At 44.7% G+C, this 57,671-nt stretch carries 51 protein-coding genes and 1 tRNA gene (1 of these 52 only partly in view); 25 read left to right on the top strand and 27 right to left on the bottom strand.

Annotated features, from left to right (window positions below; all coding sequences use genetic code 11):
* Positions 1–1,050, top strand: partial view of a leucine-rich repeat domain-containing protein gene (locus QUA83_RS08720; RefSeq protein WP_333292578.1) — the 3' portion only. 762 nt of this gene lie to the left of the window's left edge; 1,050 of the gene's 1,812 nt are visible here — the last part of the coding sequence; its start codon lies beyond the left edge, outside the window; it ends in the stop codon at positions 1,048–1,050.
* A gap of 152 nt (positions 1,051–1,202) precedes the next feature.
* On the opposite strand, the gene QUA83_RS08715 is transcribed toward QUA83_RS08720, so the two are convergent.
* Positions 1,203–1,823, bottom strand: a complete 621-nt coding sequence (locus QUA83_RS08715; protein ID WP_333292577.1) for a pre-peptidase C-terminal domain-containing protein — start codon at positions 1,821–1,823, stop codon at positions 1,203–1,205.
* Between QUA83_RS08715 and QUA83_RS08710 the strand changes: the two genes are divergently transcribed.
* The gene (locus tag QUA83_RS08710; RefSeq protein WP_333292576.1) at positions 1,822–1,962 is read left to right on the top strand and encodes a hypothetical protein; all 141 of its coding nucleotides are present in this window, start codon (positions 1,822–1,824) and stop codon (positions 1,960–1,962) included. The two genes, QUA83_RS08715 and QUA83_RS08710, sit on opposite strands and share 2 nt — an antisense overlap.
* A gap of 145 nt (positions 1,963–2,107) precedes the next feature.
* Here QUA83_RS08710 and QUA83_RS08705 read toward each other — a convergent pair whose 3' ends face one another.
* From QUA83_RS08705 to psbX, 4 genes are all read right to left on the bottom strand, one after another.
* Complete coding sequence (locus QUA83_RS08705) at positions 2,108–3,559, bottom strand: trypsin-like peptidase domain-containing protein (RefSeq protein ID WP_333292575.1); 1,452 nt, start codon at positions 3,557–3,559, stop codon at positions 2,108–2,110.
* 110 nt (positions 3,560–3,669) lie between these two features.
* Complete coding sequence (locus QUA83_RS08700) at positions 3,670–4,794, bottom strand: redoxin domain-containing protein (protein ID WP_333292574.1); 1,125 nt, start codon at positions 4,792–4,794, stop codon at positions 3,670–3,672.
* A 272-nt stretch (positions 4,795–5,066) separates the two neighbouring features.
* Complete coding sequence (locus tag QUA83_RS08695; RefSeq protein ID WP_333292573.1) at positions 5,067–5,876, bottom strand: Ycf66 family protein; 810 nt, start codon at positions 5,874–5,876, stop codon at positions 5,067–5,069.
* Between the two features lie 281 nt (positions 5,877–6,157).
* Entirely contained in the window at positions 6,158–6,277 is a 120-nt protein-coding gene (gene psbX, locus QUA83_RS08690; RefSeq protein WP_333051895.1) for a photosystem II reaction center X protein, read from the bottom strand.
* 124 nt (positions 6,278–6,401) lie between these two features.
* Between psbX and QUA83_RS08685 the strand changes: the two genes are divergently transcribed.
* Positions 6,402–6,686 carry a YggT family protein gene (locus QUA83_RS08685; RefSeq protein ID WP_333292572.1) on the top strand — a complete coding sequence of 95 codons (285 nt, stop codon included), beginning with the start codon at positions 6,402–6,404 and terminating at the stop codon, positions 6,684–6,686.
* Between the two features lie 88 nt (positions 6,687–6,774).
* Here the strand turns inward: QUA83_RS08685 and accC are convergent, their stop codons facing one another.
* Complete coding sequence (gene accC, locus QUA83_RS08680) at positions 6,775–8,130, bottom strand: acetyl-CoA carboxylase biotin carboxylase subunit (RefSeq protein ID WP_333292571.1); 1,356 nt, start codon at positions 8,128–8,130, stop codon at positions 6,775–6,777.
* Between the two features lie 228 nt (positions 8,131–8,358).
* On the opposite strand from accC, the gene QUA83_RS08675 reads away from it, so the two are divergent.
* The 5 genes from QUA83_RS08675 to QUA83_RS08655 all read left to right on the top strand — a co-directional run bounded on the left by QUA83_RS08675 (position 8,359) and on the right by QUA83_RS08655 (position 9,732).
* Positions 8,359–8,442: transfer RNA gene (locus QUA83_RS08675), tRNA-Leu, on the top strand.
* A gap of 84 nt (positions 8,443–8,526) precedes the next feature.
* A complete protein-coding gene (locus QUA83_RS08670; protein ID WP_333292570.1) occupies positions 8,527–8,703 on the top strand; it encodes a hypothetical protein in 177 nt (58 codons plus the stop codon).
* A gap of 31 nt (positions 8,704–8,734) precedes the next feature.
* A complete protein-coding gene (locus QUA83_RS08665) occupies positions 8,735–8,947 on the top strand; it encodes a helix-turn-helix domain-containing protein (protein ID WP_006634859.1) in 213 nt (70 codons plus the stop codon).
* Positions 8,948–8,984: 37 nt separating this feature from the next.
* Entirely contained in the window at positions 8,985–9,383 is a 399-nt protein-coding gene (locus tag QUA83_RS08660; protein WP_333292569.1) for a DUF433 domain-containing protein, read from the top strand.
* Positions 9,376–9,732 (top strand): DUF5615 family PIN-like protein, encoded by a 357-nt coding sequence (locus QUA83_RS08655; RefSeq protein WP_333292568.1) that lies wholly within the window; start codon positions 9,376–9,378, stop codon positions 9,730–9,732. Before QUA83_RS08660 ends, QUA83_RS08655 begins: the two co-directional genes overlap by 8 nt.
* Before the next feature lie 7 nt (positions 9,733–9,739).
* Here QUA83_RS08655 and QUA83_RS08650 read toward each other — a convergent pair whose 3' ends face one another.
* The 7 genes from QUA83_RS08650 to QUA83_RS08620 form a co-directional block, all read right to left on the bottom strand.
* Positions 9,740–11,293 carry a hypothetical protein gene (locus QUA83_RS08650; protein WP_333292567.1) on the bottom strand — a complete coding sequence of 518 codons (1,554 nt, stop codon included), beginning with the start codon at positions 11,291–11,293 and terminating at the stop codon, positions 9,740–9,742.
* Positions 11,294–11,310: 17 nt separating this feature from the next.
* A complete protein-coding gene (locus tag QUA83_RS08645; RefSeq protein ID WP_333292566.1) occupies positions 11,311–11,643 on the bottom strand; it encodes a hypothetical protein in 333 nt (110 codons plus the stop codon).
* A 10-nt stretch (positions 11,644–11,653) separates the two neighbouring features.
* On the bottom strand, positions 11,654–15,118 hold the full coding sequence (locus QUA83_RS08640; protein ID WP_333292565.1) for a CHAT domain-containing protein: 3,465 nt from the start codon (positions 15,116–15,118) through the stop codon (positions 11,654–11,656).
* Positions 15,119–15,723: 605 nt separating this feature from the next.
* Complete coding sequence (locus QUA83_RS08635; RefSeq protein WP_333292564.1) at positions 15,724–16,401, bottom strand: DNA-binding response regulator; 678 nt, start codon at positions 16,399–16,401, stop codon at positions 15,724–15,726.
* 341 nt (positions 16,402–16,742) lie between these two features.
* Positions 16,743–18,014, bottom strand: a complete 1,272-nt coding sequence (locus QUA83_RS08630) for an FAD-dependent hydroxylase (protein ID WP_333292563.1) — start codon at positions 18,012–18,014, stop codon at positions 16,743–16,745.
* 261 nt (positions 18,015–18,275) lie between these two features.
* Positions 18,276–21,785, bottom strand: coding sequence for a PAS domain S-box protein (locus QUA83_RS08625; protein WP_333292562.1), 3,510 nt, complete (start codon positions 21,783–21,785; stop codon positions 18,276–18,278).
* A gap of 657 nt (positions 21,786–22,442) precedes the next feature.
* Positions 22,443–23,573, bottom strand: a complete 1,131-nt coding sequence (locus QUA83_RS08620) for a serine/threonine-protein kinase (RefSeq protein ID WP_333292561.1) — start codon at positions 23,571–23,573, stop codon at positions 22,443–22,445.
* A gap of 608 nt (positions 23,574–24,181) precedes the next feature.
* On the opposite strand from QUA83_RS08620, the gene QUA83_RS08615 reads away from it, so the two are divergent.
* Positions 24,182–25,876: a S8 family serine peptidase gene (locus QUA83_RS08615; protein WP_333292560.1), complete on the top strand. Its 1,695-nt coding sequence runs from the start codon at positions 24,182–24,184 to the stop codon at positions 25,874–25,876.
* Positions 25,877–26,075: 199 nt separating this feature from the next.
* Positions 26,076–26,612, top strand: coding sequence for a GUN4 domain-containing protein (locus QUA83_RS08610; RefSeq protein WP_333292559.1), 537 nt, complete (start codon positions 26,076–26,078; stop codon positions 26,610–26,612).
* A gap of 185 nt (positions 26,613–26,797) precedes the next feature.
* Here the strand turns inward: QUA83_RS08610 and QUA83_RS08605 are convergent, their stop codons facing one another.
* Complete coding sequence (locus QUA83_RS08605; protein ID WP_333292558.1) at positions 26,798–27,463, bottom strand: glycosyl hydrolase 108 family protein; 666 nt, start codon at positions 27,461–27,463, stop codon at positions 26,798–26,800.
* 99 nt (positions 27,464–27,562) lie between these two features.
* Here QUA83_RS08605 and QUA83_RS08600 point away from each other — a divergent pair, with 99 nt between their 5' ends.
* The 4 genes from QUA83_RS08600 to QUA83_RS08585 all read left to right on the top strand — a co-directional run bounded on the left by QUA83_RS08600 (position 27,563) and on the right by QUA83_RS08585 (position 32,435).
* On the top strand, positions 27,563–29,743 hold the full coding sequence (locus QUA83_RS08600; protein WP_333292557.1) for a tetratricopeptide repeat protein: 2,181 nt from the start codon (positions 27,563–27,565) through the stop codon (positions 29,741–29,743).
* 38 nt (positions 29,744–29,781) lie between these two features.
* A complete protein-coding gene (locus QUA83_RS08595; protein WP_333042132.1) occupies positions 29,782–30,378 on the top strand; it encodes a tRNA isopentenyl-2-thiomethyl-A-37 hydroxylase MiaE in 597 nt (198 codons plus the stop codon).
* A 92-nt stretch (positions 30,379–30,470) separates the two neighbouring features.
* Entirely contained in the window at positions 30,471–30,965 is a 495-nt protein-coding gene (locus tag QUA83_RS08590; RefSeq protein WP_333292556.1) for a GNAT family N-acetyltransferase, read from the top strand.
* Between the two features lie 84 nt (positions 30,966–31,049).
* Positions 31,050–32,435 carry a cytochrome P450 gene (locus QUA83_RS08585; RefSeq protein WP_333292555.1) on the top strand — a complete coding sequence of 462 codons (1,386 nt, stop codon included), beginning with the start codon at positions 31,050–31,052 and terminating at the stop codon, positions 32,433–32,435.
* Between the two features lie 197 nt (positions 32,436–32,632).
* Here the strand turns inward: QUA83_RS08585 and QUA83_RS08580 are convergent, their stop codons facing one another.
* The 4 genes from QUA83_RS08580 to QUA83_RS08565 form a co-directional block, all read right to left on the bottom strand.
* Positions 32,633–36,475, bottom strand: a complete 3,843-nt coding sequence (locus tag QUA83_RS08580) for a PAS domain S-box protein (RefSeq protein ID WP_333292554.1) — start codon at positions 36,473–36,475, stop codon at positions 32,633–32,635.
* Positions 36,476–36,838: 363 nt separating this feature from the next.
* On the bottom strand, positions 36,839–37,006 hold the full coding sequence (locus QUA83_RS08575) for a hypothetical protein (protein WP_333292553.1): 168 nt from the start codon (positions 37,004–37,006) through the stop codon (positions 36,839–36,841).
* Entirely contained in the window at positions 36,993–38,384 is a 1,392-nt protein-coding gene (locus QUA83_RS08570) for a malic enzyme-like NAD(P)-binding protein (protein WP_333292552.1), read from the bottom strand. The genes QUA83_RS08575 and QUA83_RS08570 overlap by 14 nt, the downstream gene beginning before the upstream one ends.
* 853 nt (positions 38,385–39,237) lie before the next feature.
* Positions 39,238–39,633, bottom strand: a complete 396-nt coding sequence (locus tag QUA83_RS08565; RefSeq protein WP_333292551.1) for a hypothetical protein — start codon at positions 39,631–39,633, stop codon at positions 39,238–39,240.
* A 349-nt stretch (positions 39,634–39,982) separates the two neighbouring features.
* On the opposite strand from QUA83_RS08565, the gene argS reads away from it, so the two are divergent.
* The 4 genes from argS (at position 39,983) to QUA83_RS08545 (ending at position 45,042) form a co-directional block, all read left to right on the top strand.
* The gene (argS, locus tag QUA83_RS08560; protein WP_333292550.1) at positions 39,983–41,740 is read left to right on the top strand and encodes an arginine--tRNA ligase; all 1,758 of its coding nucleotides are present in this window, start codon (positions 39,983–39,985) and stop codon (positions 41,738–41,740) included.
* A gap of 136 nt (positions 41,741–41,876) precedes the next feature.
* Positions 41,877–42,020, top strand: coding sequence for a hypothetical protein (locus QUA83_RS08555; RefSeq protein ID WP_333292549.1), 144 nt, complete (start codon positions 41,877–41,879; stop codon positions 42,018–42,020).
* A gap of 5 nt (positions 42,021–42,025) precedes the next feature.
* Complete coding sequence (locus QUA83_RS08550; RefSeq protein WP_333292548.1) at positions 42,026–43,153, top strand: restriction endonuclease; 1,128 nt, start codon at positions 42,026–42,028, stop codon at positions 43,151–43,153.
* 41 nt (positions 43,154–43,194) lie between these two features.
* Positions 43,195–45,042 (top strand): hypothetical protein, encoded by a 1,848-nt coding sequence (locus QUA83_RS08545; RefSeq protein WP_333292547.1) that lies wholly within the window; start codon positions 43,195–43,197, stop codon positions 45,040–45,042.
* 70 nt (positions 45,043–45,112) lie between these two features.
* Here the strand turns inward: QUA83_RS08545 and QUA83_RS08540 are convergent, their stop codons facing one another.
* The 3 genes from QUA83_RS08540 to QUA83_RS08530 form a co-directional block, all read right to left on the bottom strand.
* Positions 45,113–45,955, bottom strand: a complete 843-nt coding sequence (locus QUA83_RS08540; RefSeq protein ID WP_333292546.1) for a YheC/YheD family protein — start codon at positions 45,953–45,955, stop codon at positions 45,113–45,115.
* 108 nt (positions 45,956–46,063) lie between these two features.
* Entirely contained in the window at positions 46,064–46,753 is a 690-nt protein-coding gene (locus QUA83_RS08535) for an ImmA/IrrE family metallo-endopeptidase (RefSeq protein WP_333160792.1), read from the bottom strand.
* Between the two features lie 15 nt (positions 46,754–46,768).
* The gene (locus QUA83_RS08530) at positions 46,769–47,092 is read right to left on the bottom strand and encodes a helix-turn-helix transcriptional regulator (protein WP_333159648.1); all 324 of its coding nucleotides are present in this window, start codon (positions 47,090–47,092) and stop codon (positions 46,769–46,771) included.
* A 254-nt stretch (positions 47,093–47,346) separates the two neighbouring features.
* On the opposite strand from QUA83_RS08530, the gene QUA83_RS08525 reads away from it, so the two are divergent.
* The 6 genes from QUA83_RS08525 to QUA83_RS08500 all read left to right on the top strand — a co-directional run bounded on the left by QUA83_RS08525 (position 47,347) and on the right by QUA83_RS08500 (position 51,659).
* Positions 47,347–47,613 (top strand): hypothetical protein, encoded by a 267-nt coding sequence (locus QUA83_RS08525; protein ID WP_006634886.1) that lies wholly within the window; start codon positions 47,347–47,349, stop codon positions 47,611–47,613.
* A 121-nt stretch (positions 47,614–47,734) separates the two neighbouring features.
* Positions 47,735–48,439 (top strand): hypothetical protein, encoded by a 705-nt coding sequence (locus QUA83_RS08520; protein WP_333292545.1) that lies wholly within the window; start codon positions 47,735–47,737, stop codon positions 48,437–48,439.
* A 59-nt stretch (positions 48,440–48,498) separates the two neighbouring features.
* On the top strand, positions 48,499–48,867 hold the full coding sequence (locus QUA83_RS08515) for a hypothetical protein (RefSeq protein WP_333292544.1): 369 nt from the start codon (positions 48,499–48,501) through the stop codon (positions 48,865–48,867).
* A 56-nt stretch (positions 48,868–48,923) separates the two neighbouring features.
* Entirely contained in the window at positions 48,924–49,901 is a 978-nt protein-coding gene (locus QUA83_RS08510; protein ID WP_333292543.1) for a hypothetical protein, read from the top strand.
* A 76-nt stretch (positions 49,902–49,977) separates the two neighbouring features.
* Positions 49,978–51,057 (top strand): hypothetical protein, encoded by a 1,080-nt coding sequence (locus QUA83_RS08505; protein ID WP_333292542.1) that lies wholly within the window; start codon positions 49,978–49,980, stop codon positions 51,055–51,057.
* Positions 51,058–51,377: 320 nt separating this feature from the next.
* On the top strand, positions 51,378–51,659 hold the full coding sequence (locus QUA83_RS08500) for a YiaA/YiaB family inner membrane protein (RefSeq protein WP_190739554.1): 282 nt from the start codon (positions 51,378–51,380) through the stop codon (positions 51,657–51,659).
* Between the two features lie 95 nt (positions 51,660–51,754).
* Here the strand turns inward: QUA83_RS08500 and QUA83_RS08495 are convergent, their stop codons facing one another.
* The 6 genes from QUA83_RS08495 to QUA83_RS08470 form a co-directional block, all read right to left on the bottom strand.
* The gene (locus QUA83_RS08495) at positions 51,755–52,225 is read right to left on the bottom strand and encodes a ferredoxin (RefSeq protein WP_333292541.1); all 471 of its coding nucleotides are present in this window, start codon (positions 52,223–52,225) and stop codon (positions 51,755–51,757) included.
* Between the two features lie 80 nt (positions 52,226–52,305).
* Positions 52,306–52,692, bottom strand: a complete 387-nt coding sequence (locus tag QUA83_RS08490) for a DUF1257 domain-containing protein (RefSeq protein WP_333051955.1) — start codon at positions 52,690–52,692, stop codon at positions 52,306–52,308.
* Positions 52,693–52,732: 40 nt separating this feature from the next.
* Positions 52,733–52,942, bottom strand: a complete 210-nt coding sequence (locus QUA83_RS08485) for a DUF2997 domain-containing protein (RefSeq protein WP_015176940.1) — start codon at positions 52,940–52,942, stop codon at positions 52,733–52,735.
* Positions 52,943–53,322: 380 nt separating this feature from the next.
* A complete protein-coding gene (locus tag QUA83_RS08480) occupies positions 53,323–54,195 on the bottom strand; it encodes an ABC transporter permease (protein ID WP_333153715.1) in 873 nt (290 codons plus the stop codon).
* Between the two features lie 421 nt (positions 54,196–54,616).
* Positions 54,617–54,910 carry a hypothetical protein gene (locus QUA83_RS08475; protein ID WP_333292540.1) on the bottom strand — a complete coding sequence of 98 codons (294 nt, stop codon included), beginning with the start codon at positions 54,908–54,910 and terminating at the stop codon, positions 54,617–54,619.
* 117 nt (positions 54,911–55,027) lie between these two features.
* Complete coding sequence (locus QUA83_RS08470; RefSeq protein WP_333292539.1) at positions 55,028–55,630, bottom strand: Uma2 family endonuclease; 603 nt, start codon at positions 55,628–55,630, stop codon at positions 55,028–55,030.
* 301 nt (positions 55,631–55,931) lie between these two features.
* Between QUA83_RS08470 and QUA83_RS08465 the strand changes: the two genes are divergently transcribed.
* Positions 55,932–57,260 carry a pitrilysin family protein gene (locus tag QUA83_RS08465; protein ID WP_333292538.1) on the top strand — a complete coding sequence of 443 codons (1,329 nt, stop codon included), beginning with the start codon at positions 55,932–55,934 and terminating at the stop codon, positions 57,258–57,260.
* Positions 57,261–57,671: the final 411 nt, after the last annotated feature.

Here is a 57,671-nt window from a genome sequence, read left to right as displayed (position 1 = left end):
ACATCTTTGATGTCGCTAATGGAACTCGATCTGAGCGACAATAAAATCGGCGACATCAAACCGCTAGAATCCTTGACTAAACTAACAAAGCTCGTCCTCAACGGAAATAAAATCAGCGATATCAAACCGCTAGAATCCTTGGCTAACCTGAAGGAACTCAACCTCAGCTTGAATAAAATTACCGATATCAAACCGTTAGCATCTTTGACTAACCTGAAGGAACTCGAACTAAACAACAATAAAATAAAGGACATCAAACCGCTAGAATCTTTGACTAATCTGACTTTTCTGGAATTCCATCAACCAATTCCAAAGAGGAAACCGCCCTTGGGCGGACGAACATTTGCTGATTGGTGCGAAAAGGCTGATTTGAGTCCTGAAGCTAAACATACTGTTAAGGTGTTGTTGCAGAAAGCTGAAACTACTGAGTGCGATGAGGCCGATTTAGAACTTTTCAGTCTCACAAAATTAGACATCAGGTTTCGTGAAATCAGGGACATCAAACCGCTAGAATCATTGACTAACCTGACTGTTCTCTATCTGGGAAACAATTCTATCAGGGACATCAAACCGCTAGAATCCTTGACCAACCTGACTATTCTCGAACTCGAAGGAAATCAAATTAGCGACATCAAACCGCTAGAATCCTTGACTAACCTGACTTCAGTCTCCCTTAGCGGAAATAAAATCAGGGACATCAAACCGTTAACATCTTTGACTAACCTGAAGGAGCTAAAACTGTACATAAATGAAATCAGCGACATCAAACCGTTAACATCTTTGACCAACCTGACACAGCTCCACCTCGGCGACAATCAGATCCGTGACATCAAACCGTTAACATCTTTGACTAACCTGAAGGAGTTAAAACTCTACAACAATCAGATCCGTGACATCATACTGCTAAAATCTTTGACTAAATTGACCGTTCTCGATCTGAGCCTAAATCCGATCGCTGCCAGAATTTGCCCTCTCAAGCCCGAGTCTATCTGTGTGTGGAAATCAGCAAAATCAGATAACGAATATGACTCAGAGCACAAATATGACTAAGCTCGACAAATTAGAGATACAAGAGCCTCAAACTTATAATGGCAGATAACACATGAATTTACCTAAGTTAATAGTAGTTGCTTGTAGTGCGATCGTCCTTGAATTATAGGGACACGGCATTGCCGTGCCCTGACTCCCAAGTTTCGTTCAAACTAATTTCCAGTTGTTTCACGGACGGTCAAACTGTACTTGCCTCTACCTTTTGGAGGCGGATCGTAAGCATTGACAATGACGCGATAGCGACCGTTCGCAGACAAGGTAACAGAAATCTCTGAATTGGAATTTTGCTGCGTTGCATCATCATTTTCTCCAAGTAGCTCGCCCTGGGAGTTGAAAATAGCGAGATAAGTATCAAACTCGGTACTTTCTACGGTAATAATCACTTTTTGACCCTGAGTGCCTTCAAAGGTATACTCGTCGTACAAACTGCTGTCTGAGGGCAGTACAGAAGACTTAGCAGGGCTGAGTTCTCCGTTTTGCTCTAAAATTATTTTAGATGAACCCGCATCAGGACTCGGCGGAGGTTCTACAGTTGGGCTCTGAGTTGGCGAACTTTGTGGTGATGGCGACGGGCTGGGACTTGCTTGAGCTAAAACACCCTTGTCAGCAGGCTTCGCATCAGTTAAATTTTGAGGAAATTCTGCTGAAATGAGGGTGGAACTGGTGTTAGCAACTCCACTTGAATTTGAAACTGGCAGCGAGAGATTCGGCTTGCCAGAAAAAGTAGCTACCAGAGCAATTGGCGCGATCGCCCAAAATCTAACTTGACGCATGAATTACCTCGGTTTGCAACGAAGAAGGAAGTTCGGCAACGGATTATGTAACGGATTTAACGGATGGAAGAAGGAAGTTCGGCAACGGATGAGTGTAAAGGATTTAACGGATGGAAGAAGGAAGTTCGGCAACGGATGAGTGTAAAGGATTTAACGGATGGAAGAAGGAAGTTTGGTAGCGAGCACTGTACAAGATTTAATGGATGCACGGAAGCAGGAAGCAGGAAGCAGAATAATTCGACCAATTACCAATTCCCGATTACCCATTACCTTTTCCCCCATTTTCACCGGACAGTTAGAGTGTAACGACCCCTGCCCGAAGCATCGTAAGCATTGACAATTACGCGATAGCGACCCGTAGCGGGCAAAGTAACGGTCAGAAACGAATTTTTAGTCGAATCGCTCCCATCGTCATTTTCTGCCACTAATCGGCCGTTAGGACCAAAGATAGCCACATAGGGATCGAAATCTGTACTTTCGAGGGAAATGGCTACAGACTGACCCGATCGACCTTCAAAAGTATACTCTCGATACAGACTGTTGTCAGACGGCAATACTGGGCCGCCTGCGACTAAAGCACCTTCTTCTTGCAAAATCGCCCGAGAAGGCGCGGTAGGAGCACTCGCTTTCAGTTCTAACGTATAAGCCCCTGACTGCTTAGCTTGGTAGGAATTTGCAACTAACGTGTAAGTCCCGTCTGCTGGCAGCCTGACTGTAATTCTGGCGTTTTTATTCCCGGCCCCGTCATCGTCTTGCGCGATTTCGCGCTGGTTGGGGCCGAGCAAAATTAAATAAGGGTCAATTTCTTGACTTTTCATTTCTATTGTTATTTGCTGCCCCGCTTTTCCCTCAAATGAGTAGAGATCAAAAAAGCTGTTGTCGGTGGGCAGAACGCTAGACTTGTCGGTGAGGAGGCCGCTGAGGGCGGGCCCGTTTAACGCAACTTTTTGAGGTGATTTGTTGCCACCAAAGGGCGATCGGGCTTGAGCCACGCGGGGAGCTCGCCCTTCTCGCACCGCTGTCAGGAAAGCAGGTAATTTGTCTGCGGAAATTGCAAAACCGATACCGATACTGCCACCGCCCCGACCGCGAGTAAAAATAGAAGTATTGACGCCGATTAATTCTCCTGAACTGTTGAGCAGAGGGCCTCCTGAATTGCCGGGATTGATGGCGGCGTCGGTTTGAATTAAGCCCCGCTGCTGGTCGATGCGGCTGACGATTCCGACTGTCAAAGTACCTTGAAATTGACCGAAGGGATTGCCGATCGCAAATGCTTGTTGCCCGACTTTCACCGAACCTGGACGGGCTAAAGGAATGGTGGGCAAATTGTTTTGACCGCGAATTTTCACTACGGCTAAGTCTAGACCTTCTTCGCCGAATCCGATGACATCAGCGACAAGTTTTCTGCCGTCTGACAAAATGATATTGACGGTACCGCCTGCCGAAACAACGTGGGCGTTAGTTAACACCATGCCGTCGGGGCTGATAATTGTGCCGCTGCCGTTAGATTTATCTGTATCGACTGTAACAACCGCCGGACTAGCCTTTTCGTAGACTCGAATATTGGTTTGTTCTTCGACACTTTGGGCGATCGCACCCTGGGAATGTACCGAATTAAATTCCGTTAAATCTGTTGATTGCCGCACAGGGGATGTCGTAACAACCGTAGCAGCGCTGGCTGCAACCCCAACCGTTAAAATTCCCGATACTGCTAAACTTAGAAGTTTGAAATTCATGGCGATCGATTTAGTATTTAGCGATCGGTAGCTAGGAATTAGGTTTTGTGGCTAACCGCTAACTACCTTCTCTAATTATTTTAGGACTTGCACCACGGTAGTGACATTCCTCACGCCGGTTCTCCAATTCGGGAATCTGAATCAGCAGCTAAATACTTCAAATTAGCTTGTCGTACCTCGGCATCCTCATTGCCGTAGAAAAAAGACAGCAAAGCAAAACGCTGGCCGCTAATCACCGGCGTCGCTTCATGCAGCAAAGAACACGAAAAAATAATCGCCGTGCCACAATCCCCTTTATAACCGTGCGGCGCGTACTCTGGAAACCGTAAAAATCCCCCCGTGTACTCTCCCACATTCAAGTTTAGTGTCATTGCAAACCTGCGGTGCAGCGTAGCTTTGCTAGTGTTGTCGCGGTGCGGGCGAAAATAACCGCCGCTGTCAGCATCGTAACAGCCCACCAAATACCGCTCAAACCTAGTGATTGTAAACTGAAAAGCTTTTTCTACTTCCGGCCGCACCCGACGCAGAATAATCGTATTCAATCGCTTTTGCAACTTTGGGTCTTCAATAAAGAAATCTCGGCGCTTCTTGAAATTCTCGTCGTGAATGCCAACAGTTTTCCCCTCCACTTGCCTCATAAAGCCGGAAGGACTGCCACCATTAGCTTTGTACATATCGATTAAACTGCCGCAAAAGGCTTTGTCCAAAACGTTAGGAATTACCAACACCGGGGCGTGGCGAGTTGCTGCTCGGGCTTCCTCAATTGGGGGCAAAGTTTTGAGAAAATCTAATACTTGCTGGGCGTGTTGGTGCGGTTCGCCCATCGGCAAAATATTAATTACCTGAAGGTTTTCGTTGAGAACAAAAGTTTGTGGTGCATAGTGAACTCCGGCAACTCCATTTTCTTCGACATCTCGGAAAACACCGTACTGCTGACTGACTTTTTTATCCAAGTCCCAGAAAAAAAGGAATGACGGAGCAATTGTTGTCGGTCTGTTTTGTTCTTTGTCTGCTGGGTCAACGCTGACTCCGAACCTCGGTACTTGCAAGCTTCGGAATTCTTCTGAAAGCTCTTGAAAGCTTTTGAGGATAACTTGGATTTGTTCAAAAGCTGTGCTGGCAAAGAAAAACAGCACGACTCGCCTGCCACCAACAGTCGGGAAATGAAATAAGGGGTTATTTGTAGAAGGAACCGAAAACCAGGGAGCCGGATCTCCTATTTCGAGTAATGGCATCTTGCTGATTTAATATTTGGGATTTTATATTTAGATTATGATGCTGTCGATTAGTTCCACAGATTCGGTATGTTAAGATTGTTTATTTATACAAAAATTAGCTTATATCTGTGTATATCTGCGTCTTTCTGCGGTTTCAAATTCGCAATTTAGAGTCTTTTTAAGAAGTTTAATATCTGAAGAATAAGTAGATGGGCATCAATAAACGCAACTTATTTTTTTGCCTGCGGGCACGAGAAAAGTTTAGTTTCACCCATCTACTTAGTGTTTGCCTATTTGTCGAAACTGGGGGAATTATCCGGTTGGTCTTCCGGGTATTCTACAGGTCGATACTCCACGTAATCTGACGGGGGTGCTTCCACGTCGCGGTTGCTGGGGCGAGACCTGGATGATTCCGTAGGACGGGGTTTTTTGGTTCTCGGCGGCGTATCGGAACTGCGGTTTTCCGAAGCAGGGGGGCGATTGCTGCGGCTGCGGGTCGGTCTTTCTTCGGGGTTGTCTGAAACGTCCCAGTTGTCAGACTCTTGGGCAGGCGGGGCTTCTGGGCGAGAGGGACGTTTGCGCGAGGCTCGATCGGGCGAGTCGGGCCGTCCGGTATTAACGCTGCCGTTGCGATTCGAGGGGCGGCGGCGGGGTTCGTCGTCGTAGGCTTCCCGAGAGGAACGGTAGTCTTGGCTGCCTCTAATCCGGGGACGCGGCGGATAGTCTTCCTCTGGTTCTAGCTGTTCCATTTCAGAATCATAGCCGTCGTAACCGTAAGCGTTGCTGACCGGTCGCTCTTCATCTACGTATTGGGCGCGAGTTTTGGCTTGGGCTGTGGTCGCTCCTCGCAGTTTAATGCTTTCTGCTGCAAAAAATATGGCGGAACCAGTCAGCAGAAATTGACCGAAGGCCAGAATTGGGTCAAGCCGCCATCCTTGAAATAACAAAATACCGCCGCACAGCAAGCCGACTGCTGCAAAAAAAATATCGTGGTCTCGGGCTAGTTTGGGACGCCACGATCGCAGAAAATACAGTCCTGCCCCTGCTACTGCTAGGATAATCCCTAACAGGCTGCTCCAGTTCAATCCTAAATTGACCATTAGCCTATCTCCTATGTCTTTCCTATGTTAGCGAGTTAGATTTTACATCTATCATTAAGTCTGTCAGCCCGACTGTGCTTTCTGGGGCAGCGTCCGGTCAGGGTTTCAGCTTGGGAAGTGAGTATAATAATGAGTTTAACGGGAAAAAACCTCAGCTTGGCAGTCAACTGAAGGTTTTGCCTTGACAGTTGCTGGCAGCCGAGGTTTCTCGGATCGGGGAAATGCCCGACTTGTAGCCCACAATTGACTTGCAGCGCCGGACTTAGAAACCCGCTGACTTTTTAGGTGCGCTTGATTTTGTCTTTTTGGCTGATGAAGATCAGGGCGATCGTTGCTGGAAGCACTACTACCACCACGCCCACCAGCAGGCTGTACAAAAAGTTCGCGAGAGAAGGAGTCATAGATTCCAAGCCTTTGTTACAACAATTTGATTTTTATTAATTTTATACTTTCGATCGCACCTGTGAAACGGTTAAAATTCTGAATAGCAGACTTAACAAAACTTAAAATTTCGAGATAAGACCCATGACTGGTATTACCGTTGCAAGTTGGATTCTGGGCTCTGTCCTAGTCGTGATGACCTTGCTGTTTATTTTTCGGATCGTCCTGACTTGGTATCCCGAGGTGAACCTGAGCAAGTTGCCGTTGAGTCTGGTTGCTTGGCCGACGGAACCTTTTTTAGCTGTAACTAGAAAGATTGTACCGCCGATCGGCGGGGTGGACATTACGCCGATTATTTGGGTGGGTATCTGTAGCTTGCTGCGAGAAATGATTCTCGGTCAGCAAGGGCTGCTGACAATGATGATGTAGAAGTTGGCGGTTGATGGTTGACTGTTGACTGTTGACTGTTGACTGTTGGCGGTTCACTGCCAACTGCCAACTGCCAACTGCCAACTGACTAATGACTGTTTTGGTTCAAGAACTGTTCGACGAAATTCGTGTAAACTTCGCCGCTGAGAAACTCGGGGGAATCGAGGATTTTTTGGTGGAAGCTGAGGGTGGTAGGAACGCCAGTGATAGCACATTCCCGCAATGCCCGTTTCATCCTGCGGATGGCTGTCGGTCGATCGCGCCCCCATACAATTACTTTACCGATTAAAGAATCGTAGTAAGCGGGTATTTCGTAATCGGTGTAGACGTGAGAGTCCATCCGCACGCCGGGGCCACCGGGAGGCAAATAACCGCTGATTATGCCGGGGTGCGGGCGGAAGTTGCGATCGGGATCTTCGGCGTTGATACGGCACTCGATGGCGTGGCCGTTGAGAATTACTTGGTTTTGCTTGATTTGCAGTTTTTCTCCCTGGGCGATGCGGATTTGTTCGGCTATCAAGTCGAGGCCTGTAATCATCTCGGTGACGGGATGTTCTACTTGGATGCGAGTGTTCATTTCCATGAAGTAGAATTTGCCTGATTTGTCAAGCAGAAATTCGACAGTGCCCGCACCCGTGTAGTTGATGGATTTGGCAGCGGCAATGGCGGCGTGACCCATTTGATCTCGCAGTTTCTGGCTGAGGGCTGGGCTGGGGGCTTCTTCGAGGAGTTTCTGGTGTCGGCGCTGAATCGAACAATCTCTTTCGCCGAGGTGGATGACGTTACCGTAGTTGTCGGCGAGGATTTGGATTTCGATGTGCCGGGGTTTTTCGATGAATTTTTCGAGGTAAAGTCCGGGGTTGCCGAAGGCTGCGTCGGCTTCGCCTTGGGCTGCTGAGAATAGTTTGGGGAGTTCAGAGGCTTCTCTAACTAGCCTCATGCCGCGGCCTCCACCGCCGGCGGTGGCTTTGATCATCACAGGATAGCCGATGTCGCGGGCGATCGACAAAGCTTCGCGATCGTCCGCCAGCAATCCGTCGCTACCGGGTACTGTGGGGACTTTCACCCGCTGCATAGTTTCTTTGGCGGTGGATTTATCGCCCATCGCCCGCATCGCTGCCGGAGACGGGCCGATGAAGGTAATTTGATGGTCGGCGCAGATTTCGGCAAATCGGGCGTTTTCGGCGAGGAAGCCGTAACCGGGGTGAATGGCTGCTGCGTTGCGCGTCAGGGCAGCCGCGATGATGTTGGGGATGTTTAAATAGCTTTTGCTGCTGGTGGGGGGGCCGATGCAAACGGCTTCGTCTGCCAACTGGACGTGCAGGGCGTGTTTATCTACGGTGGAGTGTACGGCGACCGTGGCAATCCCCATTTCCTCGCAGGTCCGCAATATGCGGAGAGCTATTTCTCCCCGATTAGCGATTAAAATTTTCGAGAACCCCATCTTCGCTGCTTAATTCACTCAATATTCTGTACAATAATGCCTTTCGGTATGTTCTGGATAATCGTTTTCCAGAAATTGTTCACAAAAATTTATTTTACATTTTGCTGGTAGTGGTGCTATGATTGTAAATCGGCGGTCTCAAAGGGCAAGTCACAAGTTAAATGTCAGGAACCTCAACCTGTGAATCTTTAACTGGTAACGCAAAAATCCCAGAGAGTGCTAGAAAGAGCGGATGTGGCGGAATTGGTATACGCGCACGCTTGAGGTGCGTGTGGCAATATGTCCTTGCGAGTTCGAGTCTCGCCATCCGCATTGAATATATAAAACAACTGTTGACGGTTTTGGCTGTCGGCAGTTGTTTTATATTTGATGGGTGGGTGGGCAGAAACCGGGTTTTTGCGAGATACTTTGTTACGGTGCGAAGATTTGGGAAAAAACCCGGTTTCTTTGATTGTGCGCGAGTACCATCGGGTGCGGATTCATCAGATATCTTTAAGTGCGATCGAACTTCTGACAGATCCGCACCATACAAAATACTGTGTAACTGTCGATCGACTATTGTGTTTGAATTAGAAACATAGATACTTATCGTTTGTCAAGTAGAATGGGGTTAGTTAGGTTCCGAATCCGAGAGTTGGCTGACGAAAAAGGATGGACGCTAAAGGATGTTGCCGATCGATCCGAGGTTCCGTACAGCACAGTCAGGCACTATGCGCGATCGGAAGGACTAGCAACGGTTGATATCACATCCATTCAAAAGATAGCTCGCACCCTCGATGTTTTGATTGAGGAGTTGATGGAAGTTGTTAAAGAATGAACCGATGAAATTATATTAGCAAACGGAAGTTAGATCGATGACATCCTACGCCTTAAACTTACCCGTTCAGTTACAGCAAGAAGCTGAAAAATTGGCAACACTCCAAGGGATTTCCTTCGATCAGTTTATCCTCTGGGCTGTAGCCGAAAAAGTCGCTACCCTCAACCAGCGGTATGACGATCCGGCTTTTCCTGAAATCACCTATGTGCGCGGCGCTAGCGGCGAACGAGTTCCCGTTTTGCGCGGCACTCGGTTGCGGGTGCAAACAGTAGTCATCGCAGCGCAGAAATGGGGTTTTTCTCCAAACCAAATTGCCACTGAGTATGACTTAAGAGAAGATCGAGTGAACGATGTTCTCGCTTTTTATGCGGCTCACCATCAAGAAATAGACGCATCTATTGCCGCTGAGCAAATTATCGAAGCTGCTAATGTCTAAACCGCTATTGCATCTAGATGCCGATACCTCTATTAAAGCTTTGCAAGCCGCCCTTTTATCTCGCAGTCACGATGTCACTCGGACATCGACTGAGTGGATGGCTTTAGATGCTAGCGATGAGGCTCAATTGCTAGAAGCAACAGCGCGAGGGCGGTGTATTTTTACGTTTAATATCCGGGATTTTCAGGTTTTAGCTCAGCGTTATCCCGAACATGGTGGCATCATTTTGGCTGCTCAAAACAGTTGGACATTATCTAGTCTAATTGCTTCGCTCGATCGCCTGCTTTCAGAAACACAAGCTGCTGACTGGAAAGGGCAAGTTCGCTGGCTTAATCAGTGGCGAACCTAATTCTATCTTATCGAACTTCTGTATCTCTGGTCGATCGCACTTCTTCCGCTTCCTGCAAAACAGGATTAACTGGTTGACTTTGGGAACCAGATACACTTTGCCTATCGGATGATGATTTTAGCACTTTACGAGCAGTCAGCAAAGCAAGCCCTCCCAAGACTCCACCGCACAAGCAACTAATTATAACGGCACTAAAGAAAGGATGAAGCGGCAGAGGATGCTGGAAAGAGGGTGATGCCCAAGGTTTGTCTACAGCCAAGGTGTAGCTGCTGGAAACAACCCCCGCAACGCCTATACCCACACCGATAACGGCTATGGTAATTTGTAAATTGCGATCGCTATCTCTTTCATTTTGCTCATACTCTACCTGTAGTTTTTGAGCATCAACTTCCACAATGCCTCGGATTGTTTCAATCATCTGTTGAAATAATTCCTTTCCTGCGGTAAGATAACTCATATTCAGTTTAATCTGTTGCCGAAAAGTCTTGCAACTCCCGTCAATAAATTCTTGTAAAAAATCTAAGTTATCGATTTCTTCTACGCTGCAATCGCTAAGTTTTTTGAGCCAATGACTATAGTTTTTAGCATTCGTTTCAATTGCAATCTGGTGAAGTTCTATATCTCGCAAATACCGCGCATAATTCAATCCGATTTTAGGGAGTTCTGTCAGCCAGCCTTCTAGTTGTTCCAGACGTTGCTCTCTATCTGATTTCAAACGGCTAAATTCTTCTACTTTTTCCTCTAATTGACTGTACAGTTTTCTTGCTTCCTCGTTGCACCGATGCGCTTGGTAATAGACATAAAGGATTTTACTGCGGCAGCATAACAAATTGATCAGCGGACGGTAATAATTGCCGGATGCTTCTATCTCTGAAGTTTTTTCATCAGTATCTAACCAGACTAGGATATGACACTTTAATCTCGGATATTCTTGACTGTTGTCAAATTCAAAAATGGGACTACCTAGAAGTTTGCCTTCACCGATGAAATATGGTTTTGGTTGTTTAAGTTCTGAATTTTGAAACAAAGCGTCTACACAAGCTACTGCTAAATCTTGATGATTGCCAGCAAAATCAACAGGTTTGGCAAATAATACTAGGGTTTGTCCCAGTGATGCTTGGATTTCGCAAGGTAGCAGACAACCTTGAAAATTTAGGTTGCTCAGTTGGTTGATTTCTACTGTTAAATTCGGGGAAAATAGGCTGAAGTCAAGTGCGTAAGTGTCATGAAGTTGCAGCGGGTAAATTAGACCTGTTAGGGGCAGTTTGTCCGGTTGGCTAACAGTTGTAAATGACACAAATCTATCGCCATCTGACTGGTAAAGTTCAAGATGGTCGCTCTGTTGGGTATTTTGGGTGTTTCTATTGCTCAGCTTTTCTGGTAAAGAATCGAGCTGCGGATTTGTTTGCAGCAGGTGTCCCAAAGCAGCGCATTTCTGCCATAAATGATCTGCTTTGTCTACAGGTTGTTTATCGCCTTTTGCAAGGTTGTTGCACAAATGAAAGGCAAACAGCGTGAGTTTTGGGTTGGCAAGTTTGCCTGTCAATTCAGGATTGTTCATCACCTATACCCTGAGTGCTATTTTGACTGGTTGGGGAAACTTTCTTGGATGGCATTTAATAGCGTTTCTCTGGAAAGTTTTGGAGGTGGTGGGGGTGGTGGAGCTATCGGTTTGGTTGTTCCTGGAAAGCGATTATTATCAACCTCATCATGCAACTTTATTAAAGCCTCAAGTATTTGAGGGCGACTTTCACAAGCACACCAATTTGAGACATCATCAGATATTTTCTCGATATCATCGGACAGAGTAGCACCTAGCTGGTGTAATTCAGCCTCGTGTTTAGAAAATAATTGAGGCTCGGTAGTAATTAACTGTTGAAATGCTCTAATGTTGTCTTCTGCAAATGACATTTATAGACTCCTATTGACCTACGGCACAGAAAGCTGCCCAATAGTCAGGCGATTGAAAAGGCTTAGTGTTAGCTTCCATCTTATTAAATAACGCGGGTAACTGTATAAGTTTTTGGGTGGGATTCAAGGGAAGTTGCTTTGTCCATGTTTGCAAATCTTCTTTAGTGGCATCTCGCAGCCAAATTTGGGCAGTATTGAGGGCTATTGCCATATCAGCGGTTGCCAGATTTTCATAGAATTTAATCATCAAAAACGCCGTCGCCAAGTCATTGACTGACCATAAACTGGACAGTACCCCCTGACTACCAGCATACAAAAAGCCTGTAGCCAAGCCAATACAGTCATCACTCTGCTTGGTTGTGTCTGTCAACCCTGTTTCGCAAGCGGAGAGGGTGACGAGGCGACATTTAGGTAAGTTCAGTGTAGCAAAAATGTCTTGCAGAGTTAGGCATTTGGCGGGGTTGGCTTGTCCCCCGGAACGCAATCGGAGGGATTTTTGCCCGGTGGGGGTGGGTGAGTCTGTTGATTCTATCGCTCCTGCTAGGATTAGGGATGAAATTAGGGGTGTCTGGAAATCAAAGGAACCGTGACAGGAGAAGTGGACGTAGTGCGCTTTGGCGAGGGTTTCCAGGTTGTCGATGAGGGCGGTTTTGGTGGCTTGTTGTTTGCTTAAAATGTCGGCGGGTGTAAAGGCCTGTTTGATGACTTCTACTTCTATATCAGTGTAGGCAAGGTCTTCGGTAGGGTTTTGGATGGCAAAAAGGGTGCGGGTAGCGGCGGGTGGGCGTTCTCGTTGCTGTACCCGTTGCAGGAGTTGACAACTGGGGGCGTAGCGCACGCCTTTTTTGAAGCAATCTAGCAGACAAGGGTTGGCGGGGGGTTGGAGATGCGGAGTTTCTGGGTTAAATCGCTTCCAAGTTTGTTGGCTAACAGATAACGCATGAAGGGGGAATAGATGCAAATAGCGGTGGGGAACTAAAATCAGGGAGTCACAATTGGCTAGGGCGGGACGATTGAGAATTTCATCGAGGCGCAATATCTGGGAAAGACTACTCAGCGACTCGGAAAGATTTTTTCGCCAGGTTTTGGTGTCGTTAAATAAAGCTTCGAGATACTGCTGATTCCACGCTTCCAGCTTTTCTAATTCGGCTTTGTCAAACTGCACAACTTCCAAATTTGACTGAGTGACGATGAATATTTGGAAACTGTCAGTGCCAATATACCACTCTAATATAGCGGTGTGGGAGTCAATCAAATCGCGGATTTCGGCAACGGTAATAGGTTTGACTTGTTGAGTGAGGGTGAAGGCGGGATCTCGTTCCTGACACTTGGCGAGAATTTCATCGAGTTGGCGCTGATATTCTTGCAGGAGTTCGCGCTGTTGGGCGATATACTCGCGGTTGTAGCTGGATGTTTCGCTGCTACGAAATCCCTGGAAACTATCGCGATTAAAAGTGGTGTTATTATCTGCCTGGGCTAGTAATTGCCGTATTGATGAGATGGTTCCTCTTAGCCTGCGTAATTCCTGTTTGAGTGAATCGCTAGCGCCTTTGGGTTCAAGTTCGGAATTTGCTAGTAGTTCGACTAAGTTACGGGATTTACTGCGTTCGACGGTTTCGAGGGCTTTTTCGATTTGTCCGTCATTGATGCAGGCTTGCACCATTTTGATATAGACATCAAGGGCGTTTAGTTGGATTTCTTGACGGGCTGCTTCGTTGGTTGTCCATTCGCGACTTTGTTCGACTGCGGTTATTGCAGTGGAGTAACTTTGCCAAGCTGCTCTCCATTGTTGATTATCAAAAGTAAATCTACCCATCAATTCCCATAAGTTAAAGCATTCTCTTGGAAAGGATGTGGGGGTATAGATTTCTAGGGCTAAATTAAAACATTCAATCATTGGATCAATTTGTTGTAATTGCCCATAAACCCTCCCTAAGTTTAATTTAATTCCTGCCCAATAATAGGGAAATTCTTTAGTAGTTAATACTCTTGTAGCTAAATTAAACTTTTCGACTGCTCTCTCTAAATTATTGGTTTTGTTATCCCTGATTTTATGACTATATGCTACTCCTAAATTGCTCATAGCGAATGCCCATGCTTTGGGATTATTCTCATAACTATGAACTTGTAAAGCAGTATTGCAGCATTTAATTGCTTGTTCAATATTTTCTTCTTTACTTTGTTGAATTCTGTTTAAATAAGCAATTGCCAAACCATTGTGACAGTCTGCCCATTTTTCAGGGTTAGCCTCAATAGTCCAGACTTTTAAAGCTTCGTTGTAATAGCTGATTGCCTTCTCTATATTTTCTTCTTTATTTTCTTGAATTCTGTCTGAGTATGCAAGTCCTAAATTTTCTTTGGTTTTTGCCCATTGTTCGGGATCGGTCTTGAAAGTATAAAACTCTAACGCAGCTTCGTAACATTTGATCGCCCGTTCAATATTTTCTGCTTTATACTCACGGAGTCTGAAATGGTAAGTACGACCTAGACTAAGCTGAGTCATTGCCCATACCCGCTTGTATTTTTCACGGGTACGAATTTTTAACGCAGCTAGATAGTATTTAATAGCTTTTTCCATATTATCTGCCTTCTCTCCCCGCAGTCTATCCGTGTAAATCTCCCCCAAATTATGCTGAATTCTTGCCCATTCATAGTCATCTCGCTCGCGGGTATAGAATTCTGAGGCGGCTTCGTAACTTTTGATTGCTTTTTCAATGTTTTCTGTTGTTGACTCTTTAATTCTGTATAGGTAAGCAATTCCTAAATTCATTTGAATTGCCGCCCAGAGTTCAGGATAAACTTTTAGACCGCAGACTTCTAAGGCAGCTTGACAATATTTTATTGCCATTTCAATGTTTTCTGCTTTTGCTCCCCGAATTCGCTCTGTGTAAACAACTGCCAGATTATTAAGAGTTCTTACCCAATCTTTAGGAAAGTCTTTGCGGGTGTAGATTGTAAGTGCTATCTCATTACCTGTAAGAGCAATTTCTTGATTTATTGCTCGATCACCTCTCGGAAATTTCTGGATTAATCTGCTAAAAGCAAAAATAATGCTTGCAAGACCTTGCTGTATTTCTAATTCTTGTTTTTTTAAATATTTGTCTGCATAGACTTTCAATGTGTATAGAAAATCTATATTTAATTTATCTTCCTTTCCTTCTAAGAAAGAATACAATTCTTCTTGATTACCCTTGCTTTTTTCAACTAACGATAATATTTCTAATAAAAAATCAAAACAAAAGGTAACAGTGACAGCACCAATCTGAGTAGCTAGTGGATTTACTATATCTTTTAAAAACTCGGCGGCACTTTCATCTCCTTGGGTAGTAAGCTGTTCTACTACTTGCCTCATCGTATGTACCAATCCACCATCTATCAGTTCTTGATGGGCGTTCAAAATTTCATTTACCTGGGTGGGATAAGCCAACAGCATACGAATCAGAGTTAAGTAAGCTTGAGTGCGACTATCATCCATTGGAAATCACCTTCAAATTTATAATGCTTGATTATAGCCCCAACACAGGCAACTTCCCCTGAATTTTCAAATGATTTAATCTGACTCACCGACGGGGTTGTGAGTTACCCCCTTGATCGATCGGCGGTTGAAACCGCACCTACACAAGTAAAAGTGGCCAGAAACCGGGTTTTTGCGACAGACTTCGTTACATTGCAAAGATTTGGAAAAAACCCGGTTTCTTTGATAGTGCGCGGGTGGCCGGAATTTGACAATTGACTATCCAGTTATTACATTACCAACTTTTTCCTTAACTTGCTCTACTTCTGAATGGCTATCTCGCTGCAAAAACTCATCTAGCAACTCATAAAAACGATAAAACTCTCGTTCTTCATTGTTAGTATAAAACTCAATTATTCTTGCCCATGAACCTGATGTTGATATTTCATATCGCTTTTGTAACCAAGATATTTAAAATTAATTCGGAATCAAGGTAATCAATCGAGGAACATCTGTATACTTATCTATCTGCCAAACAGTCCTGACAAGAAGTTCTCTGCCAACAGGTGTAGCAATATAAGCGCTGATTTCATACCTCTTAGGGATTAACTGAACCGTATCAATTTCTACCCCATCCCGAACAAGTAATCGAAATTACCCTCTCCCACAGAGTTTTTAAGCGTATTGATAATTTTCCTTGTATTATCGTGAGGCCCTTCAATATAACAAGGTTTTCCATTGCGACCGAATTTCAAGCCAATTTCGCTGGTTGATTCTCCTAAATGAGCCTTCGACTGCTCGAAATCGCGATGCGGTTCAAAGCCTAATGTTTTGGCATAGGCGATCGCACCCCATACCAGGGCTTGTGCTTGCTCTAAACTAATCTCCTCGTATTCTTTCCCAAACTGCGAGTAAGAAAGGTGAACGAAATTTTTATATTGGCTATCGTTGCAGTTACGTGGCGGGATGACATCCTTGACTCCCAAACACCAGTAGTCGATCAAATAAGAGGCTGCAACAAAACGATTGTATCCCTTGGAACGAGTAACCATCACTAAACCCAAACCGCTCGTTTCAGAGGTTTCATTCCCCAACAATACCTTCGCAAAATTTACATCCACGAGACATTGAGCAACGGGCAATAACTCTCCTTTTTCGGCGCTAGCGAGGGCTGTTTGTTCTGCATGAGATTGAAGAAAGGTACTGACTTCGGATGCTTTCAATCCTAACTTTCGGGCAATTTGTTTGGGAGTTAATTGGCGATCGCGCAGGTTGAGAATTTCTTGTTCTTGTTCGGGCTGCATAGTTTTTCTATTGCCGTCAGGGCTGGGTTCGAGCTGAGTAGATCATTGTACCGCGTTTTTGCGACCAACTTCGTAACATTGCAAAGATTGAGGAAAAAACCCGGTTTCTTTGGTGGTATTGTACGATATTTTGTAGGGGCGGGTTCACCAACAATACATAACAATTACCAACCATCTATATAAACCCGCCCCCACACCACTGATCGCCTACATCAACCTGAAATTTGCATCACATCACCAAAACCGGATGATTGTTGGTTGGGTTGGGCGGGTTTTTTGAGATAGTTTGTTTGGGGCGATTATGGTTGGTGAACCCGCCCCTACAGGATGTATGAAAGAACCTAATTTTGCGCTAATTCCGGCGGCCGCCCCATTAAACCAGTCATCAGCCGCAAGGCTAAAAACCTCACGGGAGGAATTGTCCGCAAACACCACAATCCGAAGCGGCGAAATGCTACAATTGGCAGCCAAGTATTAGAAAATAATCTGTCTAGAAAATCGGTAAATCCTAACACGATTAAATTCTCTTTTTTGCGCCAGTTGTGATACCGTTTCAATACTCGCAAGTCGCCGATGTCTTCGCCTTTTTGGTGCGCTTGCTGCAAGATTTGGGCGATCGCCCCAGCGTCTCGAATACCCATATTCAATCCCTGGCCGCCCACGGGATGGCAGCAGTGGGCGGCGTCGCCAATTAGTGCTAATCTGGGCAAAACGTAGCGATCGCTCTGCATTAACTGCACCGGAAACAAAAAGCGATCGCTCTCCAATTCCAAACGCCCCAAAAGCCCGCCCGTGCGCTGTTCCAACAAAGTCAAAAACTCTTTTTCATCCATTTGTTGCAAAGCTTTTGCTTCCGCGTGGGGTGCTGTCCAAACTACTTGACAGCGGTTCCCAGGTAATGGTAATACTCCCATCGGGCCGCTCGGCCAAAAGCGCTCAAAAGCGATATCGTTGTGCGGTTTTTCTGCTTTAATGGTGATAGCAACGCAGGATTGCCAGTATTTCCAGCCGCGAGTGCTGATGTTGGCTTCCGTGCGGATGCGCGATCGCGAACCGTCGGCAGCGACTAATAATTTGGTGCGAATTGTCCGAGTTTCGCCGTTTTGTTTGACTTCTATTTCCGCGCAATCGGTTAAATATTTTACCTCGACTACTTCCGCCGGACAAACCCAACTAAAATTCGGGTTTTTTGCCAAAGATTCTTGCAAAGCTGACAGCATGACTCGGTGCTCGCCAACGTAACCTAAAGCTGCTTTTGGTACGGGCAATTTGCCAGTATTTCCCAAGTCGGGGCGGTGGAATTCGACGACGCCCGGATAGTCGCCGTCGCAGAGGCTAATTTGCTCGAAGGTGGTGATTTGCGGCAAGATTTGCTGCCACACGCCGATACCTTCTAAGATCATTCCTGATAGCAGCGTGATTGCATAGGCTTGTTTTTTGGCGGCGGCGGCGGGGGGGAGTTGGGTTTCAATGATAGCGATTTTCAATCCAGAATCTTTTAAGGCGCTGGCTAAGGTGGCCCCGACTATGCCGCCTCCGACGATGGCTATGTCAAAGTCGAGTGTCAGTGTTTGCGTCGAGGCTGTTGTTGCAGAAAGTTGGTTTACAGGCATTTTTTAAGGGAGGTTGTTTAAGTACATTGGATTGTTACTTTTTTATTGTAAAGAATTATTTCGATTTAGGGCGATCGACAAAGGGAGAGTACCGGCATTCGTGAAAATCAAGGTTTTCAGACTGCGAGATCCAAATGCAAGTCCTGGATGCACTCGCTACCTCAGAAACCCGGTTTCTTGCTATATTTCTCGTCACTAAACGCAAAACTCGTAGAAACCGGGTTTCTAGCCCCCCCGATGGGTCAGCCCTGAAACTAATGACTAATGACTCATGACCATTTCCTTCGTGTTTTCGGCAGGCAGCGCTGATACTTCCTGGCAAATGGGAATCTCGATGACAAACTCTGCACCTTCCCCAGGCGTGGAAATACACTGCAATTTGCCTCGGTGTTTTTCAACTATAATCTGATAGCTGATTGACAGTCCCAAGCCTGTGCCTTTGCCAACGGGTTTAGTAGTAAAAAATGGGTCGAACAACTTGCCAATAACTTCTTGATTGATTCCCATCCCGTTGTCGGCAATCCGAATGGTTACTGTGTCTGAATTCGCACTGGTGCTAATCCGAATTCGGTTGTGGCGAGAATATATTTCTTTGGAAGAATGGGTGCTGTTGTACTCTTCGAGGGCGTCGAGTGCATTTCCTAAAATATTCATAAATACTTGATTTAGCTGACCTACATAGCACTCGATTTCTGAAAAATTGCCGTATTCTTTGATAATCTCAATAGCGGGACGAAGTACATTAGCTTTGATGCGGTGCTGCAAAATTAGCAAAGTGCTTTCGATTCCTTCGTGAATATCTACTCGCTTCATCTGCGATTCGTCGAGTCTGGAAAAGTTGCGTAAGGATACAACTAAGTCGCGGATGCGATCGGCTCCTACTTTCATTGATTCCAAAATCTTCGTAAAGTCTTCCATTAAGTAATCAACTTCAATATCTTCGGCTGCTTCTACAATTTCTGGGACGGGATTTGGGTATTTCTCCTGGTAAAGATGGAGCAAACTGAGTAAGTCTGTGGCGTATTGGCTGGCGTGGGTGATGTTGCCGTAAATGAAGTTAATCGGATTGTTAATTTCGTGGGCGACGCCGGCGACTAGCTGCCCAAGAGAAGAGATTTTTTCGGTTTGGATTAGTTGAGTTTGAGCTTGGTGCAACTCGTGGACAGCTTTTTCGAGCTCGGCTGCTTGCACTCGATACTGTCCCTCCGACTGCTTGAGTGCTTCCAAAACTTGGACTCGATCGCTAATATCGGTGTGAGTTCCCACCCACTCGCGAACGCTGCCGTCGGCTGCCAAAAGGGGGACGCCCCGCACCCAGAAGTGTCTGTAGCTGCCGTCTGCCGCCCGCAAGCGATGCTCGACTTCGTAGAGATTTTGTGTCTCTAGGGCCCGCATCCAAGCTTGTATTGTGCGATCGCGGTCTTCTGGGTGCACTGCTTCTATCCAGTTGTCCTTCTCTTTCCAACTCATGCCCGTATAAGCTATCCAATCAGGCTGAGGCTTGTCGAAGATTCCGCTAGCGTTGGTCGTCCAAACCATCTGTGCGGTGGCCATTGCCAGGGATCGATATCTTTCCTCGCTCAGACGCACAGATTCTTCGGCTTGGCGGCTGGCTGTCACATCGCGCAAAATAGCTGTGAATATGATTTCCCCTGCCACTTCGAGTTTGGAAATAGAAGCTTCGGCGGGAAATTCCGTACCATCTCGGCGGCGGGCGAAAATTTCTTTGCGGTGGCCCATTGTTCGGGCTTGTTTAACGCCGCCGCCGAAATTGCTGACGAGGTGACTATGATTCGTGGCAAAAGCTTCGGGCAACAGCAGGCTCAGGGATTGCCCGATCGCCTCCGCAGCCGTCCAGCCAAAAATCCGTTCTGCACCTTGGTTGAACAGGATAATTTTTTGCTCAGCATCCACGGAAATAATCGCATCGTCGGCAATTTCTACAATGCCGGCAAAACGAGCTTGAGACAGTTGCAGCGCTTGTTCAGCTTGTTTGCGATCGCTGATGTCGCGGGCGATCGTCGAAATGTATGCGAGTTTGCCACCCGGTGCGGAGTGGGAGATGATGACTTGGCTGACGGGAATTTCGAGTCCCGATGCTGCTGACACGAAGGCTGTTTCTCCACTCCAAAAGCCCTCGGAAACAGCGGTGGCGATCGCTTGTTTCAAAGTGCTGCGGGCTGAGGCTGCCGTGAATTCTGCAACTTTTCGCTTGGATATATCTTCATTTTCGCCTATACCCACCATTTTTCTGCCTGCTTTGTTGATGTAAATGGCGCGTCCTTCGAGGTTGTAGATACCTACAAAATCTGGGGTTGCTTCCAGAATTGCTGCTAAACTTCTGTTGGCGATTTCGGCTTGTTTGCTCTCAGTAATATCCCGCGCGATGCTAACTATACCGCTGATCTTTCCTAAGCCGTCCCGGTAAGCACTTTTTGTAGAAAGAAATATCCTTAAACTTCCTTTAACTGGCAGCTCTTCTTCGATCGCTTCCGTTGTTCCCGCTGCCATAATTGGGCGATCGGTTTTCCTAATATTGCCCGCAATTTCCGGCGGAAATAACTCGCTGTCATCTCTGCCGATAATGTCGTCTACAGACTTGCCAATTATACTGGCTCCCGCAGCATTAAGCATTAGGTAACAGCCCTGAATATCTTTTACAAATAGGGCTTCGGGCGTACTGTTAATGACTGCCATCAACAGGTTGTAGTTTTTTTGAAGCGCCTGCTTTGTTGTTTGAGATTCAAAAATTTGCTCCTGCAATTGCTCGTTGGTGATTTGCAGTTGGATAGTCCGTTTCTCAACTTGAGTTTCTAAGTCTGATTTAGCTTTTCTCAGTCCCAGTTCCGCTCGATAGCGCTTCCGGTCTGCGGTGCAGAGAGTTTTGGCATTCTGCCAAATCAGAACTGTAAAAATAATCACGTTCAATACGCTTAACAGCGATATCCCTACCTCCGGCGTGTAGGCTTGTAACCGCTCTCCCGATAGGATCAAATAACCGACTACAGGCGGGATAATGATTGCCCGTGGCAACAAGCGCCTCGCCATGATGCCGCCCGCGCGATCGCTCGTCATTACTGCTATCAATCCTCGTTCTGGACTGGCAAATAAAATCCCGAAGCTCAGCAACATAAATGCTGCGGAGGTGTGCAAAGCCATGCCTGTATTTTTGCCAATTTGGTAAAATAAAGCTTTGTCGTAGAAATAGCCTATCAAACCCGTAAATGCAATTAAAAATGCTGAACAGCTTAAGATTTGAATCCGCAGGTATTTAGGCCGACGTTCTGACAGCAACAGCAGCGCTGTTCCCAGCAATAAAAAAGCACCAGCAGTATTCGGTGCCATGCGTCCTGGTGTTCCGGTGATTGTCAAGGTGTAACTTTCTTTAAATAGCAGTTGGTCGATGCCTAAGTCTAAATTAAAGATATATTGAACTAGGGTTAATAGGCTAATTAATATAATTAAAAATGAACATCCCAAAATTAAATATTTATGATTTTTGTGAGGCTGTCTTGCTGTTAATTTGGGGCGCCGGATCTGTTGGATGAATAGAGAAAACCCGCCCAAAATAAAGCAGACCGCAGTATTGGCTTTCATCGTCACCAGTCCGGGCAGAATGCTTTTTAACATTTGCAGATCGAATATCCAACCCAAAAGGACTGTACAGCCGATCGCCATTACTGCAATACTCGCTTTTTTGGCAAAAGACTGGACAGCAGCCATTCGGGTTGAGGGCGTTTGCAGTTGTTGTGCTCGTTCAAAAACTTCCAATTTCTCGATCCCTCTAATTATTTGGTTTCTACGTATCTAAGGTAACAATAAACACTCTAGTGATATTGTTGCCCACTATACAAAGCTGCTTAAGATTTTCTCAAAGCAGCCAAGCATAAAATATGAATTATTTTATCTAACTTTAGATATATCGTCAAACGAAAGTTGAAGGCTCTTATGTAGAAGGCATTCGGCAGAATAAATGACTTTTTTTTGTGTAAAGTTTAATATAAAATTCCTTGTTCCTTGTTCGTTGTTCCTTCGATTTCGGAAATTGGCGCCCGATTCATCGGCAAGACCGAGTGTTTTTACTCAGTACATTGAGGGATAATGGTAGCGGATGAATCACTCTGCAACAAGATCGATCGGATTGTAAACCGGCTGCTGTGGCTGTGGGAAATGCGATCGACACAACAGATAAGACTCGGCGGTTGAAACCGCTACCACACAGACTTTCGTCCCAGCAGAGAGGGACTAAAGAGGGGATATTAAAGTCGAATTTGGTAACAGTCAACTGACAACTGACAACAGTCAACTGACAACAGTCAACTGACAACTGACAACAGTCAACTGACAACTGACAACTGACAACAGTCAACTGACAACTGACAACTGACAACAGTCAACTGACAACTGACAACAGTCAACTGACAACAGTCAACTAACTCCCAACTTTTGAAGTGCTTCCAAAGCTTCGGTTGCTGACGGGTAACGCTGGGGGAAAGCGTACAACACCATCTGGTCTAAAACGCGAGCCAACTCCGGGGTGACAATTGCATTTTTCTGCCAGATTAGATTGCCTAAATTATCAACTCTGAGTTGTTTCGGGCGCATTCCTGTCAAGGCTTGAATCCCGATGATCCCGACAGCATATATGTCGCTGCACAATTTCGGGGAACCGATGGCTTGTTCGGGGGGAATATAATCTTGCTGAGTACCGCCGCACGATTTCGTTTGACCGATGCTGTTTTGTGAAGTGTTGATTTCTTTAACTGCCCCAAAGTCAATTAATACAATTTTGCCATCAGATGTCCGCCTGATTAAGTTTTGAGGGTGAACATCGCGGTGAATTACATCTTGTTTGTGAACAAAAACCAGCACTTCCAAGATATCTTTCAACAAAGCGATAACCTGATATTCTTCCCACGGTTGATCTTCGATTAGTTCTTGATACAAGGGTTGCCCTTCGATGAATTGATAGACTAAATAAAAATATCCATCTTCTTCAAAGCGAGCTAACAATTCTGGTATCCGATCGTGTTTGCCCAATCGATATAAAACCCGTGTTTCTCGATCGAATAACTGGCTGGTCTTCTCAGACTGGCTTTTCAGGCGCTTGACGAGGCAGAAAGGGCGATCGGGCAAATTTTCATCTTCAGCCAGATAGGTATCGCTGTACTCCGTGTTCACCAAATGTTCTCTAATTCGGTAACGCATCCGCAGCAGCTTTTGCAACATGGGATCTACAGAATTAGCTGGTTGTGTGCCTTTTTGTACAGATCTCATGATGCAGTCCCAAAGATTTGCTCCGACGACTCTTTCTTCTTGTCCAATAATTTCTGCTTCCTTCAGTACCTTGGTGAGGTCTTTCCACAAGTTGTAGCCGACATACCGCCCCAGGTAGCCCACTGTATACCCGCGGGCGATCGGATCGTTTTGCTGAATTTCTTTGTACGTCAAACCCCCTACAACGCCTCGAATTATCGACTGTTGCAACCGACTCAGGTGTTCTCCTGTTTGTTGGTATACGAAATTCTCTAAGAAATTAATGGCTTCTTCTACTGTCATAGCTTCATGTGTTAAGTTACTTGTACACGCTCTGCACATCTTTTTTTCTAAAATAGCAACTTGCCAGGGATGAGGTACAGCTTTCCACTCACCAATTACCCAGTACCCATTGCGTTGCGAGCGGACAACGAAAAACCCCTATGTTTGTAAGTTATACATGATTTAACTTAACTTTAATATCTTGTCTCGTTCTCGAAATATATTTTTACAAATATGACTTTTATGACTTTAAATTATGACTTTTATGAATTGACTTTATCAGAAGTTTTGGTTATTATAAAAAATCTAACTTTCAATCAGGGAGTATATCTACGATGCTTATAAAAATATAGCCGTTATAACCGCCCCGCTTTCTTGGGAAAAATACATCTGAAAGCGTTACTTGGTCGATCGCCAATGCAAGGCCAGGACTTCCAACACTATCTTATGGTTGGTGGAAGATATAACGCTGGCTCAACTTCCAATCCGCAGCATATCCGTTCAGGAATTTTCCTGATTTTTCATAGGTTTGTAGTGAGGGCGCAGAGTCTTCTTTAATGGAGATTAAGGACTAAATCCCTTACTACAAACAACGTCATATTTCTGGGAATTTTAAAATTTTTTAACTTATGTTAGGCATCAACACGAAGGCTACCGATCGCCTTTTTTTCAGTCAACAGCCAAACGAGCTCACCACATCACCCTTTCCGGTTAACAACGACTTGCCCAAGGGAGCGATCGATCCATTCAAGGTTTCTAGTTATAGTGCTAAATCTAGCTTTCCTAATCTCCCAGCATTCAGCACCAACCAACAGACACAAAATGCGGATTTTATTGTAGCTGATCCCAGGGCTGCCTTCAGTCACTCTGTGAGCGATGCTCAAATCAAACTGCAGTCACAGTCAGCGATCGCAAACACAGATCCCCTAACGGGAACGAGATATCCCTCTCAGTTGAATTTCTCCGATTCAGATAACTCTCTTTTTACAGCTCGTAATGTTGTTGGCGTTCAGAACGGTAGCATCAGCTTAACGGAGTTCGTGGGGACAGGCGATCCCGATGATTTCTACCGATTCGATATCAACACTAATAGCAATTTTAGCCTGCGTCTCGACGGTTTGACGGCCGATGCTGACGTAGACCTAATTCAAGATAGAAACCGCAACGGTGTTTTTGATTTTGGTGAAAGTATTGACTACTCTTATAAGGTTGGCACTACTCCGGATGTGATTAATTTATCTAATTTGGCTCCAGGGACATACTATGTCCAAGTCTCTAGCTACTTAGGCTCTACCAATTACAACCTGACTCTTTCTGCAGCACCTGTGCCTGTATTGCCCGATATTCCTACACCTAACGGTGCTTTTAATCGCAATTACGGCTATGGTTTAGTCAATGCAAATGCAGCAGTTACCCGCACCCTGAACCGCTCAACTCTCTTCCCTGATGTTCCTAATTTGAGCGATAATAATTGGGGGCTAGACGCTATAAATGCGCCCGAAGTTTGGGAGCAGAACATTACAGGAAATGGGATTGTTGTAGCTGTTATCGATACTGGGGTTGACTACACCCATCCCGACTTGGATAATAATATTTGGCAGAACGCTGATGAAATTGCGGACAATGGCATCGATGACGATCGCAACGGATTTATTGATGATATTCGGGGTTGGGATTTTGTGTATAACGACAACTACCCAATGGATTTGGATGTCTACGGTCACGGCACTCACATAGCAGGTTTGATAGCGGCGGAACGAAATGATTTTGGTATCACAGGAGTTGCGCCCAATGCTAAGATTATGCCTATCAGAGTGATAGACAGCTTTCGTGACGCCTATAGTAATGATATTGCTGCTGGAATCCGCTATGCTGCTGATAATGGAGCAAATGTAATTAACCTCAGCTTGGGAAATGAGTTTTACCCTTCCAACGAGGAGAATGAGGCAATTGAGTATGCAAATAACAAAGGCTCTGTTGTGGTGATAGCAGCGGGAAATTCGGGTTTTAGCCAACCTGATTATCCAGCTCGTAATGCCGATCGCTGGGGAATTGCCGTGGGCAGTATTGATATAAACGGCAGGATGCCTGACACCTCGAACCGTGCGGGCTCCACCCCTTTGGAGTACGTAGTTGCTCCGGGAGTAGAAATCTATTCTACAACTCCCTATAACAACTATGAAATCATAAGTGGCACGTCTATGGCAACGCCACAAGTAGCTGGTGTAGCGGCTTTAGTTTTGAATGCCAATCCGACTTTAACTCCGGCTCAAGTGGAGTACATTTTGACGACAACAGCTAATCCAAATGGGTTGACTGTATAGCATCTATCGGGTAAATAAGATACACCTGGGTATTGATGTACCGATGCACTGGTGGTTCCTTCCCCTTCCCTGAATTGGGAATTGGTAAGCGCGTACCTCACGAGTCTTGAGAACCGCTATAGTGGGGGCAATTTACCTGTGGCATCGGTGTCAACCAAAACGAATCATTTGCTAAATCGCTTTTACTCACAGGAGCATCATGTTTAAACTTGGAAAAACAACCCTCGCATTAATCACCGTATCGGTTGCAGTTTTGCAGCCAGCTTTTTCAGCTAGCGCACAAGAAACCAGCAGCGAATTCAGGCAACTACAAACCTTATTAGAAGCTAAGAAATGGGACGACGCCGATCGCGAAACCGTCTCTTTACTCCGCAACAACCCCACGTCTTGTCCGAACCTCCGCGCGATCGACCAATTGTGGATGCAACACAGCAATAATAAATACGGCTTGACCCCGCAGTTAGAGATTTGGCAACAGACGGGGAAGGGTTTAAATTGTCAAACTTGCGAAGAAGAAATTAAAGAATTTAGCAAAAAGGTAGGATGGAAACTTGACTCGCGAGACATTCCTCTGCTAGGGGATTTTCCCGCTCAGTACCCAACTGTTGCTGCATTAGGTTGGCAAAACTACGTTGGTAGAGATACAAGTTTTTTTGGCGATCGGCGTAATACATGGCAAGCGTCGAAAGTTCAAGGTTATAACTTGTTCTCTATTTTTGCTAATTGCGGCAAGTAAGTAGACAAACCTAAAAAAACAGAATACTCAGATACCCGACTTCTTTAAGAAGTCGGGTATCTAAAGCGCGAGAAAGTTTATTCATACCGTAAATCAGCAACGCCATTTATAGAACACAGGCAAGATGTCTGTTCCACAAATATAGAATAAGAAATAACAATCAACAGTCAACAGTCAACAGTCAACTACTTAATCTTGTTCACATAGCCCCACAAACTGTAATCGCGACTCAGCCAACCCCGGAAAAAAGCCATTTGAGTCGGATCTTCTTGCACCCTTTTGTAGCGGTAAATAATCCGTTCATTAATCATTTGCAGCGCGGTATTTCTGTTATTTGCCCCTTTCAGCGCTTCCTTGGTGCGGGCATCAAAAACTCCCGTTTGCGGCAATCCTAACGCTTGCTGAAGAAAGGTAATTGAGTTATTAATACCGAAATTAACGGCGGTGTCAAACATGACGATCGCCAAAGCCGGCTGCATCGTGCCGGAAAGGCTCGAATCCCAGTAATATTTATAAATTTCTAGGAGCTCTGCTTCCGACATCTGCGTCACGTCAAGGGGCGGAAGCCCACGACTGTAGCGGTAGGCGTTGTATTCCGTTTGCAAAACCCCCCGATAAGTTCTGCCGCCCTTATCGGCTGGGTGATTGCTGAATCCGCCCTCAAAATATAGGGTGAAATAAAGAGCAGTTTGAAATAATTTCTGCCGAAAGCTGGCTGTCTGCTGCTGCTGTGCGAAAGTCTTTTGGGCAAAGGGTAAGGGGATTGCTAAGGTTAACAAGAGTATCCCCAGCAGGAGGTTTGGTTTCCACTTGATGTTATGTTGGCGCTGTGTCGCTTGCTTGTCGCTCATAAATTCTCTGTGACGATCGCCCGTAGTTCCGCTAAAACTGCTACTCTGCAAAATAATATAGATTCAACCTTTAACTTGATAGCACAGATAGGCCGCAAAATGAATTCCGATTTTCGCAACCAATCCGAAACACCCCAATTTGAAGATGCTGCATCGTTGACAGTCGCTGCAGAAACCTATTACTCTCAAGGCAATTTAGCAGCAGCCGTCGCTGCTTGTCGCCGTGCTCTGGAATTGCAACCGGATTGGGCGGCGGCTTACGTGACAATGGGCAATGTGCAGCAAGCAAGCGGCCAAATTGAGGAAGCGATGCGGTTTTATTCCGAGGCGATCGCTCTGAATCCGGATTTTGCTGAGGCTTATGCTAATTTGGGCAGTATGCTCTACAAACAAGGGCATTTGGTGGAGGCGGTTGTCAATTACGAAAAGGCGATCGAACTTAAACCAACTTTGGCTGCTGCTTACTGGAATTTGGCAGGGGCACTGAAGCAGCAGGGGCAGCAGGATGCAGCGGTAGCATACGAGCAAAAAGCTCTCGAACTCAATCCCCACCTGGCTCAGGTAGATTTTCACTTAAATTTAGGAGATAAATTAGCGCAGCAAGGGAAGTTAGATGAGGCGGTGGCTGCATGGCAGCAGGCGATCGCATTCAAACCCGATTTAGCCGAAGCATACTGTCAAATTGGCCGAGTTTTGCGCCACCAGGGTAAATTTAAAGACGCAATACCCAACCTTCAAAAAGCCCTAGAAATTAAACCCGATTTTATTTCTGCCCACCAACATTTGTGCGGCATCCTCAGAGATACTAGCGATTTAGCTGCAGCGCGGCAAGCCGTGCACCAATACAGCCAAATGTGTGCCGAAACCGATCCAATTATGACCGCGATTTACTTCATCAGCACCTATCAAGTGTCGGGATTAAATCAAATTGCGGGCGATCGATTTTTAGAACTAGAGTCATACTTGCAGCAAAACTTAGAAACCGCTAGCCCGGTGGAAATTAAATCGCTTTATGCAAACTTGTTATTCAGCACGCCCTATTTGCGAGATGACTTGGCAGCCAACTCAAAACTTTACAGATTAATTGCCCAAAAGTATATCGACCAATGTATTAAACCTAATTTTTCTCAACCCGCAAATTACAGTTTCAAACCAAATGCCCCATCCAGCCAGTTAAAAATCGGCTTTTTGTCCAATCACTTTAGCCGCCATTCTGTAGGTTGGTGCAGCGCTGACATCATTCGCGAATTGTCCGACATCACACCCAATGTGTATTTGTACGCTTCCGAAAGAATTATTCCTGACGATCGCACTCAGCAATTTGAAAGTTTTGGCAAACTGACTTTTCCGACAACATACCCGAACGGACTTGCCAATTCCGCCGAAATTATCGACCAAATTCAGCAAGATGAATTGGACGTTTTAGTTGATTTAGATTCTCTCAGCGTACCAGTTCACGCTGATATTCTCTACCAAAAACCCGCACCAGTTTGTGTTTCTTGGCTGGGATTTGACGCCCCTTACATATCGCCGGAAAATTACTTTCTTACAGACTGGCACTCGCACCCAGCAGACAGGGAAAAATATTATGACGAGCAGCTAATTAGGATGCCTGATTCCTTTGTCGCGGTGTCCGGTTTTCAGAGATATGGAGTCGATCCTGTTGCATTGAGAAGATCGCATCGGATCGGCTTGGATCAGATAGTTTACCTGTGCGTCAGTCCCGGCAGAAAATTTAATCGCGAGTTGGTAAAAGCACAAATTGCCATTCTAAAAGAAGTGCCGAACAGTATCTTAATTCACAAAGCTTTAGGCGATGCTGCGGTGTTTGAGGCTGCATATCACCAAGCTTGTGAAGCTGAGAAAGTGAGCAAGCACCGAATTAAGTTTTTGCCGAGGTTTGCTACTGAGGAAGAACACAGAATCATCTATTTGCTGGCCGATGTTTTGTTAGATTCTTATCCTTACAACGGAGGAACTCACACTTTAGAGGCTTTGTGGTCTAATTTGCCGGTGGTGACTCGCACAGGAGAGCAATTTTTGTCGAGAATGGGTTATTCGTTTTTGCAGACTTTGGGAATTGAAACAGGCGTGGCTTTGTCTTGGTCGGAATATGTGGAAGTGGGTGTAAAATTGGGCAAAGAGCGTGAATTGAGAAATGCAATTAAAGCACAGTTGGTGAAATCTAAAGATCCAGCCAATTTGTCGCCGCTGTGGAATCCGAAAAAGTTTGCTGGTGATATGTATGCGGTATTGGAAAAATTATGTAAGATAGGATAAATTCTGGTTAATGACTAATGACTGATAACTGATGACTAATGACTTCTACACTACCAACTATTAAGTTTTTGAAACAGCCGACTTCGGAAGCTTGGGTGCAACAGGCGATCGCCCATTTGGATACCATCTTATTAGACCATTCTCACTGCGAACGAAAAGCGGCAGGAGTAGCGTTAAATTTAATGTTTCGCTACCCAGCCAGGGAAAAATTGGTGAGGATGCTAACGGCGATCGCCCGCGAAGAATTAGAGCATTTCGAGCAAGTCAACCAGCGGTTAGAAAAGCGCAGCATTGCTTTAGGCCCTTTGGCTGCACCTCCCTACGGTGCCGGTTTGTCCGCCCAAATTCGCAAGCAGGAACCGGAGAGACTTTTGGATTCTTTGTTGGTTTCGGGTTTGATAGAAGCGCGCAGTCACGAACGGTTGGGGCTGCTGGGCGATCGCTGTCCCGATGCGGAATTAGCTAAGTTTTACCGAAGTTTGATGGCTTCGGAAGCGCGCCATTACGGTGTATATTGGATTTTGGCAACAACTTATTTCGATCGGGATATTGTGATGCAGAGGTTGGAGGAATTATCATTAGTAGAGAGCGAGTTGCTGGCAAGTCTTCATCCCGAACCGAGAATTCACAGTTAAAAGCTAGGTGCATTTAAAAACTGTAAAATAAAAAAAATTAGTAAGTTTACAGTTGCTAAAGTCAACAAATAAATATTAAGTTGCAACCACCAATGAAAACCCAACATCTGGATTTTTTAATTCGTTCCTGGGAAACGCGCGATCGCGCTGAGGCGTTCTATTTAATTAGGGATATTTTAGCAGAGTACGGTTTAAAATGCGAACCTCACGGGGCAGATCGAGATGTCTATGATGTAGAACTACATTATCATAATCAAGGCGGCGAATTTTGGGTAGTTGAACGGCAGGATAAAATAGTCGGTACGGCGGGTTACTATCCGATTGAGCGCGGAAATAATGCTGTGGAAATTCGCAAAATGTATATTTTGCCAGCAGCAAGAAGACAAGGTTTGGGGAAATTTTTACTGCAAGAATTGGAAAGTAAAATTATCGCTCGCGGCTTTGAGGAAATCTGGATAGAAACTGCCAGCATTCTCAAAGAAGCTGTGAAAATGTACGAAAATAGCGGATATCTACCGACAACTGGTGTGGAGACGCCAAGGTGCGATCGGGTTTACGTAAAATATCTAGGTATAAAAAATCTATAATAAGGTTTCTGTAAACAATGATTAATTTACTCAGTTTCAATCAACTGTTGATTGAAACTGAGTAAATAATCTAGGAGAAAAAAAATGACTATCCCCACAGAAAAATCTCACTATCAAAATCATGCTACCAACAAATTGCTAGACGGCCCTAAAAGCCATAGATTTGTTCAGACAGTGCGGGGCATTTTAAATCCTCTGTATTATTTAGATAGTAATTATCAACGCTACGGCGACCTTTTTACCAGCGAATTCAGCAACTTTCCGCCCCAAGTAATTGTTAGCAATCCTCAAGCTATTCAAGAAATTTTTACATCCGATTCCAAACTCTTTGAATCCAGTACGGGAAACCAGATAACGCTACCTTTAGTAGGCTCGAATTCGTTATTGTTGTTAGATGGCGATCGACATTTGCAGCAGCGCAAACTTTTAATGCCACCTTTTCACGGTGAACGGATGAAAGCTTACGGACAAATCATCCGCGATACAACCGAAAAAGTAATTAATAATTGGACTCCTGGTAACTCGGTAATCGCGCAATCAACTATGCAGGAAATTTCCTTGGAAGTAATTTTGCACACGATTTTTGGGCTGAGCGAAGGAGAACGCTACCAGCAAATTCAGCAACTAATGATTAATATGTTCAGCCTGTTTAGCAATCCATTAAGCGCTACCTTTTTGTTTATCAAGTCGTTGCAAAAAGATTTAGGTGCTTGGAGTCCTTGGGGAGGATTTCTTCGACAAAGACAGCGTTTAGATGAACTGCTTTATCAAGAAATTCGCGATCGCAAAACTCAGTCTGCACCGGGCGAAGACATCCTGAGCTTGTTAATTTGTGCTCGTGACGAAGCAGGAAAGCCGATGAGCGACGTTGAATTGCGGGATGAATTAATGACAATCTTATTCGCAGGACACGAAACTACAGCCACAGCTTTAGCCTGGGCTTTGTATTGGATTCACTACATCCCAGAAGTCCGTGAAAAACTGCTGAAAGAGCTCAATTCTATTGATGTCGAAAATTGCGAGCCGACGGAAATAAGTAAACTCCCGTATTTGAATGCTGTCTGTTGCGAAACGCTGCGGATTTATCCGATCCTATTTTTTGCATTTCCGCGCCTTCTGCAAGCTCCCATGCAGTTAATGGGTTATAATATTCCCAAAGGAATGATACTTTCTACCTGCATTTATTTGGTTCACCACCGACCGGATATTTACCCGGAACCAAAACTTTTTAAACCCGAACGTTTTCTAGAAAGGCAATTTTCGCCTTACGAATATTTGCCGTTTGGAGGAGGGAACCGCCGCTGTATTGGGGCGGCATTTGCCATGTTTGAAATGAAGTTAGTCTTGGCGAAAGTGCTGTCACAATACTCTTTAGAACTTGCAGAAAATCGTCCGGTTTTGCCAGTACGCCGGGGTTTGACAATGGCACCCGCTGGTGGTGTGCGTTTGGTTGTAAAGGGTCGGATTTGAAGGGAGCATCTCACCTTTGCAGCCCTCCGCTAGAAATTGGAGTTTTGAGGCAGGAGGCAGGAGGCAGGAGGCAGAAGGAAAGAGGAAGAAGGAAGGAGCCAGAAGAAGTATTTTTACAAATATGAGATGCTCCCGATTTGAATCCTATCAAATCCGGTCGATCGATCGGAGATGATATGATACCAATGCAACGGGTTTTAATTTATTTTTTGCCGCAGAGGAATCTCGATCGCAAATTCGGAACCTTCTCCCAATACAGAATTGTAAGAAAGCTTGCCGCCATGTTTTTCTACTATAATAGAGTGCGAAATCGCCAATCCTAAGCCAGTGCCTTTGCCAATGGGTTTAGTAGTGAAAAACGGGTCAAACAAGCGCTTTTGCACATCTTCGCTCATCCCAGGGCCGCTGTCAGCTATCCAGATGGCAACGCTGTTATTGTCGGTTACTTGGGTGCGAATCGTAATTGCGAGATTTTTGGCGGTGCGATCGGATTTCTTCATCTCCATTTCCAATGCGTCTAGCGCATTGCTCAACAAATTCATAAATACTTGATTTAACTGACCGGGATAACATTCCACTAAAGGCAAATTACCGTATTCTTTAATCACATTAATTGTCGGGTGATCGGCTTTATGTTTCAGGCGGTTTTGCAAAATCAGCAGCGTGCTTTCAATACCTTGGTGAATGTCAACTTGTTTCTTTTCGGCTTCGTCAAGTCTTGAAAAAGTTCGCAGGCTCAAAACTATGTCGCGGATGCGATCGGCTCCGACTTTCATAGATGCTAAAATTTTCGGTAAATCTTCAATAAGATAATCAATTTCTAAGTCTTCCCTTGCATCTACAATTCTTGCGCTAGGCTGCGGGTATTCCTTCTGGTAAAGTCGCAGCATTTTTAGCAAGTTTTGAGTGTATTCGCTGGTGTAGCTGAGATTGCCATAGATAAAATTAACCGGGTTGTTAATTTCGTGGGCGACACCTGCTACTAACTGTCCCAAACTCGACATTTTTTCACTTTGAATTAATTGAGTTTGGGTACGTTGGAGTTCGCGCAAAGTTTCTTCTAGCTGTTGAGTTTGAGCTTGAGCTAGTCTGGCAGCTTTGCGGGTTTGGGTGTACAGTTCGGCGTGGTCGATCGCGATCGCAATTTGAGCGACCACCGCTTGCATCAGTTCGACTTCCGAGTCGCTCCAATTTCGCACGGACATAGCCTGATAGCAGGTAATCACCCCAATATCGCCGGCAGCAGTATGAATTGGCAGCGACAGCACTGAGTTAAATTTTGAAGCCTGGAAAAGTTGGCGCAATTCTACATCTTCAAAAGTGCTGACATCATCAATTCGCAGAATTTCTCGCCGCAAAATCTGTCGCACAGCGAAATAAGATTTGTCGTCTATAAGATAAGTGCCGAGAATGCTCGGCAAATCTGCATTCTTGGCTTCAAAAGTTACGTCCCAAACCGGAGGATTGTTGTTGGGGCGATACCAAGTGAAGATGCACCAATCTAGGTGCATCAGATGGCGAATTTCTTGAACTGCGGTTGCTAAAATTGTGTCTAAATCTAAAGAAGTGCGGATTTGGTTGGCAATTTGATTGAGCAGTTGTTCTCTCTGAGCTTGTTGTCTGAGGGCTTGTTCCGATCGCACTAAAGTTTCTTCTGCAAGTTTGCGATCGGTTAAATCTTGGATCACTACTTGGATAATTTTTTCATTTCCCACTTCGATGACTGTTAGCACCACTTCTGCGGGAAAATCAGTACCGTCTAAGCGCTGATGAACCCAATCAAAACGGTGCTTTCCCCGCTCAAAGGCGATCGCGATCATTTCGTCAGCCAAGCTCAAAGAATCTCTGCCGTTGGGTTGGAAAGGAGGCGACAGTTTGCCTGGGTTTTTGCCGTACAACTCTTGCGGGGTAATGCAGCCAAATAGTTTTAGGGTGGCTGTGTTGGCATCGCAGATGTCATTGTCACATAACATGAAAACAGGCAAACTGGTTAATTCGTAGAGCGATCGAAATTTGGCTTCCGACTGCTGCAATGCCGCTTCTGTTTGCTTGCGATCGGTAATGTCGGCAACCATTGCCAAAGCGCCCACATAGCGTCCCTGTTTGTCTGCCAAGGAATTAGTAGAAACCATCGCCCACAAGTCCCTGCCGTCTCGGCGACGGAACTTAAAATCGTGCTGTTCGCGAATTCCTTTACGGCGACGGTCGAGACTGATTTGTGCGATCGCCATGCCTTCTGCATCCATGAAAGCAAATAGCGGCTGTCCGATCATTTCCTCTGAAGTGCAGCCGAGCATATTTGCCATTTTTTGGTTGACAAAAGTAGTTTTACCCTCCGTATCTATCATCCAAATTCCTTCATCTGCTGTCTCGACAATGCACCTGTATTTTTCCTCGCTTTCTCTGAGCGCTTCTTCTGCTAATTGGCGAGCCGTAATGTTTTGAGTCATTAGCAATCCGCCGATAATTTCTTGCCGTTCATTTCTGACTGGCAAAGCATAACCGAGGTAAACGCGATCGCTGTAAAAAAATTCTGTAACAACTGTTTCTCCTGCCAGTGCCGCCCGATAAGTTGGCTCGATATCAGCGCAAACATCTGGCTCGAATACTTCCCAGATTGTCTTGCCTTCCATCAATTCTTTGGCAAGCCCCACTGCTGCTAATTCTGTACCTTCTACCAGCGTGTAACGCAGTTCTGGATCGAACAAAATCACCGCACCGTTAGGAAAGTTGCTAGCCATAGTGCGGTAAAGCTGTTCGCTTTTTTGCAGCGCAGCTTCTGCTTGTTTGCGATCGCTAATGTCAACTACGACTGCACCGATGCCGAGAGCCTCGCCATCTTTGTCTAGCAAGGGAAAATAAGAGCCTGTCAGGTGTCGGACAAACCCAGGCTTTCTGGGATTGTCACCACTGATCTCGATATTAATTAAGGGTTGTTTTGTTCTCAAAATTTGTTCGTACAAAGGCTCTATTATTGGAGCCATATTCGGCAAGATTTCGCGTACCCTCTTGCCGATGTGCGCTGCTGGACTCAGGCAATTTATTTCTGCTAAAAATTGATTGATTTGCACGTACCGCAATTGGGAATCCAAAATGCAAAGTCCCGCCGGCGCCTCCTTCAAAAAGGCATCAAATAGTGATTGTCTCTGTGCTAATTCTTGTTCTAAAGCTTTGCAAATACTGAGATCCGTTAAAGAGCCAATCATCCCCACCACTTCTCCTCTTTTGTCTTTCAATAGCGAAAGCATCAGGTGCGAGGAAAATTTTTCTCCAGATTTACGGCGTGTGATAACTTCAATTTCGTGCTCGCCTTTTTTGTGTAGCGGCTTGATGACTTGCTCTAACAAAAATTCTTGCTGTTCGGGCGGGTAAATTAGAGAAATGTGCTGTCCGATAGCCTCAGTTGCTTGATAACCGTATAACTTTTGGCAGGCTTGATTCCAAATGGTAATCGAGCCGTCCATATCTGTAGAAATTACAGCCTCGTGAACTTGGTCGATAATTTGACTGTGGAGACGCAATTTTTCTTGAGTTTGCTCCAGCTCGGAGATTTTTTCTTCGAGTAGTTTCTGAGTTTTTTCCAGTTCCGCAGTCTGCTTTGTCAGCAATTTTTCTAGATGTGAATTGCTGTGCGGCGACGCTGATTCCAGGGGAGCGCTATTTTCAGACCCAGGATTAAAAATTTCTTCAGCGCTCAGCCAAATCGCGCGCACTCCCCCTGTTTCAATTGCCCGCTCGGAAACTCGCACGGGTACGAGATGGTTGTTTTTATGTTTGTATGCTGCTTCGCACGGGCCCGTGCAGCTATTGTTTGCTTGACTTTCTAGATATTTTTTTCGGCCCGCGTACTGTGTTTGCTGAATTTCCCAATAGTTGAGGTGAAGAGTTTCTGCAACTGTGCGACCGATAATACTTGCAAAAGCTGGATTTACGTCGATAAAAGTTCCGTCCGTCCGGCACAATGCCAGCCCGATAGGACACAGTTCTAACAATTGGCAACGGGAGCGATTGCGCTTGGCTTTTCCTAACTGGCTGTGCATCTGACTTAGCGGGACTTGGGTTATTCAATTATATCTTTTTATCTTGTTTATTACTGTAACTTTTATCCTTGATTAAGAAAGAGAGAAGAAGGAAGTTCGGCAACGATCACGCGATCGGGATTTAACAAATGTAACGGATAGATGCTGAGCTTGGAGGGAAGAAGGAAGAGGTTGGAGGTTGGAGGTTCGAGGGACGTTCGGCAACGATCCCTGTATGGGACTTAACGGATGGATGTTGAGGAAAAAGACAGGATGGAGAAACAAAAATGAGTAATAATCAACGGGGAGGAGGAAAGAGAGAAGGAGAAGAAACCCGAAAAATCACAAAAGAAGAAGTACAAAACTGGTACAAAGACCATTAATTTATACATGGTATCTTCCCTCCAACCTTCTTCCCTCTTCCTTCTTCCTTCTTCCGACTTCCATCGGACTGACATCCGTTACATCCGTTATATCCGTTATATCCGCTACATCCGTTACACAATCCGTTGCCGAACTTCCTTCTTCCTTCCTTCTATTAATCGCGGGCAATACCTTCGGATCTGGCGGCCAACTGCACTGCACCGGCGACAGCAATGGCAACTCTTTCGTCAAAAACCGACGGTATAATGTGCTCTTTGTCAAGCTGAGAAGGACTGACTAAAGAGGCGATCGCATAAGCTGCTTCCAAATACATAGTGGGCGTAATCGTGGCAGCTTTGCAGTCCAAAGCACCTCGAAATATCCCCGGAAATGCCAAAACATTGTTAATTTGATTCGGGTAATCGCTGCGTCCGGTTGCTATGATCGCCGCATCTTCCATAATTAATTCTGGCTGAATTTCAGGAATGGGATTTGCCATTGCAAAAACAATGGGATTCTCGGCCATCGAACGCACCATCGAACGGGTGACTACGCCGGGGGCGCTGACGCCTAAAAATACATCGGCACCGGCGATCGCATCTTCCAAAGTACCGCTCGAAGGCACGGCAAATTCTAGTTTTTCGGGGTTCATATCCGTGCGGTCTTCGGAGAGAACGCCTTTGGAGTCGCACATGATGATGTTTTGTGCACCTGCTTTACGCAGCAAGCGGGCGATCGCGACTCCGGCCGCACCGGCTCCGTTTATCACGATACACACTTCTGAGATGGTTTTTTTGACGATTTTCAAGGCATTAATTAATGCTGCCAAACTGACAATCGCAGTGCCGTGCTGGTCGTCGTGAAAAATCGGAATATCTAAGGTTTCCCGCAATCTTGCTTCGATTTCAAAGCAGCGGGGAGAAGAAATATCTTCGAGGTTAACGCCGCCAAAAACCGGGGCAATATTCTGCACTGTGCGAATAATTTCCTCGGTATCTTGGGTATTCAAACAGATAGGAAAGGCGTCAATACCTGCAAATTCTTTAAATAGCATGGCTTTGCCTTCCATAACTGGCAGTGCGGCGGCAGGGCCGAGGTTTCCCAGTCCCAAAACTGCGCTACCGTCGGTAACAATGGCAACAGTATTTTGTTTGATTGTCAGGTTATAAACTTGCTGGGGGTCATTGGCGATCGCAGTGCAGATGCGGCCGACTCCAGGGGTGTATGCCATTGCCAAATCTGACTGGCGTTTCAGGGAAATTTTGCTAACTACGCTGATTTTTCCGCCGCGGTGCAAGTTGAAAGTGCGATCGTACACTTCGAGCACTTTAATATCTGGCAGTCCTTTAACTGCTTGGACTATTTCTTCGTTATGTTCGAGGCTGTAAGCATCGACGGTGATATCGCGAACGGTAGTGGCGCGGGTTTGCTCGATCAAGTCGATTTGGCCGAAGTTGCCGCCGACAGATGCGATCGCGCTGGTGACTCTTGCCAGCATTCCCGGCTGGTTCGGCAGAGCAACCCGAATTGTTAAACTAAAGCTGGGATTTGGTGTCAGTTTTACCATGATGCCTTGATTTCAGATTTGAGAATTTCAATCTTAGATTTTATCCCCAATGTTAGGCATAAAATTTAATAATTCAAATTTTCAACTGAAATTTTTAACAAATTCTATGAGCTTGTGGTACGATCGCTCTGCACTGCCAAGGGTGTGGCTGGAAAACTGCTCTTTTTTTGAGTAAAGCTTTGCTCTGTTTCTAGCTGGTTACCAGGAATTTCTTGATGGTACCCGCCACGTGATTTATCCGTGGAATCAATCCAAAATCAAAAATCAAAAATCCTCAAGCCCCCGCATTTATCCGTGGGGTCAATCTAAAATCTAAAATCTAAAATCTAAAATTGATTGACTCTCCCACAAACACCCTATTTTCTGTCAATTTCCCAGGGAACCACGAATATGAAGCGCGGGGGTAAAAACCGGGTTTCTGAGATCAAAGTGCGGAACTCTTATCTCTTTTTGAGAATATTTCTGCTTATCCTGAACATCAGCAGATATTTCGCAAAAATCTATTTTCCAGCGATACCGCCTAATTCCTGCTGCTGTCTTTTGAAGCGAGACACCCAGGATAGTTGATGCGGCTTTTTGGTGGCCTGTATTGGGAATGTAAAAAGTAGATGCACGGCTGTTTGAGCCGGCAGGTAAAAATCTGAGCGACTGACAAGCGGGCCTTTGATATATATTTTGTCTGCTTGTTTAACACTTGCCAAGGATTGCGAATGCAACCTTGCAAACGCTCTAAATTACCTGCACGCTTTGCCCGATAATTCCAGGGATTGTAACTAACAGACAATCTACCCCGCGCCGGTACAGGCACAGGTGGAGCCGAACCTTGTTGAGTTGCTGGTTGCTAACTGTCAAGTTATCGATCGGCCGCAGCATCGGCCCATATAATTGTAAAGAATTTGCAAGCCAGACAATCTGGGGGAACTTTTTCTAAGTCTTGCATATCTACTGGTTGCTCTGCTTCGCTGCCGGGGGGAACTATGCACAGGGCAACTTGTCCGACTCCAGCCATGAGTTCGGCAACTCGCTCCAAAATACTGTCCATTTTTTCCATTAGTTGCTCTGCTGCATCGAGACTCGGCGCGATGATGAAAAAGGTTTTGACTCCATCGGGACAAGGGGCGAAGCCAAGCGTACACTCTCGTAATAGTGCTTGGGTGGAGAGACTGAAACCGTCGTAGAAGCGAGCGATTACTGCTTGATAAAAGGCGATTGTCAGAGAGCGATCGCCAAAAATAGGTTGAGATAACATAACTACTTCCTTTCGTAGGATTTTTGGGTGCATTGAAAAAATTTTAACATACCTTAATGTAAGCGATTTAACAAAATTATCTAGCGATCGAGATCATTGGCTAGATGTGATAATTTTTAATTTGTGTAGCGATCGCAACTGTGATAAAATGTACTCTGTGCTATTACGGCCAATGATTTTGATCGCATCAGCACCTCAAAGCTAAGTACAAAATTTCCTAGTAGGTGAGGAGAGGGGGAGAGGGCCAGAGGGAGATGGGCCGATGAAAATTACCTAAGTAGTCAGAGTATTATTGGCAAAAAGTGCTGAATCTAGAGTTTAAAATAAACATCCAATCAAAATATTAAAGATGAACTCGATCGCCCAACAGTTAAAAGCAAAATTTGAAAAAGCATTCACCGCTGCATTCGGTGAAAGTTATGCAGGTGCAGATCCGATGCTAGCCGCCGCCAGCAATCCCAACTTTGGGGACTTTCAGTGCAACGCGGCGATGAGTTTGGGGAAAAAGTTAGGAAAGCCCCCACGGGCGATCGCCTCGACAATTATCGAAAACCTAGATATTACTGACATCTGCGAAACCCCAGAAATCGCTGGGCCAGGTTTTATCAATTTGAAGCTGAAACCGGCTTATTTGGAAGCGCAAATTAGTGCGATCGCCGGCGACTCGCGTTTGGGGATTGAACCGGCGAAAACGCCTCAGACAATCGCGATCGACTTTTCCAGTCCGAATATAGCCAAAGAAATGCACGTCGGGCACTTGCGATCGACAATCATCGGAGATGCGATCGCCCGTACCCTCGAATTTCAAGGCCACGACGTACTCAGAATCAACCACATCGGCGACTGGGGCACCCAATTCGGAATGCTGATCGCATACTTGCGCGAAGTTCACCCCGAAGCCCTCACAACCGCTGACGCCCTAGACTTAGGCGATTTAGTCGCATTTTACCGCCAAGCAAAACAGCGCTTTGACACAGACGAAACCTTCAAAGAAACCGCCCGCCAAGAAGTAGTAAAACTGCAAGCAGGCGCAGAAGACACCCGCCGCGCTTGGAAATTGCTGTGCGATCAATCTCGCCGCGAATTTCAAGTAATCTACGACTTGCTCGATATCAAATTAACCGAACGCGGCGAATCGTTTTACAATCCATTATTGCCCGCAGTAGTCGAAGATTTAACCACTCTAGGTTTGCTAGTAGAAAGTGACGGCGCGAAATGCGTTTTTGTAGATGGTTTCACCAATAAAGAAGGCGAACCACTGCCGCTAATCGTGCAGAAAACCGACGGAGGCTACAACTACGCCACAACTGATTTAGCAGCAGTGCGCTACCGCATCCAAAAAGACAATGCAAAGCGCTTAATTTATGTCACAGATTCGGGACAAGCAAACCACTTTGCCCAAGTATTTGCAGTAGCCAGAAAAGCCGGTTGGATTCCTGATGATGTCGAAATTGTCCACATTCCCTTCGGTTTAGTATTGGGAGAAGACGGCAAAAAACTCAAAACTCGTTCTGGGGAAACGGTGCGGTTGCAGGATTTGTTAGATGAGGCGATCGTCCGCACGCGCCAAGATTTAGAAGAGAGATTAAAAGTCGAAGAAAGACAAGAAACTGAGGAATTCATTGCTAACGTATCTCGAACCGTTGGTTTGAGTGCCGTTAAGTATGCCGATTTAAGTCAAAATCGCGCAAGCAACTATATTTTTAGTTACGACAAAATGCTCGCATTGCAAGGAAATACCGCTCCTTATATGCTGTATGCTTACGTGCGCGTGCAGGGAATTCGCCGCAAAGGTGAGATTGATTTCGATAATTTAGATGCTGGTGCGAAAGTAATCTTGCAGTCTGATGCAGAGTTGGTTTTAGCCAAACATTTATTGCAGTTGAGTGAAGTGATAAATGCGGTTGAGGGCGATTTGTTACCGAATCGGATTTGTCAGTATTTGTTTGAATTGAGTCAAAAGTTCAATCAATTTTTTGAGCAGTGTCCGGTTTTGAAAGCTGAGGAACCGTTGCGGACTTCGCGGTTAATTTTGTGCGATTTGACGGCTAGGACTTTGAAGTTGGGTTTGGAGTTGTTGGGGATTAAGGTATTGGAAAGAATGTGATATAAAGTTTGTAGCTGTAGCGTGGGTGAGAGCAATAAATATTTGAATCTAGATGATGAGACTATTTGCACTCACGCACCTCCGCAAGCTTTTGCTCTACTTCTAACAGTTGTGTTGTAATTTTTTAGATGGAATTGTGACTAAGTTTATTTTACCGTGTGAAGAAGTGCGATCGCCTCTTCCTGCGTCAAATGTCAGGCTAATGGAAGTATTTTTCGATGTTGCTAAAGAGAGTATGTTATACTTTTTGGTGGAAAGTATTGAAATTGATACTAGATAGCCGTAATGCCTGAAAACATTAAGCCGATTCAAAAGATTCTCTTTGGTAGTCCAGGGACGGGAAAAAGCTACCAGATTCGGGAAATTGCTAGAGATAAATTAGGAATTCCATTGGATGACACTACTCACACTGTCAAGACAGTGTTTCATCCAGAGTACACTTATGCTGATTTTATGGGGAAGTTGTTGCCCCTCACCCAAGGCAACTCAGTTATTTATAAATTTTACCCAGGGCATTTTATTCGCATTTTGGGAATGGCATACCAAGGTTTAATTGATGGCAAGAAAGACCATTACTTGCTCGTAATTGATGAATTAAATCGAGGAAATGCGGCAGCTATTTTTGGTACTGTATTTCAGTTGCTCGATCGCGAAAGTGATGGCTGGTCGAGTTATGAAGTCGATATTTCTGAAATGGAGTTAGTTGGCTTACTGGAAGCAATGCGCCTAAAGCCAATCATTCAAGATGGAACAATTGAAATCAAAGAAGGAAAGACTAAAATACCTTGTGAAGACTTTTGTCAACGAAGGAAAGATGAATTAGCAGGAAATAATTCTGAGGGTAGCAGAGTATTTAGCCTTCTACAACAACGTCGAATTAATATTCCACATAACTTGTCTATTCTTGCGACAATTAACACTTCAGATGAATCAATTTACTACCTTGACAGCGCCTTTAAGCGGCGGTGGGACTGGGAATATGTTAATACTCCGCTAGAAAACGCATATATTCCCGAATCATTCCAAAATGTGAAGCTAGTAATTTATAATCAGGAAGAGGAGGAAGTGAAAGAATGGCCCTACTGTATTTTTGGAATCAATCAATTGATTAAATCAAATTATCAGGTGATTCGGCGGATTGAAGATAAACAAATTGGTTGGTGGTTCATTAAACCAGAAAACGGTCAAGTGGAGCTTAGCCAAGTAAAAGATAAATTAATGTTTTATCTTTGGGATAGTGTATTTGCAAGAGATAAGCGACCGTTAGAGCAGTTTTTATCTACTCCAGATCAAACGGTAAAATTAACTACCTATTCGGATTTTATCGATTTGACGGAAGAATTTATGATAAAAGTATGTAATCTCGGTAAAAAAAATTATGGCACAATTGGCACAATTGACATTGCATTCTAACTGCCAAGGTGGTTGCTATATTGTATAGGAGTTGCTAATTTATGATTAACTTCAATTCATTAAAGTTAAGAGTCCCCAATAATTACTCGTTTGTTGGCATTCAAAAGCAAGATGACGAACTGTACTTTTATCTACCTAAAGGGTTTGATGCTCGACTATCTGAGCTTGACACATTTGTAGGAAAACGAGATTTATTTTTCCTAATTTACAAAATTTTAGGCACTTTTAAAGAAATCTGTATTGAGAAAGGTTATATAGATGATATTGGTGAGTTGGGCACCCAGGATCGTGATGGTGTAATTAACAGTCATCGCGGTTCTGAAATCGAAGATGATGAAGACGATTCAGAAAATATATTTTACTCGAAGCTGGACATTATTACTCACTTTTTGAAGGCTTATGAGGAACCCAAAATTTTAGCCCTTGCTTATCGATTGGGCAAAAGTAACAAGTTTGATGTCAGCCAGATTCATAAATACTTACATCAAGCTGTGTATTTACCTAATCATGCAGCTTATGTCGATGAAATGCTACTTCCACGACGAGTAATGCAATTTGAATCTACTGATATTGTCACGATGTATTGCTATCTCTTTTGCGAGATTAAGCAGCAACTTGGAGAAGGGGTAAATGCTGAAATTACAGCATTAGCTGAGCGATTTCGTCAGCACCATCTCGGAAATCAAGACAGTCTTTTTGATGAACATAGTTATGAGCAGGTTTTAGATATACTCAAGGATGCCTTAGAAACAATTGACCATAACACACCCATAAAAGATGCTGATTATTGGCTGTATTACGAAGCAATCAAGTTATTTCTTTATGGCAATTGGCATCAAGCAGAAAATGGTGAAATTTGGGGGATTAAAAATTTTCATAGTGTCTGGGAGTCGATGTGTTTGACCTATATAGTACAAAGAAGCGATGCCTCATGGCTACTTTACTTGGATGATTGCTATCTAAGTTCTCGAACAGTGGAAAAAGCAAAATCATCTGCTAAGCTTATTGACTTATCGAATACTTTTAAAATAAATGGTTCTTCGATGACTCCCGATTCGATTTTATTTGAATCAATCAGACATAAAATTGAGGTTAAGAAGACTTATAAAGTGTGGGCTAATAATTGGAAGGATTATCAGAATCAAGAGATGACTAAATACTATGAAACCGAAATCGCTAGCAATTTTAATGACCATTATATAAATATGAAAATTGGTTATCTGGGTCAAGAAACGAATAATCATACCATCAAAAAATTACAGGAATTATATAAGCTTGATAGTAAGGGCGATATGATTATTAATGCTCCGTTACCCAATAATTTCTACTCATTTTGGGTAATTTCTTTTCCGCTTAATTTAGAAGTTCTCCATCAGATGTATTACTTCAATCATTTCTTTTATTTAGCCTTAAAAAAACAGATTAGGGACTGGGATCGATTTAACAAAGAAATTCTTCAACCATTAGGCGTAGAAATAAAAAATAATGTTTTTACTGGCTCACTTTTTCGCCGAGGGATTTTTGGAGAAAATATAAAACCACATTTTAATCACTTTATTCAAGAATTATTCGCTCAATTCGATCAAGATTTTTGTGAAATAATCGACATCAAATACTTAGACGCTAAATATTTCCGCGATCCCAACAAAATTGAAGAAATTAAACGTAGAAGTATCCGTAAACAGTTTGTCTATGAACACTTGCTTCAAAAGACTTTAGAGAAGAGAAAGGATCAATACAGTAATTTGAGTATTCGGAGTAGCTTTTGGCTCCCTAGCTACCTACCTGATGATTCAGAATTGTTACAAGATAGCTCGACTTTCATGGATGGCTACATTAAATTAAAAAATGTGAATTTTAAGTTATTGGCTAAAACCTATCTCGCTTAAAGCCTTTTAGCTAATATACAGCTTACACCACATTCATCTAAATACGATCGAGTACATTCAAATCGAGCATTTACGGCTTTTTGTTAACAATTAAGGTATCCAGAATGCCTTTAAACATTGTTACGACAATTTGGCGATCGTTATCTCTGACAAAAATATCGTAATTGGGACTTGAGTTAATTTCAATTAACCAATAGGCTCCGTTTTTATCTAGTGCTATGTCAAGCCCCGCATAATTAATCGCAATTTCAGCAAAAACAGGTTTAACAAAATCTTCAATCTCCGACATGAGTTTGGCGTTAATTATATGTTTGGCTTTTGCACCTTCCCAGTGCAGCGGGCTTAAATTACCCGCAAATTTAGCCTGAGATTTGTCTTTCTCGTACAGCAAAACTAGCTTTTCTTTGCAGAATACAGCCCGATATTCGTGGACAATTTCGATATATTCTTGAGCTAGGGCCACATAGTCATAATCTTTGCTGTTGACGTTAAATATAATTTCTAGGGCTTCTTTAATTTGCTCTGTAGTTTTACATAAAAAAACATTGTTGCCACCAGCACCGCGATTTCTTTTGAGAATCACCGGGTAAGCGAATTTTTTGTTTACTTCTAAAACTATTGATTCAATATCTGGGAAAATCAAATACTTTTTATACTTTTCCTCGCAGTGAGGCGAGACAAAACCGAGAGTTCTGGGAGTATTTATTTTGCCGTTTAATAGTTGATAAGTATATTCTTTGTCTTTAAAAATCTCTGCTACTGACGCGCTGTTAAATGGCGTCATGTAATTGACAAAATAATATTCTTCGCCGCCCTGTTTGATTCTAATCAAGTTTTGGGAAGGATGCAGGATTTCGTAAGGGATATTTAATTCCTCACAAGCTGCCAGCAGGATTTCAATATTGGTTAGCATAAAATGTAACTTAATTAGAAATTAATTTTAAAGATTTGAGATTAGAGAATCGATTCCCAATCTCAAACCTCAAATTCGTTAGCGCAGCCCTCGAAGAGGATCGCACTTTTATCCAAACAACCGCTGCTGTCCGTTTGCCGCATCTTTCCCGGCATAAATCTCGCGCGTTCCCTTGGGAATGTAAATCCAATCGAATTCTTGCAAGCGGTTTGTCAAATTGGAAATGCTCACTCCCAATTCATCTCTCATTTTGTATAAATGCGACCACTTAGTTAAATCGCGTCCCTGCCTTTTTTCCTCCAAAATACACCGAGGCATCAACAAACAGCTTGCAAAATATTGCGCTTGCCATTCGATCGACAAAACCTTATTATCAGCACTCGCACCCCGACAAACAAACGGTTCCTCGACATCAGACGCCGTTTGTCCTTGATTGCCTAAATTTAATTCCAACTGTTCCACAGTGCCGTCTGCTTCGTCTTGATTGACGTGTAGCACCCAGTGGCCGATTTCGTGGGCGATCGTAGATTCGATGAAGCCTGGGGGTTTTTCGAGAATCTGTTCGTTGATTTCGATTAACCGCTGCTGCGGCAAAATCCTCGCCGCGATCGCACCTTCTTCATCCGGCTCAATACACTCCCAAACTACGCCCAAATCCAGAAAATCAGCAACCGTTGTCGCATCAAAAGGCCATCTCGGAGCAAAATTTTGCGTTTTCTGCATCTGCATCAAGATGTCATTTGCCAAACGCTCGATCGTTTCTTTGGGATAGAAGCAATACGGTTTAAAAATACTCACTATGAGGGGCCTCTCTTACGCTTCAAAAGATTGTTTGAGCCAATCTGGATTTTCTTGCATCCGGCGGAAAAGAGCCTGCATTTCCTTCGGATTCTGCTTCAGCAGCGCTTCGTACTGCTGCGGCAGTCTCCCCGCCAAGAAAATCAATTCCTCTTCGTTTATGTCGAGATTCCGCGCTAGCGATCGGATTACCTCCTCTTTTGGCGCGTAATCCGCTCGATCGTTCTCCAACTTAGACAAATAAGTAAAATCCACACTTAGCATAGCAGCTAGCTCACGTTGTGAGTAAGCTTTGTCCTTGCGAGCTTGACGGATCAGTCTTCCAAATGTTTGTTCCACGGTTTTTCGCCTCCTGACAAGCATTCTAGCCTGTTTTGATGAAAAGTTCAACAAAATACTTGACGGGAAAATCAACCCGCGCTACCATGATGTTAGTTGACGGTTTAATCAACCATTTAACCCTGACTGGTAGGGTTAAGGGTGCAAATTAGCCTAGCTCACACGCTACATATAGCGTCGTCAACTTGAGAGGAGTGAGAAGCGCTGGGCGTCAAAACGCTTGTACGCAGCAAATAAGGAGGAGCAGATCGCAAATGCTGAGAACCTGGACAGACACGCATTACAAGCTCGAAGACGATGACTGGCTATACATCGCCACCCACGAAGAACAAAGCTCAGCCTCACTGGTGTGTCCCGGCTACGCGCGGGATGGCGAAGGCTTCAGCATCCACTTCACCCCAGCGCACCTAGAAACATTAGAGCATTTGCTCGCCGCGCTGCGGATTATCAAAGCTCAACAAGAGGCGATGCTTGAGTATACCTATCCAGAACCAAAAGCGACAACACATCTCATTAGGTAATCGAAGGAAGAAGGAAGAAGGAAGAAGGAAGAAAAATAATTCGATTGTTGTGAGTTCCCAATTCCCAATTACCGATTCCTAATTGTCAGAACATAAATCAATAACTAAGGAAAAACGAACAATGACTACTAAAACACAAGAAAGACCTACATTTTCAGTATTTGGTGCCAAACCGAGCAATGCTTTGCTAGTACCAGAAATCCCGATCGCCGTCCGCAATAACTGCCAAAGTGGCCAGTGGGCGATCGGCGACACCGACTACGGTTCCAAGTGTTCCATGACAATCCTCAAATTCTCCAAATTCTTCGGTTCCCTCGGTCAAACTTCCCACACACTGTGGGGTCAACTCTGGTTTGTCGCGGAAACAGGCGAACTGCCGCAAGGAGTTGTCATGGTGACATACATCAAAAACCGCAGCTTGAACGATTTTAACCGCTTGGTAGCATCAGTTCAATCTCGCGGCGTAGAGCCGGCAACCGGAATTTTTGTTCCAGAATTTGTCAAGCATTCCGGTCAGAAACCCGACGACAGCGGAGTAGTAAAACCGATCAACTACTACAGCTTGAAATGGTCTTGGAACGAGCGGAAAGATTGGGCGGTTATCGACCAAGCCGCAGCAGTTTTGTCAGATTCTAGCAATCAATCGCGGATGATTGACTTAGAAGGAACAAAAGCTATGGTGTGTTTAGATAACCTGCCGGCGCAGCAAGTTGCCTGCTTGATGGCTGCTCACGCTAGCGGTGAAAGCGATGCTATGGCTTTGAATTCCAACGGCGGTATGTCCCTACCGCCAGCCGAAGACCAATTAACTGCTGACTTGTTCTAATTTTGTTGTAAAGGCGCGATTTAATTGCGCCTTTACCATAACTGTTATAACAGAGTGAAATGAAGAAATTAACCAAGCTGAAAACCAAACCAAACCTGCAAGAAAGCCGTTTGAAAGAGAATCTTGAGCTGCTAGACCAAATTCGGACAGATGCAGTTAACGACATAGAAAGTCTCACCGAAGACTTCCAACACATGACTTTAGTTGCCGAATCAGTCCAGCGGAATTACCGAGCTTTGTTAGCCGAAAATCAATTGCTAAAAGGCGCACTTTTGAATATAATTGATGAGTGCGCCTGCTGGGAAGGAAATCGGTGCGATCGCTGCTGGAAACTTCTCCAAATTCTAGCCAGCGATAATTCCGAAGAAAAACCCGATGCAGCCAGCAAGTACCGTTCCATTCTCAGCCAACTCCGCAACTTAGAATAACTGAAAATTTGTCACTCAAAAGACTCAAAAAAATAGAATCAGGAGAAAAAAGCATTATGACACTAGCACCTGCCAAAGATAGCAAAGCCCAAATTTTGCAAAACTTTCAGCAGATTTTAGCAGATAAAAAAAAGATCGAATCCAAAGTTGAAACCAAAGAACAGTCAGCCGAAAAAGCCAAAAACAAACAACTCCTCGAAGTCGCTTCCACCTACACAATTGACAGCATCGTCAAAGGCTTGGCTGACTTGCAATTAGATTTCGGCAGCATCATCAGCGGACTTTCGGAAAAACTGAAAGCGGAATCTTCCAAATTAGACGAATTAAAACGCGCGATCGAAATTGAAGCCGCACAATTGCAAGAGTTGCAGCAAATCAGAGTTGTAGCAGACGCCCTCCACATTTTAACTCAAGAGCACCGAGAAAAATTGACCCTGCTGGAACAAAACGCTGCTAACCAACGCGAAATTCTAGAAAAAGACACGACCCAAAAACGCAAGATTTGGGAAAAAGAACAACAAGAATTTGATGTAGAAGTTCAAGAAGAGACTGCACTCATAACTAAAAATCGCCAGGAAGAAACAGGCGATTACCAATACGAATTACAGCGCACCCGCAAAATCGAAACTGACGAATACGAAGAAACGAAGCGTAAACTAGAACGGGATTTGCAAGAATCTACCCGCGAAAAAGAAAAAAATTGGGTGGAACGGGAAAAAGTCCTCAGCGACAATCAAGCGGACTTTGAAGAGAATCAAAGAAAAGCCGCCGGATTTGAAGAAGAACTCAAACAGGCTTATCTCAAAGCCAAAGAAGAAGCAATTCAAGAAGTTTCCCGCGAAGCTAAAGTCAAGGCAGATTTAGTGGAGAAAGAGTGGGAAGGAAGCAAGCAAGGATATGAATTGAAAGTCCAATCTTTACAGCAGACAATTGGGCGACAAACCGAACAAATCGCCGAAATTTCCGCGCAACTGCAAGCCACGATGAAGCAAGCGCAAGATTTGGCAATGAAAGCTTTTGCCAACAAAGCTTAAAACCCAGTAGGGTGTGCAATACACACCTTACGAAAAAATGACATAAATTTTCCACGCTATTAAGAAATGAAAAGTCATGAACAAAAAAGTTAGCGACAAAAGCACCAAGGCTGAAATCTTAGAAGCGTACAAGGAAGCAGCGCAAGAAAAAGCGCAGCTAGAATCGCAAATCCAACTATTAAACGCTTCTCAAAAGCAAACAGCAGTCCCAGAAAAACCTCTGGTGGAGGCACCAACACCAATGGCTTTAACTCAAAATCAACAAAAAATGCAGTCCACAATTGATAATTTGATTTTGCTGCAATTTAGCTTTGGTGGCGCTGTCAGCGAGTTGTCGGAAAAATTAACTTCAGAAGCTGCTAAAGTCGAAGAATTGCGCCGCACTGTGGGCGAGGAAATTCAACAACTGCAAGAGTTGCACAGTTTAGAAGATGTTGCAGAAGATACGCTGGACAATTTAATTCAACAGTACGAAGAAAGCGCCAAAACTTTTGCTGGCGAACTCAGTGAACAGCGCGAAACTGTTGAACAGGAATTGTTGGAACGCCGGCAAGCTTGGGAAAAAGAGCAGGAACTGCAAAAATTGACCCTTAAAGAACGCAATGAGAATCACCAAAAAGCTCGTGAGCGGGATGAAGAGTTGTATGATTATGATTTGAATCTTCAGCGAAATCTGGACATCGAAGAATACCAACAGCGCCAGAAAAGACTGTATCAAGAAATCGAAGAGTTTCAGCAAGAACAGGAGAAACAGTGGGCGGAACGCGAAAAATCTATTTCGGAACGGGAAAAACTTTATGCTGAGGTGAAAGCGAAGGTAGAAGCTTTCCCGAAAGAACTGGAAGCTAATATCAAGAACGGGAAAGATAACGGTCGCAATATTGGCAATTATCAAGCTAAAGTTAAGGCGGATTTGTCGGCTAAAGATGTTGAAGGGCAAAAGCAAAATTATGAACTGCAAATTCAAGGGATGTTGCAGACAATTCAAAATCAAGATGAGCGCATTGCTAGCTTGTCAAAACAACTGGATTCTGCTTTGAAACAGGTTCAAGATTTGGCGGTGAAGGCCATTGAGGGTGCATCGAATTTGAGTTCTTTCCAAGCAGTCAGGGAAATTGCGATCGAACAAGCGAAGACTCAGCAAAAAAATAAGTAGATAAGAGTCGGCGGTTGAAACGGGTCAAGAGCCAAACTCTGGTCGGTGGAGGCGGAGTGGGAGAAGTAGGGTGCGCCGGGCCGCGCACCTTACGCTATTTTGAGAAAAAACTAGCTTTCCTTAGTGGAGTTTTCAAACTGTCCACTCGCTGCGAGTCTTTCTTGAGCCTCAAACCCTATCTACAGCGTTAGAGTTTTTAGTAAAAAGTTCGATCGCACTGTTCACTTATCGAAACTGTCCCTTCCTCTCCTGACCGCTTCACTCACGCTATCTATTCTTTAAGTTAATGAACCAAAAGATATATTTGACTTAGAGGCACTATGCAGAAACAAATCATACGCCAAAAAGATACTAATGCTTGGATACTTCAATGCTGGGTTTCTTTTATTCTTGCCATTTCCGCAACTACTGTAGGTATCATTTATTTACAGGTAGATCCCTGGCAGAAAGCTTTTATGGGTATGGGTTTAACTTTTTCAATCGGCTCGTCTTTTACTTTAGCAAAAACCATTCGCGATAACAACGAGGCAACAACATTAACTGCCAGAATCGACGAAGCTAGAGTTGAGAAAATTCTCGCTGAGCACCATCCTCTCAAATAAACTTGAATTATACAATCTATACAAAAAACAGCCCGCGCGGGCTGTTTTTGTTGTTTGAGCCACAGGTTTCAAGCTGCGGATGGGAATTGGGGATTTCAATGGTTACCTTTGAACTTACGATCGCCCAACTTATTCTTTTGTCGCTGGCGACCACGGGCCCGAATCGTCGCATACTCCACGGGAAAGCCCACGACAGGAATCACCTGATCCTTGCGTTCTTCTTCCAGATTCTTGAGTTCGGTGTAATCAACCCAGTGAATGCAATTCACCGGACAAGTGTCGATCGCCTCAGCAATCAACTCTTCAGAATCCCCGTCTTGTCGAACTACGCGCGATCGACCGTAATCCGGTTCAATATAAAAAGTATTGCGAGCAACGTGAGCGCAGTGCTTGCAGCCAATGCAGGTAATCTCATCAACATAGACACCTTTTTGGCGCAACACGCCGCCCAACTCCGGTTCCAAACCAGAGCGATCGGGCGCATCCCGCAAAAACCCTCCCAACTCCGGCTCTAAACCAGAGCGATCAATTGCTGTATCTATTCCGAGTCCAGAAAGCTCAGACATTTAGACCCCCACAATAGTAAATAAGTCCGCGCAGGCGGACTTTGATGAAACAAGATTGCAAAAATCTCGAAAAAAAATTATTAAGCGCACCAGCGTTGCACCACCAAGCGGAGCGAACCGTCTTGATTTTGCTTTTGCTCAGAAATTTGGAAACCCTGCTTAGCGCTTTCATTCACCACAGTATGGTAAGCGTAGCGCTGAGTCACCTTATTCAGAAAACGGTCTACAGACCAAGCTTGCTGCCAAAACTGCAAGTCAGCCACCAATTCATACTCAGTCCCGTTCCAGCTAAAACCTACGTCGTAGCCGTTTGTTTGCTCAATCACGACCTCAGCGGTGCTGGTTAGGCCGCGATAGCCACGCACCTCAGTTGGACCCGACTTCCAGTCGATACCCAAGTCAGTTAAAGCAGCTTCCAAAGAATTCAAATTGCGGATCTGGGTCTTAATTTGGCTAAAGTGTGACATGGTGATTCCAAAAAAATTTAAGTGAACTCAACAAAAAAAATTACCAATCGCTAAAAGCCACTTGGGCCGTCGCTTCGGCTGACTGATGCAGCGCTTGCGTGAAATATTCAGATGTTGACTCTTGATGAAGCACCACGCCGAGCTGAGCTTCAATTGCAGCCGTTACCTCAGCACAGGAAGCACCGACAATGCCGGTGACTGTTTCCTGTACGCGGCCATCTGGATAGATCACAAACTCTAGTGTTTCCATAATGCGGGCTGACTGAATAGGAATATTGAGAACAGACACCGACACCAGCAAGCCAGGGACGATGCCTCCTGAAGTAGCTTCTTGAGAGTTGGCTGACTGAAAAAGCGCTATATCAATTTTGACGAATTGATAGGTTTTGAGTCACAACTTAACAGAAGTTATTAATAGGTAGAAGCAATACATCAGTTGTATGTAAAGTTTCGCGTAGATCGTGACAGCAGTCAAGTCACTATATATGTAGATTTTAGATTTTAGATTTTAGAGTGAGGAAGAAGGAAGAGGGGATGAACCGCAGAGGGCGCAGAGGGCGCAGAGGGCAGAAGGCAGAAGGTAAAAGGCAGAAGGCAAAACGCAAAAATATAAATTCCCCCACTCCCCCTCTAATTCGCTCTGGGGTCTAAAACGTCTCGCAGGCCATCCCCCAAAAGGTTGAAACCAAGAACAGTCAAGGTAATCAGCAAACCGGGAAACAAAATAGTCCAAGGAGAAGAAAGAGCGTATCCGCCCTTAAAAGCATCAGAAAGCATAGTTCCCAACTCAGGAACCGGCGGCTGTGCGCCCAAACCCAAAAAACCCAAACCAGCAGCTTCTAGTGTCGCCGTACCAGTCGAAAGAGTTGCTTGTACAACTAGAGGCGCGAGACTTCCCGGCAAAATGTGGCGAAAAATAATCCGTAAGTCGCTGGCGCCCAAGGCCTTGACAGCCAAAACAAATTCTTGTTCCCGCAGAGACAGCACCATACTGCGAGTTAAACGGATGTAAATCGGAATTTGCACGAGGCTGACGGCGATAATTACGCTTTGCAGGCTCGGCCCGGTGACGGTAACAACGCCGATCGCCAGTAAAATCGAAGGAAAAGCTAACAAAATATCCGCCAAAGTGCCGATCGCAATTTCCAGCAACCCCCGAAAATACCCGGCCACCAGCCCCAAAAGCGCTCCCACAATTAAACCCGCACCCACAGAAACCAGGCTAACAAGTAAAGAGATCCCCAATCCGTGCCACACCCGCACCAACAAATCTCGCCCCAAACCGTCGGTGCCAAACCAATGTTTAGCGCTAGGAGCAACCAAGCGCGACAAATAATCTCGATCTACCGCCGAATCGTAAGGAGAAAGTAGGGGGGCCAACAGTGCCGCGATCGTCAGCGCTACAGTCAAAATTAAGCCGATTTTCCCCGAAGTCGATCGCCAAAATCGTTGAAAAGCTGCTTGTGGAAATATTAAGTTTTTCTGCAAATTTAGATTTTCCATCTTTTGCTGTCACCAAAAAAACTCAGGACTTATTGCCAAACTTTTTAGGACTGAGATAACTGTGGTGCCCATAAACTGATTAATTCATTGACAAGGGCGAGCAATTCAGATACAGACTCATTGACTTCGGGCGCTTCAAATCCATGAATAAATCGGTTTCTTACGCTTAAAAGTAGCATTGCTCGATCGTACTCTTCGATTGAAAGTTCTCCTTGCGAATACATATGTTTGATGAGAGATACAGTTGGAAATCTTTCAATTGGAATAATAGCCTCCTCAGCTCGTCTACGCAAAAGTGCTTCAAGTATTCCCCAAAGTGATAAAAACGCGCCTTCAGTTTCTCCTAATGAAATTAGACGTTTATCCTGGTTTTTCTAGTAAAAAATTGTTGCCCAGATAATAGATTTACTTCATGGGAGTTTTATTTTAGAAAAGCATCTTCTTCAGTAATTAATAAGAAACGCCAGCCTGTATTTTCAGAAACAATTTCAGCAATTTCTTTCAACCTATCTATAGATATTTGCCTGCCGGAACCGTTTAATTCGATTATATAACCTTCGGCTTCGTTCTTTTTTACAATCAAATTTGGACGATATGTCCCTAAATCGAAAGGGATGTCTTCTGGTTCAGGGTCAACCAATACTGTATAGCCTGCTTGCCGATATTTTTCAGCAATTTTAGACACTGATGTGTCGTGTATTAATTTAGCGGTCATTGATAACTTTTCAGCGCTTTTGCTTGACGTATTCTAACGTAAACGCACTCACTATCACAACCCCCAGGCTTCTTCTGCAGGATCACTCTAAAATCGAATCTACCCAGCATTTGCTATTTACCAAATACTTGATAAGTCGAGAATAAAACCCGGTAAAATAGATTCACCGCTGAGGGTGGAAGGGTTATCTAAACATTCTACTTCGGTATGGGGTCTGTAAATATAAACTTGGCGGTTTTTTCGATCGATTAACCAACCCAGAGAGACACCGTTATCAATATATTCTTGCAGCTTGTCTTTCAGGGATTGTAGGTTATCGCTAGGAGAACGCAATTCTACAACAAAATCAGGAGCAGTTGGGGCAAATTTTTGCTGTTGTTCCGCGGTTAAGCTGTTCCATTTTTCCAATTTTACCCAAGCAGCATCAGAGGATTTAATCGCGCCGTTAGGGAGGGTAAATCCGGCGGAGGAGTCAAAACCGATACCTGTTCCGTTTTGTCTTGTCCAGATTCCTAGTTGGACAATTAAATCAAAGTTACGGTTGCCGGTTTCTGAACCTGTGGGCGACATAATGGTAATTTCTCCCGTGGCGGTGCGATCGATACGATAGTGTTGGTTTTGTTGGCAGAAAGCAAAAAATTGCTCGTCTGTCATGTCAATTGCCGGAGATACTTGCAACACTAAGGGGGTAATTTCTTGTTGCGAGATGGTTGGAGTCATGGTGAGGAGAAGAGCGTTGTGTAAGTTGGGCTTTTCCTGCTATTATATCTCCGAATAAATCAACATCTAAGGAATTGCCAAATAATTTATTAGGCGGTTGATAATTCGGAGCGGTGGGTAATAAATCTGATGCTGACTGTGGAAACATCAAGGGCGGTTCCCGCATACATAAAAGTCGGTGCAAATTCTCGGCGTGTCATTGGCATTCTTGCCACGATTGCTCTATTGTAGCTGCTAATTGCTAAGGCAGAAATCTAAAGACCCTTTAAGATATAGAGAACAAGATCAATTTAAAAGCACAATGACATCCACCCTACTCAAAACCTCAGCCCGATCGCCCCTCAACGCCCCAACAATCCGCCATTTCCCCAACGGCCTCACCGTTATAGCCGAACACTTGCCGGTTGATGCTGTTAACCTCAGCGTGTGGCTCAATTTAGGCTCAGCCGTCGAACCAGACGACATTAACGGCATGGCTCACTTTTTAGAACACATGATTTTTAAGGGAACTCCGAGCATTCCCAGTGGCGAATTTGAGCGCGCGATCGAGCAACGCGGCGCTGTCACCAATGCAGCCACCAGCCAAGATTACACTAACTACTACATCACCACAGCCCCTAAAGATTTTGCCGAACTAGCCCCGCTGCAAGTAGATGTGTTGCTCAACGCCAGCATTCCCGACGACGCCTTCGATCGCGAAAGGCTGGTAGTCTTAGAAGAAATTAGACGATCGGAAGACAATCCCCGCCGCCGCACCTATCAGCGATCGATGGAATTAGCGTTTGAAGTCCTGCCCTACAAGCGACCGGTACTCGGCCCGACTGCGGTAATCGAACAGTTGACAGCGCAACAAATGCGGGATTTCCACAGCAGCAGATATCACCCAGGGGCCATGACAGCCGTAGCTGTCGGCAATTTGCCAGTCGATCGACTAATAGAAATTGTCGCAGACAGTTTTGCAGCAAAAAGTACAGCACAAACCAACAACATAAATGTGCCTGCTGTCGGCAACTTTCACCCAGAATCCCAAATCCCCAACTACGGCCAAGAATCGCCGTTTACAGAAACAGTCCGCCGCGAATTTGTAGACTCTGCCCTTCAGCAAGCCCGACTGATCGTGATGTGGCGAGTGCCAGGTTTCATGGAAATGTCCGAAACTTATGCCCTAGACGTTTTGGCGACAATATTGGGTCACGGCCGCACAACTCGCTTGGTTCAGGATTTGCGCGAAGAAAAAGGGCTAGTCTCGTCAATTTCGGTCAGCAACATGACTCAGCGACTCGGCGGCGTATTTTCAATTTCCGCTCAACTACCGACAGAAAACTTGGCAGCAGTGGAAGCTGCGATCGTCCAACACATCCGCACTCTCCAAACCGAACTGGTGACAGATGCCGAAATTTCCCGCATCCGCACTCAAGTAGCAAATCGGTTTATCTTTGGTAACGAAACTCCGAGCGATCGAGCAAGTTTGTACGGTTACTATCAGTCGATGGTAGGAGATATCGCTCCCGCCCTCAACTATGCCGCCTGCATCCAAGCTCAGACTGCCGAGGATCTCCGAGAAGCCGCCGTCAAATATCTGTCTCCCGACGCGATGGGTGTTGTGGTAATTCGCCCGGACGAAGCATAAATCTGACTTCGCCTCAACAGGGAAATTCTGCCATCCCTCTGCTTTTGAGGCATCCAACAGCGTTCGGCATTCGGCAGAAACAAGGTCAACGCGCACGAGGGATTTTTAGTCAAGAGTGCGTGAAATTCGATCGGCTCTCGCCTTGAAGGTTTTGTATCAAATAATTAATATGAAGCCTTTAAGGTACGGGCGATCGGCAAAATTACCGTAATTTTATGAGACGATAAACTGGGAATTATTGAGGAGCAAGCAATTTAGTCTAGGGAAACCGGGTTGATCGGCATCGTAATTCTAAAATCTAAAATTTAAAATCTAAAATTTAAAATCGATTGAGCGGCAAAATTACCGTAATTTTATGAGACGATAAACTGGGAATTATTGAGGAGCAAGCAATTTAGTCTAGGGAAACCG

It is taken from the genome of Microcoleus sp. K1-B1 (genome assembly GCF_036704705.1).
In the GTDB taxonomy this organism is placed as follows: domain Bacteria; phylum Cyanobacteriota; class Cyanobacteriia; order Cyanobacteriales; family Microcoleaceae; genus Microcoleus.
The sequence above is the reverse complement of the archived record's forward strand: the minus strand, read 5'-3'. Positions and strand labels throughout refer to the sequence as shown.

Excerpts from the sequence above, each read along its gene's own strand:
- QUA83_RS08710 (WP_333292576.1), top strand. The coding sequence starts at position 1,822 with ATGAATTACCTCGGTTTGCAACGAAGAAGGAAGTTCGGCAACGGATTA.
- QUA83_RS08715 (WP_333292577.1), bottom strand. The coding sequence starts at position 1,823 with ATGCGTCAAGTTAGATTTTGGGCGATCGCGCCAATTGCTCTGGTAGCT.
- QUA83_RS08705 (WP_333292575.1), bottom strand. The coding sequence starts at position 3,559 with ATGAATTTCAAACTTCTAAGTTTAGCAGTATCGGGAATTTTAACGGTT.
- QUA83_RS08700 (WP_333292574.1), bottom strand. The coding sequence starts at position 4,794 with ATGCCATTACTCGAAATAGGAGATCCGGCTCCCTGGTTTTCGGTTCCT.
- QUA83_RS08695 (WP_333292573.1), bottom strand. The coding sequence starts at position 5,876 with ATGGTCAATTTAGGATTGAACTGGAGCAGCCTGTTAGGGATTATCCTA.
- psbX (WP_333051895.1), bottom strand. The coding sequence starts at position 6,277 with ATGACTCCTTCTCTCGCGAACTTTTTGTACAGCCTGCTGGTGGGCGTG.
- QUA83_RS08685 (WP_333292572.1), top strand. The coding sequence starts at position 6,402 with ATGACTGGTATTACCGTTGCAAGTTGGATTCTGGGCTCTGTCCTAGTC.
- accC (WP_333292571.1), bottom strand. The coding sequence starts at position 8,130 with ATGGGGTTCTCGAAAATTTTAATCGCTAATCGGGGAGAAATAGCTCTC.
- QUA83_RS08665 (WP_006634859.1), top strand. The coding sequence starts at position 8,735 with ATGGGGTTAGTTAGGTTCCGAATCCGAGAGTTGGCTGACGAAAAAGGA.
- QUA83_RS08660 (WP_333292569.1), top strand. The coding sequence starts at position 8,985 with ATGACATCCTACGCCTTAAACTTACCCGTTCAGTTACAGCAAGAAGCT.
- QUA83_RS08655 (WP_333292568.1), top strand. The coding sequence starts at position 9,376 with ATGTCTAAACCGCTATTGCATCTAGATGCCGATACCTCTATTAAAGCT.
- QUA83_RS08650 (WP_333292567.1), bottom strand. The coding sequence starts at position 11,293 with ATGAACAATCCTGAATTGACAGGCAAACTTGCCAACCCAAAACTCACG.
- QUA83_RS08645 (WP_333292566.1), bottom strand. The coding sequence starts at position 11,643 with ATGTCATTTGCAGAAGACAACATTAGAGCATTTCAACAGTTAATTACT.
- QUA83_RS08640 (WP_333292565.1), bottom strand. The coding sequence starts at position 15,118 with ATGGATGATAGTCGCACTCAAGCTTACTTAACTCTGATTCGTATGCTG.
- QUA83_RS08635 (WP_333292564.1), bottom strand. The coding sequence starts at position 16,401 with ATGCAGCCCGAACAAGAACAAGAAATTCTCAACCTGCGCGATCGCCAA.
- QUA83_RS08630 (WP_333292563.1), bottom strand. The coding sequence starts at position 18,014 with ATGCCTGTAAACCAACTTTCTGCAACAACAGCCTCGACGCAAACACTG.
- QUA83_RS08620 (WP_333292561.1), bottom strand. The coding sequence starts at position 23,573 with ATGACAGTAGAAGAAGCCATTAATTTCTTAGAGAATTTCGTATACCAA.
- QUA83_RS08615 (WP_333292560.1), top strand. The coding sequence starts at position 24,182 with ATGTTAGGCATCAACACGAAGGCTACCGATCGCCTTTTTTTCAGTCAA.
- QUA83_RS08610 (WP_333292559.1), top strand. The coding sequence starts at position 26,076 with ATGTTTAAACTTGGAAAAACAACCCTCGCATTAATCACCGTATCGGTT.
- QUA83_RS08605 (WP_333292558.1), bottom strand. The coding sequence starts at position 27,463 with ATGAGCGACAAGCAAGCGACACAGCGCCAACATAACATCAAGTGGAAA.
- QUA83_RS08600 (WP_333292557.1), top strand. The coding sequence starts at position 27,563 with ATGAATTCCGATTTTCGCAACCAATCCGAAACACCCCAATTTGAAGAT.
- QUA83_RS08595 (WP_333042132.1), top strand. The coding sequence starts at position 29,782 with ATGACTTCTACACTACCAACTATTAAGTTTTTGAAACAGCCGACTTCG.
- QUA83_RS08590 (WP_333292556.1), top strand. The coding sequence starts at position 30,471 with ATGAAAACCCAACATCTGGATTTTTTAATTCGTTCCTGGGAAACGCGC.
- QUA83_RS08585 (WP_333292555.1), top strand. The coding sequence starts at position 31,050 with ATGACTATCCCCACAGAAAAATCTCACTATCAAAATCATGCTACCAAC.
- QUA83_RS08580 (WP_333292554.1), bottom strand. The coding sequence starts at position 36,475 with ATGCACAGCCAGTTAGGAAAAGCCAAGCGCAATCGCTCCCGTTGCCAA.
- QUA83_RS08570 (WP_333292552.1), bottom strand. The coding sequence starts at position 38,384 with ATGGTAAAACTGACACCAAATCCCAGCTTTAGTTTAACAATTCGGGTT.
- QUA83_RS08565 (WP_333292551.1), bottom strand. The coding sequence starts at position 39,633 with ATGTTATCTCAACCTATTTTTGGCGATCGCTCTCTGACAATCGCCTTT.
- argS (WP_333292550.1), top strand. The coding sequence starts at position 39,983 with ATGAACTCGATCGCCCAACAGTTAAAAGCAAAATTTGAAAAAGCATTC.
- QUA83_RS08550 (WP_333292548.1), top strand. The coding sequence starts at position 42,026 with ATGCCTGAAAACATTAAGCCGATTCAAAAGATTCTCTTTGGTAGTCCA.
- QUA83_RS08545 (WP_333292547.1), top strand. The coding sequence starts at position 43,195 with ATGATTAACTTCAATTCATTAAAGTTAAGAGTCCCCAATAATTACTCG.
- QUA83_RS08540 (WP_333292546.1), bottom strand. The coding sequence starts at position 45,955 with ATGCTAACCAATATTGAAATCCTGCTGGCAGCTTGTGAGGAATTAAAT.
- QUA83_RS08525 (WP_006634886.1), top strand. The coding sequence starts at position 47,347 with ATGCTGAGAACCTGGACAGACACGCATTACAAGCTCGAAGACGATGAC.
- QUA83_RS08520 (WP_333292545.1), top strand. The coding sequence starts at position 47,735 with ATGACTACTAAAACACAAGAAAGACCTACATTTTCAGTATTTGGTGCC.
- QUA83_RS08515 (WP_333292544.1), top strand. The coding sequence starts at position 48,499 with ATGAAGAAATTAACCAAGCTGAAAACCAAACCAAACCTGCAAGAAAGC.
- QUA83_RS08510 (WP_333292543.1), top strand. The coding sequence starts at position 48,924 with ATGACACTAGCACCTGCCAAAGATAGCAAAGCCCAAATTTTGCAAAAC.
- QUA83_RS08505 (WP_333292542.1), top strand. The coding sequence starts at position 49,978 with ATGAACAAAAAAGTTAGCGACAAAAGCACCAAGGCTGAAATCTTAGAA.
- QUA83_RS08500 (WP_190739554.1), top strand. The coding sequence starts at position 51,378 with ATGCAGAAACAAATCATACGCCAAAAAGATACTAATGCTTGGATACTT.
- QUA83_RS08495 (WP_333292541.1), bottom strand. The coding sequence starts at position 52,225 with ATGTCTGAGCTTTCTGGACTCGGAATAGATACAGCAATTGATCGCTCT.
- QUA83_RS08490 (WP_333051955.1), bottom strand. The coding sequence starts at position 52,692 with ATGTCACACTTTAGCCAAATTAAGACCCAGATCCGCAATTTGAATTCT.
- QUA83_RS08485 (WP_015176940.1), bottom strand. The coding sequence starts at position 52,942 with ATGGAAACACTAGAGTTTGTGATCTATCCAGATGGCCGCGTACAGGAA.
- QUA83_RS08480 (WP_333153715.1), bottom strand. The coding sequence starts at position 54,195 with ATGGAAAATCTAAATTTGCAGAAAAACTTAATATTTCCACAAGCAGCT.
- QUA83_RS08475 (WP_333292540.1), bottom strand. The coding sequence starts at position 54,910 with ATGACCGCTAAATTAATACACGACACATCAGTGTCTAAAATTGCTGAA.
- QUA83_RS08470 (WP_333292539.1), bottom strand. The coding sequence starts at position 55,630 with ATGACTCCAACCATCTCGCAACAAGAAATTACCCCCTTAGTGTTGCAA.
- QUA83_RS08465 (WP_333292538.1), top strand. The coding sequence starts at position 55,932 with ATGACATCCACCCTACTCAAAACCTCAGCCCGATCGCCCCTCAACGCC.